This window comes from Pseudomonas sp. GD03903 (assembly GCF_029840045.1).
Taxonomy (GTDB): Bacteria; Pseudomonadota; Gammaproteobacteria; order Pseudomonadales; family Pseudomonadaceae; genus Pseudomonas; species Pseudomonas pseudonitroreducens.
In genome coordinates this window covers 55486-110499 of the sequence record NZ_JAOCBT010000001.1, presented here as the reverse complement: position 1 = coordinate 110499, position 55014 = coordinate 55486, and the positions used below count along the sequence as shown (strand labels likewise).

The window sequence follows — 55014 nt, the reverse complement described above, 5'->3', positions numbered from 1 at the left end:
CGGGCTTCCTCGACGCTCTCGAAGAACAGGCGGATCGGCGCGCGGTGCAGCAGGGTGATCTGCTCGAGCCCCAGGCAGTCCAGCGCGCAGGCGAGGTTGTCGAGGATCGAGAAGGCACTGTGCGAGCCGCCGACTACGGTAAAGCGAGTGCCCGGGGTGACCCGGTCGCCGAACAGTTCCACCAGCTCGGCAGGGTTCAGGCTCAGCAGCGCGTCGGAGGAATAGACCGTGGGGCCATCGTGGGCCAGGTGCAGGTCCTGTTCGGCCAGGCTCCAGTTCAGGTACTCGCGGTTCTGCCGGCCACCCAGGTTCATCACCAGCGCCCCTGCATCGATCTGCACGGCGTGGGAGCCGCTGCGCAGCGCCAACTGGAAGCTGCCGTCATCCTGCGCGGTGATCTTCTCGATGCGTGTACCCAGCGCCACTTCGACACCCAGGTGCTCGGTGACGTAGCGCATGAACAGCGTCGAGGCATGCGCCAGCAACTCACCGACCTGCGTGAGCATTGGCGCGCCATGCGGGTCGTTCTGCAGCGCACGGAACGCCGGGGAATGCGCCAGCGGCGCGAAGATCGGCAGCAACGCCGGATCGCGAAGGCAATCGAGGAACACATCGCCGACCGAGTTGGCGGTGATGTGGTAGTCCCCCAGTCGGCCACGGCCGACCGCCAGTGCCGCATCCACGACCAGCAGGCCATCACGGGCGAGGCTCGCCAGCGCGCCGGTCTTGTAGGCATTGAAGAGGAAACCCATGCCGGCCGGGCCGGCGCCGCCGACCACACAGGCATAGTTGCAACGAAGCGATTGCTCGGCCATCAGCCTTGACTCCCAGCGCGGCGAGACGCGCGGCTCTCGTGAGGCCGGCACTGTCGGCCGGCAGGGTGGCGGCGCTCGCGCCGGGATTCCGTCACTCGCGGCACAGCCGCGGTCGCGCAACGCTTCCTCGGGAAGGTTGCGGGAATCAGTTCGGAAGGAATGGCGAGCGCCCGCAGAAGAACTTCGGCAGATCGCCGAAGTTGCTGTTTCATGAATGAAACAGCCAGTTCCTGGCACGGCTCAAGTTCAGTCGAAAGTTCAGCTTTGTTACACCATGAAGAACTGGCATAACTGGATTTCGAACTAAAGAGAGCAGTTTTACTGAACATCTCAATAGCACCACTGGAATTGGCGCCAGATTTCCCAAGTTTCACCAGCGATACACTTTCCGGGCGGGAAGCGTCGCTCTTCTTGCCAGTTTCGACGGCACCGTAAGTTCCGTCTTTTTCCATTAATGCAGTGGCCATCGTTACTGACTCCAGTCCAGGAGATGCTCTGTACCGGGCCTTTTGCAGAATTCGAAGACAAGGCTACCGCCCGAGTTCGAATGACCCGATTCAAACAACGACAATCAACTGTTCGTCCCTGGAGTGGCCGTTACTTTTTCCTGGGCAAAGCTACCGCCCTCCGGCCTGTTCCGAAAATCTGGAAAAACAAAAGCAAAAAGCTATCGCGCTTTCGCAGCGAAGAAGGCCGACGAAAGTTGTCAGGCAGCGATAGGAAAGCGACAGGAAGAAGAGGGGGCAGAATCTTCCTTGACCTTACTGCTCTTGCGACTACTCCCTGAGGTGTCTCATCTGGACACCACACGATATTGCTATGTGGATAGTAATAGAGGGGGGGACAAAGGCGTGTCAACGTAGGAAGCACTCCTACGCCGGGAATCCGACAGAAGGCAAATCAGTATTCGTAACCTATTGATTTATAAGGCGCCATAAACATGACACAGGCGTTTTGACAGCATAAACGTACACTTTCGTATCTGCACTAAAAGGATTAGTCGGAAAGTATTAATGTATCCGCCGCGGACACGGCGGATGTGTTTCATCCTTGAACAATGCGGTCCTTGCCGGTGCGTTTCGCCTGATACAGGGCGGCATCGGAACGACTGTAGAGCGCAGAAAGATTCTGGTCTTCAGGCTGCAACAGGGTCAGCCCCTGGCTGATGGTGACGCTGAAGAAATGCTCGGCCTCGTTGAAGCGCAGGCGCTGTACTTCACGCTGCAGGCGCTCGCCGATCTGCCGCGCCGTATTCTCGTCACAGCCGGGCAGCAGCACGGCGAATTCCTCACCGCCGATACGCCCGAACAGGTCGCCGCGGCGCAACGCGCCGGCACCGCACTGGGCGATCCGTTGCAACACCACATCGCCGACCTGGTGGCCGTAGACGTCGTTGATCTTCTTGAAGTCGTCCACATCCAGCAGCAGGAAGGCCAGCGGCGTGGACGTCGCCTTGCAGTCGCGGAAGGCCTGTTCGGCGCTGTCGAAGAAGTAGCGGCGGTTGCTGCTCTGGGTCAGTACGTCGGTGGTGGCCAGGCGATGCAGCTCGGTTTCCAGGTGCTTCTTGTCGGTGATGTCCTCGGCGATACCGACGATCATCAGCGGCAGGCCGGCATCGCTGTGCTGGCTGACGAAGCATTTGTCGCTGAGCCAGCGCACCTCGCCGTCGGCCCGCAGGATTCGATACTCGCGCTGTTCGATGGCGCCGCGCTCCAGCACCTCCTGCAGGGTGCTCTGGGCGTAGTCCAGGTCATCGGGGTAGATGCAGTTGCGCCACTCGTTGTAGTCCGCCAGCAGCAGCGCGGCGGAGCGGCCGAAGATGCGCTCGTACGCCGGGCTGACATAGACCATGCGCTGGGCCTGCCAGTCGAAGGCCCAGAGTACCGAGTTCACGCTCGCCAGCAACGCACTGAAGAGCTGTTCGCGCTCCTTCAGGCGCGTCACCTCGGCGCGGCTGTGCAGCAATGCCAGCAATGCTTCTTCCTGATCGGCTGGCAGTTTGTTCTCATCCATGTATCAGCGTCCTCCCGCTCATTGACCGGGGCTATGACCGCAAACTACGCCAGGCTGCTGCAAATTAAACGAAAAGCCCGCCGAACGGCGGGCTTTTCTTGAGACGCATCTCTCAACGTCCTAGGACGCTTCCGCCATTCAGACGGCCGGACGCAGCGAGTAGGTCTTCAGTTGCTCGGCGAATTCGCGCAAGGACTGGATGCCGCTGGCTTCCGCCTCGTGCACCCATTGCTTGATCGCGGCGAGCATGTCGTGGCCGTTGGCGCTGGTTTTCACCCAGATCTGTTGCAGGGCCAGGCGCTTCTCGTAGATCACCTGCAGGGACTGGCTCTGCGCGAGCAGGTCCTGGATGCGCGCGTGGTGGCGATCCTCCAGCAAGCTGGTTTCCCGCGAGAGCAGGCGCTTGGCGCGGCGGAACAGGTGGCGCACGGACTCGTCGGCCTTGGCCAGTTCCTGCTTCACCAGCGGGCCGATCACCAGCTTGCGGTACTGCGCCATGATCTGGAAGCGGTTGTTGAGGATGGCCATGGCGGTATCCATGTCCAGGTTGCCCTTGCCTTCCACCCGGTGGGCGATCGGCGCCACACGGGCCACCTTGGCCAGGCGCAGGAAGCTGAACAGCTTGATCCAGGCCCAGCCGAGGTCGAACTCCCACTTCTTCACCGACAGCTTGGCCGAGTTCGGATAGGTGTGGTGGTTGTTGTGCAGCTCTTCACCACCGATCAGGATGCCCCAGGGCACCAGATTGGTGGCGGCGTCGCGGCACTCGAAGTTGCGGTAGCCGATGGCATGGCCCAGGCCGTTGATGACGCCGGCCGCCCAGACGGGAATCCACATCATCTGCACGGCCCAGACGGTCATGCCGAGCACGCCGAACAGGGCGAGGTCGATAACCGCCATCAGCACCACGCCGCCGATGGGGAAGCGCGAGTAGAGGTTGCGTTCGATCCAGTCATCCGGGCAGTTCTTGCCATAGATACGCAGGGTGTCGGCGTTCTCCGCCTCCTTGCGATACAGCTCGGCGCCGGTGCGCAGCACGGTGCCCAGCCCCTTGAACACCGGGCTGTGCGGGTCTTCGGCGGTTTCGCACTTGGCGTGGTGCTTGCGGTGGATGGCCGTCCATTCGCGAGTATTCATGGCGGTGGTCAGCCACAGCCAGAAGCGGAAGAAGTGCTGCAGCGCCGGGTGCAGTTCGAGCGCCCGATGCGCGGAATAGCGGTGCAGGTAGACCGTGACACCGACGATGGTGATATGGGTCAGGACCAGAGTGACCGCCACCAGTTGCCACGGCGACAGGTCAAGGAAACCGTTGTACCACATAGGCGATACTGTACCTCGGAAGGGGTGTGGGCTTTGCCCTGTTGGGCATGGATTGCCGGGAAAAGACAGCCCGCATTATCACTAAGCAGGTCCGGATTACCATCCGGTCTTTTAGATACGAACCAGGCCAACTGGCCATCATTTATACTGCACAGCCAATAAATCCAACCCACTACCGCATGAATCCACGCCTCAGCGCCCTGCGCATCAGTCTTGTATACCTGATCGCCGCCACCCTCTGGGTGTGGCTGGGTGACCAATGGTTACAAAATCTCCTGCCCGATCCCGCTTCGCTGACGCAGGCGCTGGTGCTGAAGAAGTACCTATTTCTCGCCATCACCTTCCTGTTGCTGTTCTTCCTGCTCTGCCGGCACCTGCGCCAGCAGCACGCCGCGTTCGCCGCGCTGAGCGACAGCGAGCAGCGCCTGAGCCGCGCCTTCGCGGTGGTCGAGGACGGCATCTGGGACTGGGACCTGGAAACCCAGCGCGTCTATTACTCGCCCGGCTACGCCAACCTGATCGGCCTGCCGCTGGAACACCTGAGCGATGACCTGCTGCTCTGGGAAAACCGCCTGCACCCGGACGACCGCGCGCGCACCCTGGCCCTCCATCAGGACTGCATCCAGGGCCTGCGCACCCGCCTGGAGTGCGTCTACCGCATCCGCCACGGCGACGGCAGCTATCGCTGGGTGCGCAGCAGCGGCCGGCTGACCCGCGCCGAGGACGGCCGCCCGCTGCGCCTGACCGGGGTCAACCGCGACATCACCCACCAGCGCAGCAACGAAGACCACCTGCGCCAGGCCGCCGCGGTATTCGAGGCAACCCAGGAAGGCCTGCTGGTGACCGATGCGCGCGGCGTGATCGTGCACACCAACCCGTCCTTCTCGCGCATCACCGGCTACAGCGCCGAGGACGTGCTCGGCGGCCAGCCGTCGCTGCTCAAGTCCGGCCGCCAGGATGCCGCCTTCTACCAGCGCATGTGGACCGCGCTGCATGAGAATGGCGTGTGGAGCGGCGAAATCTGGAACCGCCGCAAGAGCGGCGAGGTGTATCCGCAGTGGCAGCACATCCGCGCCGTGCGCAATGAAGAGGGCGAGCTGACCCACTACGTCGCAGTGTTCTCCGACCTCAGCAGCCTCAAGCGCTCGCAGCACGAACTGGATTTCCTCGCCCACCATGATCCGCTGACCGGCCTGCCCAACCGCCTGCTGCTGCGCGAGCGCATCGAGCAGGCGCTGGCCCGCGCCGAGCGCGAACAGGGCGGCGGCGCGCTGCTGAGCATCGATCTGGACCACTTCAAGCACATCAACGACAGCCTCGGCCACACCATCGGCGACCTGCTGATCCGTGCGGTGGCCGAGCGCCTGGAAAACTGCCTGGACGAGCGCTGCTGCCTGGCGCGCCTGGGCGGCGACGAATTCGCCGTGGTCCTCGAAAGCCAGCAGCCCCACCACGCCAGCAGCCTCGCCCAGCGCCTGCTGGAAGCGATGAGTGCGCCCTTCGAGGTCAACGATCAGGTCATCTACATGTCGGTGAGCCTGGGGGTCAGCCTGTTCCCCGAAGACGCGCGCAACGTCGACCACCTGATGCAGCACGCCGACGCCGCGCTGTTCCAGGCCAAGGCCAGCGGGCGCAATCTCTACGCCTTCTATACCCCCGAGCTGACCGCCCGCGCGCGCTCCCACGTACAGGTGGAGTCGGCGCTGCGCCACGCGCTGGACCACGACGAACTGCGCCTGTACTTCCAGCCGGTACATGACCTGGCCAGCGGGCGCATGGTCGGCGTCGAGTCGCTGGTGCGCTGGCAGCACCCGCAACGCGGCCTGATCGCGCCGGGCGAGTTCATTCCGGTGGCCGAGGAAAGCGGCCTGATCACCGCCATCGATGCCTGGGTGCTGGAGCGGGCCTGCCGGCAGATGCGCCAGTGGCTGGATGCGGGAATCGGCCTGGAGTTCATCGCGGTCAACGTCTCCAGCCGGCTGTTCGGTCGCGGCGGGCTGGAGGAGCGTGTGGCCCTGGCCCTGGAGCAGAGCGGCCTGGAACCGCATCACCTGGAACTGGAAATCACCGAAAGCGCGGTGATGGACAACTTCGACCAGGCCCTGGAACTGCTCTGCCAGCTGCGCCTGCTGGGCGTGCACCTGGCCATCGACGACTTCGGCACCGGCTACTCCTCGCTGATGCGCCTCAAGCGCATGCCGGTGCACAAGCTGAAGATCGACCAGGGTTTCGTCGCCGGCCTGCCGGACGAATCCGAGGACGCCGCCATCGCCTGCGCAGTGATCGCCCTGGGCCAGAGCATGGGCCTGCAGGTGGTCGCCGAAGGCATCGAGCGCCCCGACCAGGCCGCCTTCCTGCTTACCCACGCCTGCAACTTCGGCCAGGGCTACTGGTACGGTTCGCCCCAGCCGGCCGAGAAGCTGCTGGCACAATTGCCACGCGGCACCGCATGAATCCACGCTAAAAACTTTCTGATATATAAAAATTCTTAAACAGTATTTTTAAGAATATCCAGCTCCTGCCTAAGATGCGCTCACACCGCACGCGCCGTTGGTGAATCGGCCGGTGGTCAACCCATTAGGAGCAGATACCCATGAGCGCAACCCTCCGTAGCCTGGACGGCCAGGACGAAGCCAACATCCTGCGCGAAGTGCAGAGCGCCCTGCGTGGCCTGCGTTTCGGCGCTGTCGAGATCACCGTGCACAACGGCCAGGTCGTGCAGATCGAACGCAAGGAAAAATTCCGCCTGCAGCAGAGCCCGGGCAAACCTGCCTGAGCGCCTGGGCCCCTGACTCGCGAACACGACTGGACCACCGGAGCGTCGCCATGACCGCCCTGCCCCACCGGTACTGCAGCTGCCAGCCACGAATGCGTGGCTGACATCGCCCCCCCGAAAGACCCTGCCCAACAAACACAAATAGAACTGCATTTATTTCAGGAGCTGCACATGTCCATCCGCCGTTTCGCCCTGGCCGCACTGGCCAGCGCCCTGATCGCCGGCCCCGTCTCTGCCGCGACCCAACTGCTGAACGTTTCCTACGACCCGACCCGCGAGCTGTACCAGGCCTACAACGCCGCCTTCATCAAGCACTGGAAGGCCCAGGGCGGTGACGACCTGACCGTGCAGCAATCCCACGGTGGCTCGGGCAAACAGGCCCGCGCCGTGATCGACGGCCTGAAGGCCGATGTGGTGACCCTGGCCCTGGCCGGCGACATCGACGAACTGAACAAGCTGGGCAAGCTGCTGCCCGCCGACTGGCAAGCGCGCCTGCCCGACAACAGCACTCCCTACACCTCGACCATCGTGTTCCTGGTCCGCAAGGGCAACCCCAAGGGCATCAAGGACTGGGCCGACCTGACCAAGCAGGGCGTCGAGGTCATCACCCCGAACCCGAAGACCTCCGGCGGCGCCCGCTGGAACTTCCTGGCCGCCTGGGCCTGGGCGAAGAAGGAATACGGCAGCGACGAGAAAGCCCAGGAATACGTGCAGAACCTGTACAAGCACGTGCCGGTTCTGGACACTGGCGCCCGCGGTTCGACCATCACCTTCGTCAACAACAACATTGGCGACGTGCTGCTGGCCTGGGAAAACGAAGCCTTCCTGGCCAAGAAGGAACAGGGCGGCGAGAACTTCGAGATCGTCGTTCCGTCCGTGTCCATCCTGGCCGAGCCGCCGGTGGCCGTGGTCGACAAGACCGTCGACAAGAAAGGCACCCGCAAGGTCGCCGAGGAATACCTGAAGTACCTGTACAGCGAAGAAGGCCAGCGCATTGCCGCGCAGAACTTCTACCGCCCGCGTAACGAGAAGGTCGCAGCCGAGTTCGCCAATCAGTTCCCGAAACTGAACCTGGTGACCATCGACAAGGACTTCGGCGGCTGGAAGGTCGCGCAGCCCAAGTTCTTCAACGACGGCGGCATCTTCGACAAGATCTACCAGGCGCAGTAATGCACCACCCGCCCGGCACTGCGCCGGGCGGCCCAATCCGCGCAGGCCGGTGCACAGCCCGCGCGGAAGGAAAACCCCCGCCCCATGGCGGGGGCTCAACGCGTTCACGAGAAAGGACAGCAAATGTCGCGACGCATCTCCCCGGTCATACCCGGCTTCGGGCTGACTCTGGGCTACACCCTGGTGTATCTCAGCCTGTTGGTGCTGATTCCGCTGGGGGCCATGTTCCTCAAGACGACCCAGCTCTCCTGGGATCAGTTCTGGACCATCATCACCGCGCCGCGAGTCATCGCCGCGCTCAAGCTGAGCTTCGGCACCGCGCTGATCGCCGCGCTGATCAACGGCGTGATCGGCACCCTGCTGGCCTGGGTGCTGGTGCGCTACCGCTTCCCCGGGCGCAAGATCATCGACGCCATGATCGACCTGCCCTTCGCCCTCCCCACCGCCGTGGCCGGCATCGCGCTCACCGCGCTGTATGCGCCCAACGGCCTGGTCGGGCGCTTCGCCACCGAGATCGGCCTGAAGATCGCCTATACCCCGCTGGGTATCACCCTGGCGCTGACCTTCGTGGTCCTGCCCTTCGTGGTGCGCACGGTGCAGCCGGTGCTGGCCGATATCCCGCGTGAAGTCGAAGAGGCCGCCGCCTGCCTGGGCGCCAAGCCGCTGCAGGTGTTCCGCCACGTGCTGCTGCCGGCGCTGCTGCCCGCCTGGTTGACCGGTTTCGCCCTGGCCTTCGCCCGCGGTGTCGGCGAGTACGGCTCGGTGATCTTCATCGCCGGCAACATGCCGATGAAGACCGAGATCCTGCCGTTGCTGATCATGGTCAAGCTGGACCAGTACGACTACACCGGCGCCACCGCCATCGGCGTGCTGATGCTGGTCGTCGCCTTCGTCCTGCTGCTGCTGATCAACCTGCTGCAACGCCGCATCGAAACGCCTTGAGGAGCGCGCCATGAGTACCGCAAGCCTTTCCGCCGCGGCCGCTGCCAACGCTGCTCGCCGGGGTAATGTCTGGGGCCGACGCGCCCTGATCGTGCTGGCCTGGCTGGCCTTCGCGCTGTTCCTGCTGCTGCCGCTGTTCGTGGTGCTGAGCGAGGCACTGAAGCAGGGTTTCGGCACCTTCTTCGAAGCCATCCTGGAACCTGACGCGCTGGCTGCGCTGAAGCTGACGCTGATCGCCGTGGGCATCTCGGTACCGCTGAACCTGGTGTTCGGCGTCTCCGCTGCCTGGTGCGTGACCAAGTTCGAGTTTCCCGGCAAGAGCATCCTGGTCACCCTGATCGACCTGCCGTTCTCGGTCTCCCCGGTGATCGCCGGCCTGATCTACGTGCTGCTGTTCGGCGCCCAGGGCTACTTCGGCGAGTGGCTGTCGGACCACGACATCCAGATCGTCTTCGCCGTGCCCGGCATCGTCCTCGCCACCCTCTTCGTTACCTTCCCCTTCGTCGCCCGCGAACTGATCCCGCTGATGCAGGAACAGGGCACGCAGGAAGAGGAAGCCGCGCGCCTGCTCGGCGCCAACGGCTGGCAGATGTTCTGGCACGTGACCCTGCCGAACATCAAATGGGGCCTGATCTACGGCGTGGTGCTCTGCACCGCGCGGGCCATGGGCGAGTTCGGCGCCGTGTCGGTGGTCTCCGGGCACATCCGCGGCGTCACCAACACCCTGCCGCTGCACGTCGAAATCCTCTACAACGAGTACAACCACGTCGCCGCTTTCAGCGTTGCCACCCTGTTGCTGTTGATGGCCCTCGTCATCCTGCTGCTCAAGCAGTGGAGCGAGTCGCGCCTGTCCCGCACCAAAGTCAAAGCTGACGATGAATAAGTGAGAGCCCAGCCATGAGCATCGAGATCCGTAACGTCAGCAAGAACTTCAACGCCTTCAAGGCGCTGAACGACATCAACCTGGATATCCACAGCGGCGAGCTGGTCGCCCTGCTCGGCCCGTCCGGCTGCGGCAAGACCACCCTGCTGCGCATCATCGCCGGCCTGGAAACCCCGGACGTCGGCAACATCGTGTTCCACGGCGAGGACGTCTCGCAGCATGACGTGCGCGATCGCAACGTCGGCTTCGTGTTCCAGCACTACGCGCTGTTCCGCCACATGACGGTGTTCGACAACGTCGCCTTCGGCCTGCGCATGAAGCCGAAGAAGGAGCGCCCGAGCGAAGCGCGCATCGCCGAGAAGGTCCACGAACTGCTCAACATGGTGCAGCTGGACTGGCTCTCCGACCGCTACCCGGAGCAGCTCTCCGGCGGCCAGCGCCAGCGTATCGCCCTGGCCCGAGCGCTGGCGGTAGAACCCAAGATCCTGCTGCTCGACGAACCCTTCGGTGCCCTCGACGCCAAGGTGCGTAAAGAACTGCGCCGCTGGCTGGCGCGCCTGCACGAGGAGATCAACCTGACCTCCGTGTTCGTCACCCACGACCAGGAAGAGGCGATGGAAGTCGCCGACCGCATCGTGGTGATGAACAAGGGCGTGATCGAACAGATCGGCTCGCCGGGCGAGGTCTACGAGAACCCGGCCAGCGACTTCGTCTACCACTTCCTCGGCGACTCCAACCGCCTGCACCTCGGCGGTGACGAACACGTGCTGTTCCGTCCGCACGAGATCTCGCTGTCGCGCTCGGAAGTGGCCGAGCACCGCGCCGCCGAAGTCCGCGACATCCGTCCGCTGGGCGCGATCACCCGGGTGACCCTCAAGGTTGACGGCCAGGACGAGCTGATCGAGGCCGAAGTGGTCAAGGACCACGACAGCCTGACCGGCCTGGCGCGTGGCGAGACGCTCTACTTCAAGCCGAAGGCGTATCAGCCGGTGGCCAACATCTGATCCGGCAAAGCGCTTTTCTGTAGGAGCGAGCAAGCTCGCGAATAACTCCGCTACGGGGCAGGTTCGCGAGCAAGCTCGCTCCTACAAGAGCCTCCCGCGCTTTCCCCCGGCTTTCAAACCCTCGTATCCTGCCGACCTTGCTTTCAACAAGGCCCGGCCATGTTCGACGCCCTCCCGCAACACCTCGAACTGATCATCCTCACCTTCCTCCTCGCCGGCCTGGTGAAAGGTGTGGTGGGGCTCGGCCTGCCCACCGTCGCCGTCGGGCTGCTCGGGCTGGTGATGCCGCCGATGCAGGCCGCTGCGATCCTCGTCGTGCCATCCACCGTCACCAACATCTGGCAGCTCGCCGCCGGGCCGCGCTTCCTCGGGCTGCTCAAGCGGTTGTGGGGGATGCTCGTAGGCATCGTCGTCGGCACCCTGGCGGTGGGCTGGCTGCTGGCGGGGGAAAACTGGCCGGCGGCAACGCCGCTGCTGGGCGTGGCGCTGATCCTCTATGCGTTGCTCGGGCTGTCGAACAAGCGCTTCAGCGTGGCGCCAAGGCACGAGCGCTGGCTGTCGCCACTGATCGGGGTGATCACCGGCGGCGTCACCGCCGTGACCGGCGTCTTCGTGATTCCGGCCGTGCCTTTCCTGCAGGCCCTGGGGCTGGAGAAGGACGATCTGGTGCAGGCGCTGGGGCTGTCGTTCACCGTCTCGACGCTGGCCCTGGCAATCACCCTCAGCCAGCACGGCTCGCTGTTGCAGGCGGACGTGCTCGGCCTGTCCCTGCTGGCCCTGTTACCGGCGCTGGCGGGCATGTACCTGGGCACCTGGCTGCGTTCGCGGATCAGCCCGCTGGCGTTCCGTCGCTGCTTCTTCGGCGGGCTGTTGCTGCTGGGCGCGGACCTGGCAATTCGCGGTATCTAATCTCGCGCCGGATTGCCTTTCTGTAGGAGCGAGCTTGCTCGCGAACCCAGCCCCGGCAGCGGAGCTTGTTCGCGAGCAAGCTCGCTCCTACACGTCTGTCCCTCGCTGGCGCAACCCTGTAGGGCGCATAACGCCCATGGCGTTATCCGCCCCGTGCCCGGTTATGCGCCCTACAAGGCCACGTCTCCCGGGGCAGAGTGGCAATTCACTGCTCGTCCAGATGACGGATCAGGAAATCCCGGCTCGACTCGACGATAGCCTTCTGTGCCTGCTCGCTCGCCACCATCCGCGCCAGCACCAGCGCGCCGACACATTGCGCCAGCAGGGCCCAGGCGTCTTCCGCCGAGCCCAGCACTTCAGCCCATGCCTGCTGCAATTCCACCAGCGCATCCTCGGCGCTTTGACGTACTGACTCGTCGGCGCGGGCGATCTCCGCGCCCAGCGCCGGAATCGCGCAACCGGCAGCCGCATCCTGCACATGGGTGACGTTCAGGTAGCGCTTCAGCCCGCGCTCCAGGCGCGCACGGTCGAGCACCTTGCCCTTCGCCGCGAGGCGCTCGACGCTCTGGCTCAGCTCGCGCTCGACGATGGCGGCGAACAGCTCGTCCTTCGAACCGAAGTGGTTGTAGAACGCCCCGCCGGACAGCCCCACGGCCTTCATCAGCCCGTCCACGCCGGTGGTGGCGAAACCGCCCTGCTTGGCGAGCGAACCGCTGCTGTCGAGCAGGCGCTGGCGGGTTTCTTCCTTGTGGGTGGCTGAATAGCGCATGGAGCGCCTCCGTGGAAGCGGTTGACGATGCGTCGGATATTAACATAACGTTCGTTTACCTAACGACCGTTTACCAACTTTCGCGCACCCCTGAGGAAACGAGAATGTCGAACAAGAAAGTCGTCCTGGTCATCGGCGCCGGCGATGCCACCGGCGGCGCCATCGCCCGCCGTTTCGCCCGCGAGGGCTACGTCGCCTGCGTCACCCGGCGCTCGGCGGACAAGCTGCAGCCACTGGTGGACCAGATTCGCGCCGAAGGTGGTGAGGCCCACGGCTTCGCCTCCGACGCCCGCCAGGAAGAAGCGGTGATCGAGCTGGTGGAAACCATCGAGCGCGACATCGGCCCCATCGAAGCCTTCGTCTTCAACATCGGCGCCAATGTGCCCTGCAGCATCCTCGAGGAGACCGCGCGCAAGTACTTCAAGATCTGGGAAATGGCCTGCTTCTCCGGCTTCCTCACCGGCCGCGAAGTGGCCAAGCGCATGGTCAAGCGCCAGCGCGGCACGATCCTGTTCACCGGCGCCACGGCCGGCCTGCGCGGCGCCTCCGGCTTCGCCGCCTTCGCCGGGGCCAAGCACGGCATCCGCGCGCTGGCGCAGAGCATGGCCCGCGAACTGGGGCCGATGGGCCTGCACGTCGGCCACGTGGTGGTGGACGGCGCCATCGACACCGAATTCATCCGCGAGAACTTCCCGCAAAAGTACGCGCAGAAGGACCAGGACGGCATCCTCGACCCCGAGCACATCGCCGACAGCTACTGGTACCTGCACAGCCAGCCGCGCGATGCCTGGACCTTCGAGCTGGATCTGCGCCCCTGGATCGAACGCTGGTAACAATCGGCAGACGACGAGCTGCGCGTCGGCCAGGCGTCGCTGGACTCCAGCAGGGGCTGCTCAGTTACGAACGTAAGCTCCGCGCCCTGCTGAGCCCCGCCTAGCCTGGCTCTAGCTCGCAAGGTCGTATGCCGATTCTGCGAACCCACATAAAAAGAGAGAGCCACTCATGAGCAAATCCGTCGAGTTCTACTTCGACTTCGGCAGCCCGACGTCCTACCTGGCGTATACCCAACTGCCGGGCATCTGCGCCGAAACCGGCGCCGAGCTGGTCTACCGCCCGGTCCTGCTGGGCGGCGTGTTCCAGGCCACCGGCAACGCCTCGCCCATCGCCGTGCCGGCCAAGGGTCGCTACACGCTGATCGACATGACCCGCTTTGCCCGCCGCTACGGCGTGCCGATGAAGATGAACCCGCACTTTCCGATCAATACTCTGACCCTGATGCGTGCCGCCAGCGGCGTGCAGTTGCGCCAGCCGGAGCGTTTCGAGGCGCTGCTCGCCTGCGTGTTCAAGGGCATGTGGGTGGACGCGTTGAACCTGGGCGACCCGGCGGTGCTCGGCCCGTTGCTGGCCGAAGCGGGCTTCGATCCGCAGGCGCTGCTGGCGCTGACGGCGGAACTGGAAGTGAAGGACGCGCTGAAGGCCAACACCGAAGCGGCGATCAAGCGCGGCATGTTCGGCGCCCCGACCTTCTTCGTCGGCAACGAGATGTTCTTCGGCCAGGACCGCCTCGACTTCGTCCGCGAAGCCCTGGCGTAAATCGGTTCGCGAGTACCGTAGGGCGCATAACCTGGAACAGGTTATGCGCCGGCAGGAAGCCGTTCGCGAGCAACATCTACAGCGGCGTCAGTGACCACCTACGTAGGATGGCGTGGAGCGCAGCGATACCCATCGATTCCGCGCACCGACCGCATGGGTATCGCTGCGCTCCACCCATCCTACAAACTGGCGTAAAGCTTGCTCGCGAACATCACAGCGCAAGAACCGCCGAGCGCCGCAGGCCGAAGAACTCCAGTTCCGCCAGCAGCAGGACTACCAGCGCCTGACCGATGACAAAGGCATAGCCCAGGGTGGTCGGCTGCACATAACCGGTCACCAGCAGGGCAATGCTCTCCACCACCCACAGCGCGTTCAAGGCGATCACTGCCCAGACGCCAGTGCGCGACAGCAGCGTCTGGTTGCTCATCCAGTAGAGCACCAGCGCCAGCGGCAGCAGCACGATGCCGGCCACCAGCAGCAGGACGAACGGCAAGCCAAGCACTTGGCCGAGCGGCTGCGCGGCGAGGGCCATCAGCAAGCCCATGGCGCCACCGGCGATGGCATCAACTTTCAGGGTGAGGCGAAGCAGCGGGGAGGATTGCAGCAGAGTCATGGCGAAGCTCCTTCAGGGATCGCCACCGATTGGCGGCGTGTGGCTGAAGAATCCGCCCGGGACGTAGGTGCGTCGATTACCTGCCAGGTAATGGCCGTTACGGGGCGTGAGGTCTATCGTTCGATGCCATGACCCGCACTGCCATGAACGGCCCAGCCATGAACAGCCCAGCCCAACCGGTCGGCGCCCTGCTCCGCCAATGGCGCCAGCGCCGCCGGCTCAGCCAGCTCGACCTCGCCTGCGACGCGGAAATTTCCACGCGCCACCTGAGCTTCGTCGAAACCGGACGCGCCCTGCCCAGCCGCGAGATGCTCCTGCACCTGGCGGAACAGCTGGACATTCCCCTGCGCGAGCGCAACCGCCTGCTCAGCGCAGCGGGCTACGCCCCGGTGTACTCGGAGAAAGGCCTCGACGACCCGGCGCTGACCGTGGCGAAACAGGCCATCGACCAGTTGCTCAAGGCCCACGAGCCGAACCCGGCAATGGTGGTGGACCGCCACTGGAACCTGCTGGCATCCAACCGCACGGTGGATATCTTCCTGCTCGGCGTCGACCCGGAGCTGCTGCAACCGCCGATCAACGTGCTGCGCATGAGCCTGCACCCCAAGGGCCTGGCGCCGCGCATCCTCAATCTCGGGCCGTGGAAGGCGCATGTGGTGGAGCGCCTGCAGCGCGACTACGAAGCCAGCGGCGACCCGGCTCTGGCGGCGTTGCGCGACGAGGTGGCGGCCTATCCGGCGCCGCCGCATGACGAGGCGGCCAGCGGCGACATGGTGCTGATCCCGGTGCAGTTGCAGACCGAACTGGGCGTGTGCAGCCTGATCGGCACCATCACGGTGTTCGGCACGCCGGTGGATGTGACGCTGTCGGAGCTGGCGCTGGAAACCTTCTTCCCTGCCGACCCCGACAGCGCGCGCATCCTGCGCCAGCTCAGCGGTACCGAGTGAGCTGAATCAGGCGGTCGCCTTCTTCTCGCGGATGCAGGTGGGGCCGGCGCGCTCTTCCACGGCGTGGCGCACTTCATCGCGCAGACCGAGCAGGAACGCCGCTTCAGCGGCGACGAACAGCGGGCCGACGATCAGCCCGGTGAGGTCATCGACGAACGCCGGCTTGCGGCCCTCGTACCAGTGGCCAACGAACTGGATGATCCAGCCCACCACGAACAGGCCGATACCCCAGGCGAGCCAGGACGCGGTGCTGCCAGCCGCGAGCCCGGCGCCGATCCACAGCGACAGCGCCAGCAGCGCGGTCATCAGCAGGCCGAAGCGCAGGTCCAGGCGCAGGTAGAACACCACCGAGGCCAGCGCCAGCAGCGTTGCAGGCGAGACCAGCAGGCCGGCCAGCTCGAAGCCGGGGCGCGACAGCAGGATGGCGATAGCCAGCACGATCATCGGGATGCCGATGAAATGGCTGACGATGTTCCGCCGGTCACGGTGGTAGGCGGCATATTGGGCAAGGTGGTCGACGAGCGTTTTCATTGTTGTTCTCCCGCAAGGTACTGGCATGATGGCGATGTGCGCCTTGTCACTCTGTCAGCTAGCCGACATTACCCATGACCGACACCAAGCCCTACCTGTCCCGTCTGCCGCAAGGCCGCTGGTTCCAGACCCTTCCAGCGGGTCTGCGCCAGGCCCTGTGCGACGCCGCCGTGGTGCGCCGCCTGCCCGCCGGGCAACGGCTGTTCGCCCGTGGCGACGCACCCTGCGGGCTGTACTGCGTGGTGGAAGGGGCGATGCGCGTCAGCGTGGTCGGCGAGACCGGCAAGGAAGCGCTGCTGGCGCTGGTGGAGGCGCCGAACTGGTTCGGCGAGATCTGCCTGTTCGACGGCCAGCCGCGCACCCACGACGCCTACGCCGAAGGCGCCACCGTGCTCCTGCAGGTGCCCCTGGCGCCGCTGCAGGCGCTGCTGGCCCAGCACCCGGAATACTGGCGTGACTTCGCCCTGCTGATGAGTCACAAGCTGCGCATCACCTTCGCCGTGCTGGAAGAGCTGTCGCTGCTGCCGGCCGCGCCACGCCTGGCCCGGCGCTTGCTGATGATCGCCGAGGGCTACGGCGAGTCGGCCACCGCCAAGCGCGAACTGCATCTGCCCCAGGAGCAACTGGCGGCCATGCTGTCGCTGTCACGGCAGACCACCAACCAGATCCTCAAGGACCTGGAAGCCCAGGGCATCGTGCGCCTGAGCTACGGCGGCATCGAGATCCTCGACCGCGAACGTCTGCGCCAGGCCGCCCACGCCTGACCCCCAACAGCTTCGTCTAGAAGAAAAGCCAGGCGACTCTCGACGAGCTTCGATGGTCGCGCACGCCAGCGCCCCGCTCTAATGCCCCCGCCGCTGCGCTGGCGCGAAAAAAACCGCGCCAGAGCGGCACCCAAACCCTCCGCAAGACAGCAAGGCGGCCGTTGCTCCCCCACCGGCCGCAAGGGAATCCTATGCGCCTTTCGAAACTTCTCTGCGCCCTCGCCCTGACCGCCCCGGCCCTGGCGATGGCCGACGACAGCGGCCTATACGTCGGTGGCGGCGTGACTCGCCTCGAGATCGACGACCGCTCCTTCGACGACCACGACAACAGCTACAAGCTGTACGCCGGCTACCGCTTCAACAACTACCTGTCCCTGGAAGGCGCGGTGGTCGACTTCGGCGACATGAGCGACGGCAGGAAGCACTTCGACGGTGAGTCGCTGCAGGCCAACGTCCACCTGGGCTTCCCCATTGGCCAGCGCATCCGCCTGTATGGCATCGCCGGCGTGCACGCCTGGCACGCCGATGACGACGCCGCCGGCAAGTCGGACGACGTGGATGCACTCTATGGCTTCGGTGGCGAAGTGGACGTGATCGGCGGCCTCGGCGTGCGCCTGGAGCAGGAATACCTGGACGTCGGCGACATCGACCTCGACCAGACCACCCTCTCGGCCTACTGGCGTTTCTGACGCCAGCCTGCCCCTCAAGCCCGGCGGAAGGTCCGGCTCTCCCCAGAGCAGTCCTCCCCTCCTGACCTTCCGCCGGCACCTTCTCGCGCACCGGGCATCACCTGTGCAAATCACTCTTTCGGTCGGTTGCAGCGGCTGCGTTCGCGGCTAGCCTAGGAATAGCTGCGTTTCTGGCGCCAAAAAGACACACATCCGGCGAATCGCGCGGCTCACAATAACAATAAGGACGCCTCCGCCATGCTCCGGAATCTCGATGTCGTTCGTGGGTTCGTGCTGTGCTGTTTCGGACTCTTCGCCCTCGCCGCCCAGGCCAACCTGCCTAGCGAGGAACTGCAACTGCAGACCCTGCAGGTCTACACCTGCCGCTCGATCAACAGCCTACTGCTGCTACGCGGCGAAGGCTTCCAGGAAACCCACGCCGCCCAGCTGGAGAAAGACCTGGCCACGCTGGACAACGCGGTCAAGGGCTACCCCAAGGCCGACGACGCGCTGAAGAAAGCCCATGCGGAATTCGTAACGCAGATTCGCAATGGCGTTTCCTACGGCCCCAAGGAAGAGGACCTGCCCTGGCGCTATAACCAGGACCTGAGCCGCGCCCTGCGCGAGCTGCTCAACCAGGTCGAACGCTTCGTCCCGCCTGCCGCCGATGCCAACCAGATCCCGCTGTGGGAGCTGCCGGTGCGCGTCGAGTATCTGGCCACCCAATACCTCGGGCGCGCCTACATCAGCGGCCTGGAGCTGGCCCGCGAGCAGCCGCAGGAATACCTCGGCCAGGACGAGAGCGTGCTGGTACCGCTGCTGACCCAGCGCATCGAGCAACTGCCCGATAGCGATGCCACCAAGAAGCTGCGTACGCGCTGGGAATACCTGAGCAAGGCGCTGCTGGACATGAACAGCAAGAGCAACAGCGGCGTCAGCGCCTCCGGTCGTCCGTGGGCGCCGATCATCGTCGATCGCAATGCCCGCGCCGTCTCCGGGCAGCTCATGCAGCTCAGCCAGCAGTAACGCCTCAGGCCGGGATGGGCTCCGCCACCGGCACCACGGCCTGGGTCGGGCGCTCCAGCTCGTCACGGTCCATCAGTGCGGCGCGGCCCACCAGTAGCTCGTCCGGGGCGCGGGCGATCTTCGGGTTCTTGTCCGGGTAATCCAGGCTGTGCAGGAAGTGCCGCAGGCAGTTGAGCCGCGCGCGCTTCTTGTCGTCGGACTTGACCACCACCCAGGGCGCATCGGCGGTGTCGGTATGGAAGAACATCGCCTCCTTGGCCTGGGTGTAGTCGTCCCAGCGGTCCAGCGACTGGATATCGATGGGCGACAGCTTCCAGTGCTTGAGCGGGTCGTCGCGGCGCGAGACGAAGCGACGCAACTGTTCCTCCCGGCTGACCGAGAACCAGAACTTGAACAGGTGGATGCCGTTGCGCACCAGCATGCGCTCCAGTTCCGGCGTCTGCTGCATGAACTCCAGGTACTGACGCGGCGAGCAGAAGCCCATCACCCGCTCGACGCCGGCGCGGTTGTACCAGGAGCGGTCGAAGAAGACGATTTCGCCCGCCGTGGGTAGATGCTGGATGTAGCGCTGGAAGTACCACTGGCCGCGCTCGGCGTCGCTGGGTTTTTCCAGCGCCACCACGCGGGCCCCGCGCGGATTGAGGTGTTCGGTGAAGCGCTTGATGGTGCCGCCCTTGCCGGCGGCATCGCGCCCCTCGAACAACAGCACGATGCGCTGGCCGGTCTCTTTCACCCAGCTTTGCACCTTCAGCAGTTCGATCTGCAACTCGGCCTTCAACGCCTCGTATTCCTTGCGTTGCAGGCGCTTGCGGTAGGGATAGCTGGCGGGCAGGCCAGCGGAAGTGGAGTCCTCGTTGCTGCCGCGCGGGGCCAGGGCCACGGTCAGCGCTACCGGGCCCTGGCTCTGCGCCTCGATGGCAGCACCGCCTTCGGTACTGGCGTGCGGGACTTGTGCGGGGATGTTCTTCTGGCTGTCGGGCTGCGGCATGGTCTCCTCCTGTGAGACGGTCAGGGCTATGGGTTACCTCCACTCTGCGCAGCCCCGCCACACACCCATTTGACCGACATCAATACCCCTGTCGGGATAGCGATGAAGAAATTCGGAGAAAGTCCGCCCTGCCCTACAGCCAGCCTTTGTACTTGAACCAGTAGTACGGAATGATCGCCGAGACCACCATCGCCACCAGCGCCATCGGGTAGCCGGCCAACCAGGCAAGCTCGGGCATGTGCGCGAAGTTCATGCCGTACACCGTACCCACCAGGGTCGGCGGCAGGAACAGCACGGCGGCGATGGAGAACACCTTGATGATGCTGTTCTGCTCGATGTTGATCAGGCCCAGGGTGGCATCGAGCAGGAAGGTGATTTCCCCGGCCATCTTCGTCTGGTATTCGCTGAGCGAGCGCACGTCGCGCTCCACCGACTTCATGCCCAGCTTCACCTCGTCGCTGATCCAGCCGTTGCTGCCCTGGCGGAAGTACGCCAGCGGCCGGCTGATGCTCAGCAGGCTCTCGTTGAGCTTGGACAGCAGCGAGTTCTTGCGCCCCAGTTGCTTGACCACTTCCTGCAGGTCAGCCTTCTCGCTGGCCTGGCCCTCGCGGAAGATGCTGCTGCCCAGGGTATCGAGTTGCTTCTGCACGTTTTCCAGCACGTCGGCGATCCGGTCCACCACGCTGTCCATCAGGGTCACGAACAACTGGTCGCTGCGCCCCTCGCAGCCACCGCGCTGGGTGCGCGTCTCGAAGGTGCGGAAGGCCAGCAGGTCGGTGTAGCGCACCGTCACCAGCCAGTGCGGGGTGAGCACGCAGGTGACTTCCGAGGTGCTGGGATTGTGCTCGCGGATGCCGCCCACCACGGTGGTGGTCATGTACAGCGCCCCCTTGCTCTCGTAGAAGCGCGAGGAATCCTCGATCTCGGCCATCTCTTCGCGGGTCGGCACATCCACCTCGATGATCGACTCCAGCAACTGTTCTTCTTCCGCCGTCGGCTGGAACAGGTCGATCCACAGCGTGTCCTTGGGCATGCCATGGCATTCGTTGCCGTTGTGGCGCACCAGGCGGTCGCCGACGAGGGTGTAATAGGTGATCATGTCGCCCGACAATCCTTTTTACGCACCTGAAGTTGCCCCGCAGGTTGGCCAACTTCCCGGCGCTTCACAAGCCCATCGGAGCATCCCGTGATGAGCGAACCAGACGATAGCGAAGAGTCCTTCGCCGAAGACACCCTGATCCAGGCCATCGAGAACCAGATCGAAAGCGAGAGCCCGCCAGCCGCACGAGCGGTGCTCAACAAGCTGACCCTGGTCGGCTACGAGCGCGAGGATGCCCTGCACCTGATGGCCCTGGTACTCGCCCACGAGATCGAGGCGATGCTGGCCGAGGACCGCCCGTTCAACGGCGAATGGTACGAACAGGCGCTGCGTGCGCTGCCGACCCTGCCGGATGGCACTGTTGCCGAATGAGACAGCGGCATAACACCGCTTGCCGAACCAGTCGGACTTGAGACTACACTGAAGCCTCATTGACCATCGGGAGTTAGGCGAATGGCTTTCACGAAAGAAATGGTTGAGGAACTGGATCTGCTGGCGCTGTATGACCTCGAGAACAGCAAGGCCGGGTTGAAAGTGCACCATGACGCTTCCGCCGAGGCCGTGGCGGCCGCCGGCAGGCTTCACGCCAAGGGCCTGATCGACCAGCAGGACGGCGGCTATCTCACCAGCCTGGGTCTCGACGCCGCCGAGCACGCCCAGGTCCTGCTCGGCATCCTGCGCAGCTGACCTCAAGTTCCCCCGCGAGCGGGCGATAAACTGGCACACTTCCGAGCGCCGCATTCCCTGATGCGGCGCCGCTGGCCAGACAGCAGTACGCCATGACGCTCACACCCGAAATCCGCCCTGACATCGACGACGGTATCGACCGCAAGGTGCTGACGCAGCTGCGCCAGCGCTTCCTGAAGGTCAACGCCGCCCGTCTGCAACGGGCCAGTGAAGCGCTTTCCACTCGTCAGCAGCTCGTCCTCAAATTGCTGCCGCTGCTGCTGGACGTGAACCACCCGCTGCTGCCCGGCTACGTGTCGGCCAGCACACCCGCCGGGCTGTCGAACTTCGTCCCGGACGACGAACTGCTCGCCGAAGCCCAGCGCCTGACCCGCTCCTTCAGCTACAAGGCCCGTCGCGGCAACCCGCCGCTGCCGATCCACGGACTGTTCCTGATGGGCAGCCTGGGCACTGTCGCCCAGGCTGAGCAGAGCGACCTGGACCTGTGGGTCTGCCACGCCTCGGACCTCTCCGAAAGGGAACTCGCCGAACTGCGCCGCAAGTGCGAGCTGCTCGAACAATGGGCAGCCACCCAGGGCGCCGAGGTGCACTGCTTCCTGGTCGACCCGCAGCACTATACCCAGGGTGCCCGCGAGGCGCGGCTGACCTCCGACGACTGCGGCACCAGCCAGCATTACCTGCTGCTCGACGAGTTCTACCGCACCGCCATCTGGCTCGGCGGCCGCACGCCGCTGTGGTGGCTGGTGCCGGTCTACGAAGAGAACCGCTACGCCGAGTACTGCCAGACGTTGCTGAGCAAGCGCTTCATCCGCGCCGAGGATGTCCTCGATCTCGGCCACCTGGCGCGCATCCCGCCGGGAGAGTTCATCGGCGCCGGCATGTGGCAGCTGTTCAAGGGTATCGAGTCCCCCTACAAGTCGGTGCTCAAGCTGCTCCTCACCGAGGTCTATGCCAGCGAACACCCGCAGGTTTCCTGCCTGAGCCTGCGCTACAAGCAGGCAATCTACGCCGGGCGCCTGGACGTAGAAGAGCTCGACCCCTACGTCATGCTCTATCGCCGCCTGGAGGAATACCTCCAGGAGCGGGGTGAAACCGAGCGCCTGGAACTGATCCGCCGCTGCCTCTACCTCAAGGTCGGCAAGAAGCTCAGCCGCCCGCCGCGCCAGGGCCACAAGAGCTGGCAGCGCAAGGTGATGGAGCACGTCTCGGCGCCCTGGAAATGGGACAGCCGCGCCTTCGCCCAACTCGACAGCCGCAGCCAGTGGAAGGTGCGCCAGGTGCTACTGGAGCGCCGCGCACTGGTCAACGAGCTGACCCACAGCTACCGCTTCCTCTCGCAGTTCGCTCGCCTGCAGCACGCCGCCAGCGGCATCAACCCACGGGACATGGGCATTCTCGGCCGCCGCCTGTATGCCGCCTTCGAGCGCAAGGCCGGCAAGGTCGAGTTCATCAACCCGGGCATCGCCCCGGACATGGCCGAGGACATCCTTACCCTCGCCCAACTACCCGGCGGCGAGGCCGGCAAGCCGCCTTACTGGGCGCTGTTCAGCGGCAACCTGGCGTTGCAGGAGATGGCCGACTTCGCCCCGCTGCGCCGCGCCCGCGACCTCATGGAACTGCTCGCCTGGAGCCACCGCAACGGCGTGATCGACGCGACCACGCGGCTGTCCCTGCAACCGGGCAGCAGCGACCTCAGCGAATTCGAACTGCAGAACCTGCTGGGCTGCCTGCAGCAGGCCGTACCGCTGCCGCTGAACGAGGTGCCGGAAAGCGCCCTGCTGCGCAGCGCCGTCCCTTCGCAGGTGTTGCTGCTGGTCAACGTCGGCGTCGACCCGCTGCGCCAGCACAGCCAGATGAACGTGCACATGACCACCGAGCGCACCGACTCGCTGGGCTATTCCGGCGTGCGCGACAACCTGGTGCTGACCCTTGACCAGGTCACCCTCAACAGCTGGAACGAACTGCTGGTCAGCCGCTACTCGGGGCCCCACGCGCTGCTCGACTGCCTGCGCGAATTCCTCAACAACCTGCCCGCCGAAGCCCCACCGCCAGGCCTGCTGGTGCGCTGCTTCTGCCGCAACCGCGCCACCGCCATCGCCCAGCGTGTGGAAGACCTGTTCCGCGATGCCCATGCGCAACTCGCCAGCGGCAAGGGTGGGCGCTACCTGCTGCAGGTGCGCCAGCACTTCCACCTGCTGCACCTGGTGCCCGGCAACGTCAGCCATCGGGTCATCGAAGGGCTGCCGGCGCTGGTCGAGCACCTGGGCGATACCCAGGACGACAGTGGCTTCCTGCAACTGGACCGGCATGCGCTGGAGGGCGACGACCTCGCCATGATCCTGCCGCTGGGCCGGGCCAATACCGTGCAGGTGTTCTACCGCCTGGACGAAGGCAGTGCGGAAATCACCATCCTCGACGAGCGCAATGCCCTCTGGCGGCGGCGCCAGGAGTACGACAGCGAGGAAGGCCTGCTGCTGCCGCTGCAACGCTTCCTGCAGTCAGTGCAGTACCGTCGCAACGCGGTGATCTCGCTACTGGAGGCCCAGGGTCCGGTAGGTGCCGACATCCTCTTCTACGAAGTGGTGACCAACGGTCACCAACGCGCGCAACGCATCGAACGACGCAATACGCCGCAGCCGCTGGAAGCCTTGCCGTTCTACAACGTGCAGGCGATCGTCGAACCGGGCGAAGGCCAGCGCGCGCGCACCACGCTGTTCTGCAACCACCGTGAGTTCTCGGAGCTGGAGTTCGGCAGCGAACTGTTCCAGGCCGTGGCCCGGCACATCCTCGACCGCCGCCGCGGGCAGGAGCGCTACCCCTGCTACATCACCGACCTCGATCTGTCGGCCATGCGCGAAGGCGGGGAACTGCAGACGGTGCATTTCCTGCGCTACAAGCAGAGCCTGGAGCAGGCGCTGAACCGGGCGCTGGCCGAGGCCTGAAGGCCGGACCGGGCACCCGGGCAAAACGAAGGCAGTGACTCAGCGATCGAAGTCGCCGGCTGCTTCTGGCTGGTATTCCACTTCCAGCAGGGTCAGCTTCAGCGTCTTGCCGCTGGGCGCCGGCCAGTCGATGCTCTGGCCAGTGGTCAGGCCGAGCAGCGCAGTACCCACCGGGGCGAGGACCGAGACCTTGCCTTCACCGCCGACACCGGCCGGGTAGACCAGGGTCAGGTGGTACTCCTTGCCACTGCTTTCCTCGCGGCAGCGCACGGTGGAGTTCATCGTGACCACGCCCGGCGGTATCTCGTCGTGGCCGACCACCGTGGCGCGGGCCAGCTCGGCCTCCAGCGCCTCGGCCGCGGGGCCGTACTCATCCAGGCTGTCGAGCATGCGCTCCAGACGTTGCAGGTCGAGTCGAGTAACGGTGATCGGTGTCGTGGTCATGATGGTTGGCAGTCTCCTTACAGGAGAGCCCCGGACGCTCGCGCGTTCGGGGCCCTGGGTGTTCTGGCAGTAAAGACGTTCGGAGAACGAACGTGCAATGAATTCCGAAAAAAGAAAACCCCGCCCAAGGCGGGGTTTTCCCGGACACTAACACAGCACAGAAAATAAGCAACACCGACCAGTCACCACTTCGGCTGGTGGTTGTTTCGGCGCTTTTCGCAGTCCGCCAGGATCGCCCGGCGACGCTCACTGTCGGCCTCGTTCCACTCCAGGATTTCGTCCAGGGTGCGACCGCAGCCGACGCAGATATCCGCGTCGTCCAGGCAGCAGCGCCGGCAGCAGGGCGAGGCGACGCTCGCCTGCGCGTCAGATGCCGGGGAAGTCGACATCCTCGCCAGCCTGTTCCAGCGTGGCGCGATTGAGCAGCGCACCCAGCGGTTCGCGGGTGCTGTCGCAGATCCACAGCGAGCCGGATTCGTCGTAGTCGAAGTGGAAGCCACCGGAGCGCGCCGCCACCCACAGCTGGCGCAGCGCCGGCTGGCGGCTGAGAATCAGCTGGGTACCGTTCTCGAAGCGCACGGTCAGCACGCCGCTGGAGTTTTCCAGGTCGAGGTCCAGGTCGCTGTCGTCGAAGGCGTCCTCCACCGTTACCTGTACGGCGTCCACCAGGTCGTGGAAGCGGGCTTCGCTCAAAGTGCTCATGCATCGTCCTCGGAATCAGTCAAAGGCACCAGTTTACGCCGGTATTCGCCCAGACTCTGCCCCGTCCAGCGCCGGAATGCGCGGGCGAGCGAGCCCGCCTCGCTGAAGCCCAGCAGGTAGGCGATGTCGGCGGTGTCCAGCGCCGGGTCGCGCAGATAGTGCAGCACCAGTTGCTGGCGGGTTTCGTCCACCAACTGGCTGAACGACAGGCCGGTATCGCGCAGCCGGCGCTGCAGGGTACGCGGGCTCAGCGCCAGCGTCTGCGACAGGCGCTCCAGGTCCGCGCCCTGCTCCGGCAACTGGCGCGCCAGCTCCAGGCGCGCACGGTCAAGCACGCTGTCGCCCTTGTTGATTTCCACCAGCAGGCGCTCGGCGTAGGCATCCAGGGTGCGCTGCACCTGGGCGTCCGCCTGGCCGAGCGGCAGCGCCAGCAGGCGTTTGGGAAAGACCAGGGCATTGTCCGGCTGATCGAACAGCACCGGGCAGCGGAAGATGCGCTCGTGCTCGCCGGTGTCCGCCGGCGCGCCGTGGCTGAAGCGCACTTCGAACGGCGCCTCGTCCACCCCACTGACCCAGTGACCGAAGCTGACCCAACCGGCCAGCGTCTCTTCGCTCATCTGCCGCTGCTGTTGCGGCAGCAACGGCTCCCAGCAGTGCTTCACCAGTGGCTCGCAGCCTTCGCGCGGCGGCTCGTCGGCCAGCTCCACGCGCCCCAGGTTGCCCACCAGCGCGGCATAGCGTGCCTGGCGGTGCAGCGCATCGGAGAGGGTCGCGCAGCTCATGATCAGGTAGCCGAGCACGCCGTAGTAGCCGGGCCGCACCGCCTCGCCCAGGTGCAGGCCGAGATTGTCGTCGCCGCTCAGGCGCACGCCGGCGCCCACCAGCTCCAGGTAGGCGCTGGCGGCGATGCGCTGGTCGCGCTGGGCAAGGATCGAAGGTTCCAGCTGCACCGTCCCCAGCAGGCGCGCCGGGTCTACGCCGTGGCGCTGCAGATGCTCCACGAGCCCCTGCAGGTAGGCCACCGACACCGAACTGGGCAGGGGATCGCGATAGTCCATGGGGCTTTCCGTTTTTTGCCGGCCATCATAGGGCCAGTTGCCCTTCCCGCGCGAGCCGCAAGCCCCGCCGGGCGGGAGCCCGCTTGAATAGGCAAGCCGACGGGGGGCCGGTATACTCCGGACCCATTGACGCTTTATTACAAGGATTCCGCCATGAAGCGACTGCTGCTTCCCTTCGTCGCGATCGCCCTGCTGACCGCCGCCATCGCCGGCTGCGGGCAGAAAGGCCCGCTGTATCTGCCGGACGACGAGAAGGCCAAGAACGAACACAGCAAGGACCGCTACGGTCTCTGAGGGCGTTCCCATGGACGCCTTCGACGTCCGCGACGGGCAGCTGTTCGCGGGGGCCGTGCCGTTTTCGACGATCGCCGCAGGTATCGGCTCGTCGACCTGCGCCATGGGCGATCTGCTCGCCCGGCCCCGCAGCCCTGGCCTGGAAGAAGGCGGCCTGCTGGCCGTCCATTCGACCGGCGCCTATGGTTTCGTCATGAATTCCAACGACAACACCCGGTGCCGCGCCGCCAAGGTGCTGGTGGATGGCTCAGCCGCGCAGGCGTTGCGTCGCCGCGCGACACGACATGAGCTGTTCGCCGGCAACAGCCTGCAGCCGGACTGAGGCCGAGACGACGATGCTTCTGCGCTTTACCAAGATGCATGGGCTGGGCAATGACTTCATGGTCCTGGACCTGGTCAGCCAGCACGCCCATGTGCAGCCACGCCACGTGAAACAATGGGGCGACCGCAACTTCGGGGTCGGTTTCGATCAGTTGCTGATCGTCGAGCCGCCGAGCACGCCGGAGGCGGACTTCCGCTACCGCATCTTCAATTGCGACGGCACCGAGGTCGAACAGTGCGGTAACGGCGCACGCTGCTTCGCTCGCTTCGTGGTCGACAAGCGCCTGACCGCGAAAAAGACCATCCGCGTGGAAACCAAGGGCGGCATGATCGAGCTGACCATCGCCAACGATGGCCAGGTCACCGTCGACATGGGCCCACCGCGCCTGGCGCCCGAACAGGTGCCGTTCAAGGCCGACGCCGAGGCGCTGAGCTATGGCGTCGAAGTGGACGGCCAGCGTTACGAGCTGGCGGCGATCTCCATGGGCAACCCGCACGGCGTGCTGCGCGTGGACGACGTGGACAGCGCACCGGTACGCACCCTGGGGCCGAAACTCGAAGTCCACGAAAGCTTCCCGCAGAAGGCCAACATCGGCTTCCTGCAGATCGTCAATCCGCACCATGCCCGCCTGCGCGTCTGGGAACGCGGCGCCGGCGAGACGCTGGCCTGCGGCACCGGCGCCTGCGCTGCGGCAGTCGCCGGCATTCGCCAGGGCTGGCTGCAATCGCCGGTACAGATCGAGCTTCCCGGCGGACGGTTGTCCATCGAGTGGGCAGGACCGGGTGAGCCCGTTATGATGACCGGGCCCGCGGTGCGGGTGTTCGAAGGCCAGGTACGTCTATAACCGGGACGCTTATGACCGATACTCCGCAGGACCCCACCGTTACGCTCGAAGCCGAACAGGTCGCCGACTATCTTCGCCGGCATCCTGAATTCTTCGTCGATCATGACGAGCTGATCCCGGAGATGCGCATTCCGCACCAGCCGGGCGATGCCGTGTCGCTGGTGGAGCGCCAGGTGCGCCTGCTGCGCGAACGCAACATCGAGATGCGCCATCGGCTGTCGCAGCTGATGGACGTGGCTCGCGACAACGACCGCCTGTTCGACAAGACCCGCCGCCTGGTGCTCGACCTGCTCGACGCCACCAGCCTGGAGGAAATTGTCAGCACGGTGGAAGACAGCCTGCGCCACGAATTCCTCGTGCCCTACGTCAGCCTGATCCTGTTCAGCGACAATAACCTGCCAGTGGGTCGCTCGGTGAGCAGTGCCGAAGCGCACCAGGCTATCGGCGGCCTGCTGTCCGGCGGCAAGACCGTCTGCGGTGTGCTGCGCCCCCACGAACTGGCCTTCCTGTTCTGCGACAGCGAACGCGAGCAGGTCGGCTCCGCCGCCGTGGTACCGCTGACCTTCCAGGGACTGCACGGCGTGCTGGCAATCGGCAGCCCCGATCCGCAGCACTACAAGAGCTCGCTGGGCACCCTGTTCCTCGGCTACGTCGCCGAAGTCCTCGCGCGCACCCTGCCGCGCTTCGCCACGCCACTACGCTCGGTACGCTGAGAGCGGCGGCAAGCTGCAGGCTTCAAGCGGCAGGCGGCCGAGTGCTTTTTCCTGAAGCCTGCGACCTGCAGCCTGGAGCCTTGCGTTGACACTTGAAGCCGACATCGAAGCCTATCTGGAACACCTGCGCAGTGAGCGCCAGGTCTCCGTGCACACGCTCGACGGCTACCGCCGCGACCTGGCGCGCCTCGCTGCGCTGTGCGAGAAGTCCTCGATCCACGAATGGTCGGCGCTGCAAGTACGCGACCTGCGCCTGTTCGTCGCCCGACTGCACCAACAGGGCCTCGCCAGCCGCAGCCTGGCACGCCTGCTCTCGGCCACCCGCGGCCTGTACCAGTACCTGATCCGCGAAGGCCGCTGCCGGCACGACCCCGCCGACGGTCTCGCCGCGCCCAAGGGCGCGCGCAAGCTACCGCGCACGCTGGATACCGACCGCACCGCACAACTGCTCGACGGCGGCGTCGAGGATGACTTCATCGCCCGCCGCGACCAGGCGCTGCTGGAACTGTTCTATTCCTCGGGCCTGCGCCTGTCCGAGCTGGTCGGCCTCGACCTCGAGTGGCTGGACCTCAAGGACGGCCTGGTGCGCGTGCACGGCAAGGGCAACAAGGTCCGTGAACTGCCGGTCGGCCGCGCCGCGCGGCAGGCCATCGAGGCCTGGCTGCCACTGCGTGCCACGGTTTCGCCGCAGGACAACGCCGTGTTCATCGGCCGCAGCGGCAAGCGCCTGACACCCCGCGCCATCCAGTTGCGCGTGCGCGAAGCTGGCGTACGCGAGCTGGGCCAGCACCTGCATCCGCACATGCTGCGGCACTCCTTTGCCAGCCATATGCTCGAATCCTCCCAGGACCTGCGCGCGGTGCAGGAGCTGCTCGGCCACGCCGACATCGCCACCACGCAGATCTACACCCACCTGGATTTCCAACACCTCGCCACGGTCTATGACCAGGCGCACCCTCGGGCACGCCGTAAACCCGGAGCAGAAGAATGAGTATCCGTCTGGTCACCTTCGACCTCGATGACACACTGTGGGACGTCGCCCCGGTGATGAACAGCGCCGAAGCCACCCTGCGCGACTGGCTGGCGGTCAATGCCGCGCAACTGGGCCCGGTGCCCATCGAGCACCTGTGGGCGATCCGCTCGCGACTGATGGAGCAGGACCCGATGCTCAGGCACCGGCTCAGCGAGCTGCGCCGGCGCATCCTGTTCCACGCGCTGCTCGACGCGGGTTATCCACAGGCCGAAGCCAGCGATCTGGCGGAAGCCGGCTTCCAGACCTTCCTCCACGCGCGGCACCAGGTAGCACTGTTCCCCGAGGTACATCCAACCCTGGAGCAACTGGCCAATCGCTTCATCCTCGGCGTACTCACCAACGGCAATGCCGATGTGCGCCGCCTGGGCCTGGCCGATTACTTCCAGTTCGCCTTGTGCGCGGAAGAGCTCGGCGTCGGCAAACCCGATCCGCATCCCTTCCAGGAAGCGCTCAAGCGCGGTGGCGTAGCGGCAGAAAACGCCGTGCACATCGGCGACCACCCCAGCGATGACATCGCTGGCGCGCGCCGCGCAGGCATGAAGGCGATCTGGTTCAATCCGGCGCGCAAGCAATGGGACGGCGAAGAGGCGCCCAGCGCGATCATCCACAACCTCTCCGAACTGCCAACGATTCTGGCGAAGCTCTGACGGCTATTCGTAGGAGCGAGCTTGCTCGCGAACCAGGGCTCCCGGCTACCGCTGGATCCAGGCGATTCGCGAGCAAGCTCGCTCGTACAGCACGGCACGCGCAATAATCGGACATGAAAAAGCCCCGCCGCTCCTCACGGAACGACGGGGCTTTTCACGTCGCGTCAGATATCAGATAGGGCGGCTGCCGTATTTGCTATCCGGCTTCTTGGGCGGGTCGGCCACAACGTTCGGCTCGATCTCCTGCACCTTGCCACCACGAGTGAGGAATTCCTCCATCGCGCGAGCCAGTGCATCACGATCCTTCTGCTTGGCTTCGACCGAGGGCAGTTCCTCTTCTTCCGCAGCGGCCTTGGCTTTCTTGCCACCGCCCTTGGAAGAAGGGGCTTCATCCCCATCGCTGCTGTCTGCTTCGGCGTCGCCGTCGTCGGCTGCGGCGAGCTCCTCGCCATCATCCTCGTCAGCGCCGTCCAGCTCGTCCTGTTCCAGTTCTTCGTCGCTCATTGTTCAACCTCTGTGGTGCTGCAAAGCACGTTAGTTATAGCCCAGCTGCGCGCTTTGACGAACGCCGCCGGAAAAAATTCATACAAGCTCGCCCTGCCAGGTCGCCACTATCCTGCGCGGGCCGCCGTGGTCACGGTGCTCGCCCAGATAGATACCCTGCCAGGTGCCCATTGCCAAGCCTCCCTGCTGTATCGGCAGCGTCAGCTGACAGCCCAGCAGGCTCGACTTGAAATGCGCCGGAAGGTCATCCGGACCTTCGTAGTCATGTTCATAGCCGCTCTCGCCCTGTGGCACCAGGCGATTGAAGAATCGCTCGAAGTCGCGGCGCACCGAAGGGTCGGCATTTTCATTCAGCGTCAGCGAGGCAGAGGTGTGCTGCAGCAGCAAGTGCAGCAGGCCTACCCGGCACTGCGAGAGCTCCGGCAGGGCAGCCAGGATCTCGTCGGTGACCAGGTGGAATCCTCGCGGGCGAGGGCGCAGGGTGATGGACTTCTGCTGCCACATGGCGGGCACTTCTCCGTCGCTAACGGTGATGCGCGCGCATTCTAGCGTGCTGATCGAAAAAGCAAAGGGCGCCCGAGGGCGCCCTTCGTCGAACTTGCGCGAACCCTTACAGGTTGTAGCCGCGTTCGTTGTGCAGGGAGAGGTCCAGACCCACGGTTTCCTCTTCCTCGGTAACGCGCAGGCCCATGACCAGGTCCAGGACCTTGAGGATCACGAAGCTGACGATACCGGTGTAGACGATGGTGAAGGCCACGCCCTTGAACTGGGTGAACAGCTGCGCGCCGATGTCGGTCACGGTGCCGAAGCCGCCCAGGGCCGGCGCTGCAAACACGCCGGTGAGCAGGGCGCCGACGATACCGCCGACCGCATGCACGCCGAAGGCGTCCAGGGAGTCGTCGTAGCCCACGGCACGCTTGAGGCTGGTGGCGGCGAAGAAGCAGATCACGCCGGCAGCCAGGCCGATCACGATGGCGCCCATCGGGCCGCAGGTACCGGCGGCCGGGGTGACGGCCACCAGGCCGGCAACCACACCCGAGGCGATGCCCAGGGCGCTCGGCTTACCGTGGGTGATCCACTCGGCGAACATCCAGCCCAGTGCAGCGGCAGCGGTGGCGATCTGGGTAACCAGCATGGCCATGCCGGCAGTGCCGTTGGCGGCGGCGGCGGAACCGGCGTTGAAGCCGAACCAGCCCACCCACAGCAGAGCCGCGCCGATCAGGGTGTAGCCCAGGTTGTGCGGCGCCATGGCAGCGGTCGGGTAGCCCTTGCGCTTGCCCAGCACGATGCACGCTACCAGGCCGGCGATACCGGCGTTGATGTGCACCACGGTGCCGCCGGCGAAGTCCAGCACGCCCCAGTCCCACAGCAGGCCGCCGTCGCCGCTCCAGACCATGTGGGCGATCGGTGCGTAGACCAGGGTGAACCACAGCGCGGTGAAGATCAGCATGGCGGAGAACTTCATGCGCTCGGCGAAGGCGCCGACGATCAGGGCCGGGGTGATGATCGCGAAGGTCATCTGGAACATCACGAAGATGCTTTCCGGGAACAGCGCCGCGGCGGAGGTCAGGCCGGTGCTGGTCAGGCCGCTGAGGAAGGCCTTGTCGAAGCCGCCGACGAAGGAGGCGAAGTTGACCACGCCCTTCTCCATGCCAACGGTATCGAAGGCCAGGCTGTAGCCGTAGACGACCCAGAGAATGCTGATCAGCGCGGTGATTGCGAAGCACTGCATCATGATCGACAGGACGTTCTTGGCGCGCACCATGCCGCCGTAGAACAGGGCCAGGCCGGGAATGGTCATCAGCAGTACCAGCGCACTGGAAATCAGCATCCAGGCGGTGTCACCGCTGTTCAGGACGGGGGCCGCAGCCTCGTCAGCCAAGGCCAGACCGGGCATTGCGAGGGGCAATAGGGCGCCTAGCCCTGCGTATTTGCGCAGAGTCATTGTTGTTTCTCCTGGGGCGTGGGGTTCGGTGTGGGCTTGGCTTAGATCGCGTCGGTGCCGGTTTCGCCGGTACGGATACGAATCGCCTGTTCCAGATTTACGACAAAGATCTTGCCGTCACCGATCTTCCCGGTGTTGGCGGCCTTGGTGATGGCTTCGATAACACGATCCAGCTGGTCATCGGCGATGGCGACGTCGATCTTCACCTTCGGCAGGAAATCGACAACGTATTCCGCGCCACGGTACAGCTCGGTGTGGCCCTTCTGCCGGCCGAAGCCTTTGACTTCGGTCACAGTGATGCCCTGCACGCCGATCTCGGACAGCGACTCACGAACGTCGTCCAGCTTGAACGGCTTGATGATGGCTGTGACTAGCTTCATGTAACTCTCTCCCGTGTTTTGGTGGACCCGCCCCAGGAAGAACGAACCCGGAGACAAGTCTAAGCGCAGTGTCTGGCTTTTGTAATGCGCCGGCCGCCCTACCTCAGCACTCCGACTGCCTTGATCGAAGCGATCCACCGCCTCGCCTGCCGCACCGGAACTGCATCGGTGCACGCCATGTATGCCCCAAAGCATGAAGCTTGCCAGTTCGTGAAAATGCCCATGGCATCAGGCACTTGGCCGGAAACCGGGGTTTCTGGCGAAACGCCAGCGCCGCTCTGGCGCACCGAAAGCGCGCACGCCGAACGGGCACACTGCTCAAAAAGCGTGCAACCCCGCACGCCGCAGCCGGCGCCGGCTGCGTGATAGACTGCGCTCTGATTCAATCCGGAACCCATGAACCATGCTGCCGCCCAAAGCCTTCCTCGATGCCATCAGCCAACAAGCCGGACGCCTGTTCGGTGGCGAATCGCCCCTGCCGAAGGCCGAGCTGGAAGCCCAGTTCAAGGTTCTGATGCAGAGCGCCTTCAGCAAGCTCGACCTGGTCAGCCGCGACGAATTCGACAGCCAGATGGTCGTCCTCGCCCGTACCCGCGCGCGCCTCGAGGCGCTGGAAGCCAAGGTCGCGGAAATGGAAGCCAAGCTCTCGCCGCCCGCCGCCGAACCCGCCGAGTAATCCCCTCCTGGCGGGCGGCATGCGATCCAGGAGTGATCCATGTCCCTCGCCATCGTCCATAGCCGCGCCCAGGTCGGCGTGGAAGCGCCCGGTGTCACCGTCGAGGCGCACCTCGCCAATGGCCTGCCTTCGCTGACCCTCGTCGGCCTGCCCGAAGGCGCCGTCAAGGAGAGCAAGGACCGCGTCCGCAGCGCCCTGCTCAACGCCGGCTTCGATTTTCCGAACAGAAGAATCACGCTGAATCTCGCCCCGGCCGACCTGCCGAAGGATGGCGGGCGCTTCGACCTGGCCATTGCCCTCGGCATCCTCGCGGCCAGTGGCCAACTGGCCGACGCTGCCGGGCTGGACGAGCTGGAATGCCTGGGCGAACTGGCGCTCTCCGGTACGCTGCGGCCGGTGCCTGGCGTGTTGCCTGCCGCCCTGGCCGCTCGCGCCGCCGGCCACGGCCTGGTGGTGCCTAAGGAGAACGCCGAGGAAGCCAGCCTCGCCAGTGGCCTCACCGTCTATGCCGTCAGCCACCTGCTCGAACTGGCCGCGCACTTCAATGGCCAGGAGCGCCTGCGCCCTTACCAGGCGAACGGTTTGATGCGGGTAACGCCGCCCTACCCCGACCTTTCGGAAGTCCAGGGCCAGGCCGCGGCCAAGCGCGCGCTACTGGTCGCCGCTGCAGGGGCGCACAACCTGCTGTTCAGCGGGCCGCCCGGCACCGGCAAGACACTGCTCGCCAGCCGCCTGCCCGGCCTGCTGCCACCGCTGGACGAGGACGAGGCGCTGCAGGTTGCGGCGATCCATTCCGTCGCCGGGCGCGGGCCGCTGACTCACTGGCCGCAGCGCCCCTTCAGGCAACCGCACCACACCGCTTCCGCGCCGGCGCTGGTCGGAGGTGGCAGCCGCCCGCAGCCGGGCGAGATCACCCTGGCGCACGAAGGCGTGCTGTTCCTCGACGAGCTGCCGGAGTTCGATCGCAAAGTCCTGGAAGTGCTGCGTGAACCATTGGAAGGCGGCGAAATCGTCATTGCCCGCGCCAACGGCCGTGTGCGCTTCCCGGCGCGCTTCCAGCTGGTGGCGGCGATGAACCCCTGCCCCTGTGGCTATCTCGGCGACCCCAGCGGCCGCTGCCGCTGTTCGCCGGAGCAGATCCAGCGCTACCGCGCCAAGCTCTCCGGGCCGCTGCTGGACCGAATCGACCTGCACCTCACCGTCAGCCGGGAAAGCACCAGTCTCGCGCCCAGCGGCCCGAGCACCAGCAGCGCGGAACTGGCCACTCAGGTCGCCGCCGCCCGCCAGCGCCAGCTCGCCCGCCAGGACTGCGCGAACGCCTTTCTGACATTGAAGAAAATGCACCAATATTGTGCATTGAGCCCGGAAGACCAGGCCTGGCTGGAAAAGGCCGGTGAACGCCTGAACCTGTCGCTGCGCGCCCTGCACCGGATTCTCAAGGTCGCCCGCACCCTTGCCGACCTGCAGCAGGAAGACCGCATTGCGCGCCCGCACCTGGCCGAAGCGCTGCAATACCGCGCAGGGCACTAACGAGCCAGATCCTCAGCAACAGCGAGGAGACTCAACTCGACCGTCGCATTCTTCGGTAGCTGATAGACACCCACCGAAGTGCGCGTATGCACGCCAGCCGCGCCCAGCACCTCATACAGCACCGCCGATGCGCCATCGGCCACCTCGCTCTGCTGGGTGAAGTGTTCGGCGGATTGAACGAACACATTGAGCTGCAGCACCCTGCGGACGTTATCCAGATCACCCAGCGCCTGCCGCAGCAATGCCAGCGCACGCATCACGCAAACCTTGGCGGCCAGTTGAGCGTCCGCTAGCGACACGGCACTGCCCGCCCGGCCAGTGACGACGACTTCGTCGCCTACCCGTGGAATCTGCCCACTGAGGTGCACCTGGTTTCCTTCAATGAGGAAAGGCACGTAGTTACCGCCAATCTTGATCTCGCCGCTGAAGTCGTAGCCGAGTTCGGCGGCGATTCGGTCGAGCGCAGCTGCGCGTGTCTCGCTCATAAGCACTCCCTGATAGGTCAATTGCTGATCAGCAGCGCCAGAAAGGCCGCATCGCCTCCAGCTGCGCCTGCTCGCGGCTGATGCCAATGTCGCGCAACTGTTCGTCGGAGAGCTCCAGCAGTTGCTTGCGAGTGCGCACGCGGCGCCAGAACTGCTGCCAACGGCTTTCGCCCTGCTCACGCGGCGCCACACGGGTGCCGGGGATTTCCAGGAGTTCCTGTTGGTAAAGGGTCAGCCGCACATCGCTCAGGCCGCTCATGTCGTCGCTCCTCCAGTCGGGTTCTTCGGACGTGGGGCTAGCGTGACGAATCGGCGAAAACCATTACAGATTCAACAAGACAGAGTTTTTTCCATACAGGGCTGGGCGAAATCGGTCTGAATGGCGTATTTTTTCTCAATCTGTACTGCATCGAGCCGAATCGACTCGGCACGGGAGATCTGTCATGAAACGCTACGCGCAGCTGGCCGCCACCCTCGGCGAACGCATCGAACAGGGCCTGTATCGCCCCGGCGACCGCCTGCCCTCGGTGCGCGCGCTGAGCGAAGAGCACGGTGTCAGCATCAGTACCGTGCAGCAGGCCTATCGCGTGCTGGAAGATGACGGCCTGGTGGAGCCGCGGCCCAAGTCTGGTTACTTCGTGCCGGAACGCCGCGAGTTGCCGCCGATGCCGGCGATGACCCGCCCGGCGCAGCGCCCGGTGGATGTGTCGCAGTGGGACCAGGTACTGGAACAGGTGCGCCGCGCGCCGGGCGGCGATTTCGTCCAGCTCGGGCGCGGCACACCGGATATCGCCAGCCCGTCGCTCAAGCCGCTGCAGCGGGCGATGGTGCATGCCGCGCGCCGCACCGACCTGCAGAGCCTGGGCTACGAAGGCATCCAGGGCTCGCTGCCGCTGCGCGAGCAGATTGCCCGGCTGATGCTGGATTCCGGCTGCCAGGTGCCGCCCAGCGAAATCGTCATCACCACCGGCTGCCAGGAGGCGCTGGCCATCACCCTGCGCGCCATCTGCGAGCCGGGGGACATCATCGCCATCGATTCGCCGAGCTTCCATGGCGCCATGCAGGCGCTCAAGGCGTATGGGCTGAAGGCGCTGGAAATCCCCACCGACCCCAGCAACGGCATCAGCCTGGAAGCTCTGGAGCTGGCGATGGAACAGTGGCCGGTGAAGCTGATCCTGCTCACGCCCAACTGCAACAACCCGCTCGGCTACATCATGCCCGACGCGCGCAAGCGCGCCCTGCTGACGCTGGCGGCGCGCTACGACGTGCCGATCCTCGAGGACGACGTCTACGGCGAGCTGGCCTACGCCTTCCCGCGGCCGCGCAGCATCAAGTCCTTCGACAGCGACGATCGCGTGCTGCTCGCCAGTTCCTTCTCCAAGACCGTGGCGCCCGGCCTGCGCACCGGCTGGGTGGTGCCGGGGCGCTACCTGGACCGCATCCTCCACTTCAAGTACATCGCCAGCGGCACCTGTGCGCCGCAGCCGCAGATGGCCCTGGCCGAGTTCATCGGCGGCGGCCACTACGAGCCGCATATCCGCCGCATGCGCGCGCAGTACCAGCGCCACCGTGACCTGATGACCGAATGGGTCGGCCGCTACTTCCCCGAAGGTGCGCGGGTCACGCGGCCGCGCGGCGGCTTCATGCTCTGGGTCGAGTTCGACCCGCAGTTCGACAGCGTGCGGCTGAACCAGGAGCTGCGCCGCGACAACGTGCAGGTGGCGGCGGGCAACATCTTTTCCGCCTCGGGCAAGTACCGCAACTGCATCCGCATGAACTACTCCAACCGCGACCTGACGTTGATCGAAGAGGCCGTGCGCAAGGTCGGCGCCTGCGCCACACGACTCACCGCCGAACTCCGCGAACAGCAGGCGGAACCGCTGCCGGCCTGAGGCGAAACATTTATCCACAGCCCGGCGCTGCCGCGCGGTAGCGCCCTGCTGTACCTTGGTTTCCTTTTGCCAGGCACTCGTCTTGACCAGTCTCACCCTCGGCCCGCTGGCCCTTCCCCTGCCCCACGTCCTGCTCTACCTCGGCTTCTTCGGCGCGCTGCTGGCCGGCTGGCTGGCCGGACGCAAGCGCGGCGCCAATCCCGAAGGCGCGCTGTTCGCCATGCTTGTCGGCGGCCTGCTGGTAGCGCGCCTGGCCTTCGTTGCCCGCTACTTCGAGCAGTACGCGGCGACGCCGGCGAGCATCGTGGACATCCGCGATGGCGGTTTTCTCGCGCTGCCGGGGGTGATCGCCGCCGCACTGGTCGGCGCGGTGCTGGCCTGGCGCCGGGCCGAGCTGCGCCGCCCGCTGGCCATCGCGGCCGTGGTCGGTGTGTGCCTGTGGGGTGGCGGCAAGGCCGTGACTGCGGCGCTGGACCGCAGCCAGCAGATTCCCCAGCTCACGGTGATGGACCTGCGCGGTGCCGCCGTGGACCTGCGCGCGCTGGATGGCCGGCCCATGGTGGTCAACCTCTGGGCCACCTGGTGCCCGCCGTGCCGCCGCGAGATGCCGGTGCTGGAAGCCGCACAGAAGCAACGCAGCGACGTGCGCTTCCTGCTGGTCAACCAGGGCGAGAACGCCGAAGCCGTGCAGCGCTTCCTCCGTGACCAGGGCCTGAGCGACGCGGCGGTACTGCTCGACAGCGGCAACCGCCTCGGCCAGGCCACCGGCTCCTACGGTATGCCCACCACGCTGTTCTACGACGCCCAGGGGCGCCTGAAGCACAGCCAGATGGGCGAGCTCTCCGCCGCGAGCCTGGAGTACGGGCTGGGCCAGCTCAAGGACTGACACCTCGGCGACCTGCATGAGCGCCGCGAGAGCCATGCCGGAACCCACAGCGATACTCACGCGGCTGGTGCACAGCATCGATGGGTATCGCTGCGCTCCACGCCATCCTACGAAAGCACGTCCGGATTCGGCACGCAGCAACGTAGGGCGCATAACCTGGAACAGGTTATCCGCCGGCTGGTTGACGGCGGATAACGCTGACGCGTTATGCGCCCTACCAGAGCGGCCGTGGTGCAAGCACCGGAAAACGACGTAGGAGCGGACTCCGTCCGCGATGTGCCACCGGCCAGCACCGAGCGGTTGGAAATCGATCGCGGACAGAGTCCGCTCCTACACAGCAACGTAGGGCGGATAACCTGGAACAGGTTATCCGCCGACTGGTTGACGGCGGATAACGCTGGCGCGCTATGCGCCCTACGGAAGCGGTTCAGGTGCGGAGGTGGTTCTCCAGCAGGCCGACCGCGTCGCGCCAGCGCACCCAGAGATTGCCCTGCCAGTCCATGACCGGCAGCGCTTCGCCCAGTAGCTGCTGCATGCGGCGACGCGGCAGGCGGGTGTCGTGGTTCGGCGTATCGCGCAGGGCGGGCACCACCTCGTTGCTCAGCCATTGGCGCAGGCTGCGGTTTTCCGGGTGGTAGCAGTAGACCAGCAACAGGGCGTAGAGACCGCTTTCGCTGACCAGCAGTTGCGGCTCGGGATGACCGGCAAGTTGCTCGTAGCGCGACTGGTCGTGGTCCAGTCGGGCGATGAGTTGCACCTCGACAGGCCGGTTGAGCAGCTTGCTCAGGTCGCGCACGACGAACCACACCTGCTGCTCGATCAGCAGAGCGCGCAGCTGCCGGTGGTGGCGGACGAAATACGCAGGAATCAGGCCGTCGTCGGCCGGGGAAATCGAGAGGTTCATGCTGTCGCTCCTTGCTCGTTCAAGAAGCCGCCGCCCGAAACTGCCTAAAGAGGGAGGCGGACCGTGCAAGGGTGGAAACCGGACATTAGACAGCGATAGCCGGTCGGGCCAAAGCCCGCCTCACACGGCCCGCCATGGAAAGCGAAGCGAATCCGGCACCAAATAGGTGCCGGATTGCCCAACCCATGACGATCACTGTCGAATGTTCAGGTTTCCACACCTGGCCACGATGACGCCGTGGCAGGGCGAAACGCTAAGCAGTGAACTTGTAGGACCGCAACGCCGCGGCAGTGTAGGTGTCTTCCCAAGCGTCCCGCAGTAGCTTTACCGCCCCAACGCGATGACTTTCAGGAACTGCGAGGCTGTCGGGAAATTCGCCGGGAAACACCCTGCTCCAGCGTCCGTCTGAAGGAAGGGCAGCAAGCGGTTCGCGAGCAAGCTCGCTCCTACAGGTGTGCACCGCTCCTTGCGGGACCGAGGGGGACGCCCAGTCCCTGCTCGCGAACAGTTCTGCCCGACCACGCAGGAGCAGGGCATTGGCGTAGGGCACATAACCCGGAACGGGCTATATGCCGGCCATTTCGCGGCGGATAACGCTGACGCGTTATCCGCCCTACCAGAGCGGCCGTGGTGCAAGCACCGGAAAGCGACGTAGGAGCGGACTCCGTCCGCGATGTGCCACCGGCCAGCACCGAGCGGTCGGAAATCGATCGCGGACAGAGTCCGCTCCTACACAGGCGCTACGCGCTTACTGGATTTCTTCCGGCGTGACGATCACCCAGTTCTTGTCGGCGGTGACCGGCTGGCCGAGCTTGGCCTGGGCTTCGGCGTTCTTCTTGATCATGCCGTTGAGCTGGTCCATGTATTTGGCCTTGCGGTTGATCCACAGGTGCACGCCGTTCTCGGCGGTACCGTTGAACAGCATGTAGCCGTCGCTGCTGGGGGTGTCGCCGCCGACCAGGATGGGCTTCTTCCACTGGTCGATGTAGGTGAGGATCGCCGCCTGCTTGCCGGCCATCCAGGTCGCCGGGGTCCAGAGGTAGGGGGTGATTTCCAGGCCCTCGTTGGCCTTGGGATCGTACTTGCCCTCGCTGATCTGCTTGCGCGCGGTGGTCAGAGCGCCACTCTGGCGGTCCTTGAGCAGAGTGGTGACGCCGATGACATTCTCCGGCTTCACGTTGTAGCCGTACCTGGGATCGCTGGCGACCATGCGCACCAGCTCCTCGTGGGCGGCGGTCATCACGTAGACCTCAATGCCGTTCTCCATCAGCTTGTTGTACAGCTCCTGCTGGCCGGTGAAGACCTTGGGCGGGTTGATCTCGATGGTCTTGACCACGTCGCCTTCGTAATAGGTGCTGGGCACCGGCTTGCCGTAGGCCATCAGTTCGTCGACGTAGCCCTTGAGCTCCTTGAGGGTGAAGCCGGAGAACACCTGGGCGACCCAGGGATAACAGACCAGGTCGTCGACTTCGCAGAGGCGGTAGTAGTAGCTGTTGAGGCTTTCCTTGTGGCCGTTGACGTCCTTGAAAGGAATGAGCTTGAGCGAGGGGTCGAGCTTCTCGCGGGTCAGCACGCCTTTCATTTCGAGGAAGGGCAGCAGCGATTCCTCGAGGTCGTAGCGGTAGCTGGTGTTGTCCATGTCGAAGACCGCAAAGGCACCCTTGTTGGCGTTGGCGGCGATCAGGGCGTCGAGCTGCTTGGCCGCCGGCGCCGGCCAGTGTTTCAGCTCGGTGGCGGCGAAAGAGGTGCTGGCGAGGCCGGCCAGGATCAGGCCGGCGAGCAAGGTGCGCATGGGCTTCATGAAACTCCCCCGAGTGGTGTTGTTGGAATGGGGAAGGCCTGAAACGGGCCTTCACTGGACTAGTCCAGCAATGACCCTAGCAAAGCGCTGTTTCAGCTCTGCGACGGCAGCGACGCGAACCGTCGCGAAGGCGGCAGGACATGCCCATACGCGCCACGTGGCTTTGCTGTCGGCGACGACTGGTCTAGTTCACGCTGCGGCGCAGGCGTCCGGGGGCGTCGCCGTAGGTTTCCTTGAATTTCTTGGTGAAGGAGGCCTGGGACTGGTAGCCGACCTGGGCGGCAATGTCGGTGAGGCTCAATTGCGAGCTGCTCAGCAGGCGGTAGGCGAGCTCCATGCGGACCTGCGTCAGCAGCGCCCAGGGCGATTGCCCGGCCAGTTGGGTGAATTGCCGGGTAAAGGTTGCGCGCGACATGCTCGCACGCTCGGCCAGCGCTTCGATGGTCCATTCATGCGCGGGATCGTCGAGCATCGCCTGCCAGGCACGGCTCAGGCGCTTGTCGCCGAGTAGCGCCAGAGTCCCGCTGCCGGGCGCGTGGGTTTGCAGGTGGACGCGCAGGATCAGGGTGAACAGCGCCGACGACAGTGCGTCAACGAGGAAGCGCGCGCCAGCCTGGTTGCCATCCGCTTCTGCCCGCAGTAACCCCACCAGCGCCGCGACGGCGTCGCCGAGGCCGTTGTCCTGGCAGGACACCTTGAGGAAGGCCGGCAACGCACCGATCAGCAACGAGCCTCGCTGGTAGTGGAAACTGCCGCAGAGCATGTCCAGCTCGTCTTCACCCGCCCCCAGGCGATGAACGGGCAACAGGCCCTCCAGGCGGACGTCCGGCTCCTGCGCGGCGACGCGATTGCCCTTGCTGCGCAACAGGTGGGCAGCGCCTGCGGGCAGGAGCAGAACTTCGCCAGCCTTCAGATCCAGAACCTGTCCGTCAGGCAATTCCGCCTGACAACTGCCGGACAGCACCACGTGGTACTGCGCTGTGCCATCCGGCAGGGGTTCGTGGTCCAGCGCCCAGTCGCCGAGGAACCGGCAGCGCAGGTCGAGGCTGCCGCGCAGGCCGGCGAGCTGGATGAGGCGATCGATGGAGTTCATGGTTTTCCAGGTGAAGGCAGTGGCTGACAGATTATCCATAGCGACGCCTCAGTCGAGGTATTCCACCGCTGGAATCCGCATCGATTGCATCTCCGCCTGAAGGAAGTCGCGCAACCGGCGCAGTCGCTCCTGGTGCCGGCGTGCGCGTGGCCAGACCAGGTAGTAACTCTCACCGCTGGCCACTGCGCTGGGCCAGGGCAAGGCCAGGCGGCCCTGCTCGGCATCTTCGGCAACCATCACCAGATCGCCGATGGAAACACCGTAGCCGCGGGTAGCGGCGACGATGCCCAACTCCAGGGTGTCGAACACCTGCCCGCCCTTGAGCGACACCTGCTCCCCCAGCCCCATGCGTTGCAGCCAGCGCCGCCAGTCACGGCGGTCGGGGGTGGGGTGCAGCAGTTCGGCGCCGGCCAGCCGCTCGGCATCCCAGGGGCCATCGGCCAACAGCGCGGGCGCGCCAACGGGAATCAGCCACTCAGGGAACAGCAACGTCGCCTCCCAGTCCGGCGGGAAGTGCCCAGCGCTGAGCAGCACCGCGCAATCGAAAGGTTCGTGGACAAAATCCACGCGATCCACGTCCATCCAGGCACTGGTCAGTTGCACTTCGATATCGCTGTGCTGCATGCGGAACTTGCTCAGCCGCGCCAGCAGCCAGCGCATGGTCAGGGTCGAGGGCGCCTTCAGCCGCAGCACGCCTTCCTCCGCGCGCAAGCTGGCGCAGGCGCGTTCCAGCGCGTCGAAGCCATCGCGCAGGCCGGGTAGCAGCATCCGCGCGGTTTCGGTCAGCTCCAGCTGGCGACCGCGACGCTGGAACAAGCGGCAGGCGAAGTGCTCTTCCAGCGTCTTGATGTGCCGGCTCACCGCGCTCTGGGTGATCGCCAGCTCCTCGGCGGCGCGGGTGAAGGAGGCATGCCGAGCCGCGGCCTCGAAGGCGCGCAGGGCATAGAGGGGCGGCAACTGGCGGTTCATGGCGGGCTCCGAAATCGCTCATACATGAGTATGACTCATGGATGGCATCGCATTTTTCCTTTTGTGCCCGCCGCCACGAGCGCCGGAGAATGGGGAACTATCCAACCATGCGGCGGCTGCCGCTTGCTGAGCCTGACTCATGAAACGCCTGTACCGTGACGAACTCGCCGCCATTCTGCGCCTGGCCGGCCCGCTGATTGCCGCCCAACTGGCCTATGTCGCCATGGTGTTCACCGACACCGTGATGATGGGCAAGCTCGGCCGCGAGGCGCTGGCTGCCGGCGGCCTGGGCGCGTCCACCTATGCGCTGGTCTCGACCTTCTGCGTCGGCGTGGTGGCCGCCACCGGCAACCTGGTGGCGATCCGGCATGGCGCCAGGGACGCGCGCGGCGTTGTGGAAGCGACCCAGGCCGGCCTGTGGATCGGTGGCGCGCTGGCGCTGCTGGCGGGCCTGCTGCTGTGGAACCTCGGGCCGGTTCTGATCGCTTTCGGCCAGGCGCCGGAAACGGTTGCCGGCACCATGAGTTTTCTGCACAGCATCGTCTTCGCCCTGCCCGGCTATATGGCCTTCATGGTGCTGCGCGGCTTCACCAGCGCCATCGAGCGGCCCGGCCCGGTCATGGCCATCAGCCTGATCGGCGCGCTGGCCAACTTTGCCCTCAATTACGCCTTCATCGAGGGACTGTTCGGCCTGCCGCGCCTGGGGCTGGCGGGGATCAGCATGGTCACCGCGGTGGTGATGAATGCGCTGCCCGTGATCTTCGCCCTGTACCTGCGCTGGCACCGGGCCTATGCGCCCTACCCGCTGCTGAAGGGATTGTCGCAGCCGGACTTCAAGGTGATCGGCGAATCGCTGCGGCTGGGCATTTCCATCGGCGGTACCTACGCCGTGGAGTCGGGCATGTTCACCGTGGCGACGCTGTGCATGGGCGTGCTCGGCAGCACCGCGCTGGCGGCGCACCAGATCGCCATCCAGTCGGTGTACGTGGCCTTCATGGTGCCCATGGGGCTTTCCTACGCGGTGACCTTCCGCATCGGCCAGCACTATGGTGCCGGTCGGCTGGTCGAGGCGCGTCGCGCCGGGCGACTGGGGATCGGCTTCGGCGCGACCTGCATGTTCGCCTTCGCCGCGCTGTTCTGGCTGGCGCCGGAGCTGGTCATCGGCCTGTTCCTCGACCACAACGACCCGGCCAACCGCGAGGTGGTGCAAATGGCCGTCAGCCTGCTGGCCATCGCCGCCTGGTTCGAGCTGTTCGACGGCACCCAGTGCATCGCCATGGGCGCGATCCGCGGCCTGAAGGACGCGCGCACCACCTTCCTCGTCGGGCTGGTTGGCTACTGGCTGATGGGCGTGCCGATGGCGCTGCTGCTGGCCTTCCCGCTGGGCTGGGGGCCGAGTGGCGTGTGGTGGGGTTTGGCGTCCGGGCTGGCCTGCGCGGCCATCGGCCTGACGCTGGCGTTCGAGGCGAAAACCTCGCGCCTGCTGCGCCCGCGCACAGGAGCAGCGGCACTGGTCGCTAGCTGACCGAGTCCTGCAGGCGCAGCGCGCGGTTGGCGCCGAACACCAGGAAACGCGCCAGCTCCGACAATGGCAGCGGGCGGCTGATCCAGAAGCCCTGCACCTGGTCGCAGCCGAACTGGCGCAGCTCGTCCTGCTGGGCGGCGGTTTCGACGCCTTCGGCGACCACTTCCAGGTTCAGGTTGTGCGCCAGGTTGATCATCGCCCGCACCAGTTGCAGGTTTTCCGTGCGTTCGTGCATACCGCCGACGAAGCTCTTGTCGATCTTCAGCAGGGTGATCGGCAGGCTGTTGAGGTGCACGAAGGATGAGAAGCCGGTACCGAAATCGTCCAGCGAGAAGCGCACGCCGAGCCGGCCGAGAGCCTGCATGGTCTGCAGGACCTGATCGCTGCGGCGCATCACGGCAGTTTCGGTGAGTTCGAATTCCAGCCACTGGGCGTCGACGCCGCGTTCGCGGATCAGCCGCTCCAGGGTTGGCAGCAACTGGCTGTCCTGGAACTGGCGGAACGACAGGTTCACCGCCATGTGCAGCGGCGGCAGGCCGCGTCCGCGCAGCCACTGCATGTCACGCAGGGCACGGGAGATGACCCAGTAGCCCAGCGGCACGATCAGCCCGCTTTCCTCGGCCAGCGGCACGAAGTCGCCCGGTGTCAGCAGGCCGCGCTCGGGATGGCGCCAGCGCACCAGGGCTTCGAGGCCGACGATCTGCCCGGTACGCAGGTCCAGGCGCGGCTGGTAGTGCAGCTCCAGCTCATCGCGACGCAGCGCCCGGCGCAGCTCGCTTTCCAGGTCGGCGAGGCTGCGGGCGCCACGGTTGATGCGTTCGTCAAAGACATGGAAGGTGCAGCCTTGGCGCGACTTGGCCTGCTGCATGGCGATGTGCGCATGCCACAGCAGCGGGTCAGCGGCCTCGCCAGCACGGGCGTGGGCCATGCCCAGGCTGCAACCCAGCAGCAGGCTTTCGCCTTCGACCCAGTAGGGCTCGCCCAGGGATTCGACGATCAGTTCGGCGATCTTCTCCACGCGCTCCGGGTCGCGGCGGGTGTCCAGCAGCAGGGCGAACTCGTCGCTGCCCAGGCGGGCGATGTGGTCGCCGTTGTCCAGGTGCGCCTTCAGGCGCGCCACTACCTGCAGGATCAGGCGGTCGCCGGCCTGGTGGCCGAGGGCGTCGTTGACGTGGCGGAAGTTGTCCAGGTCCAGGTGGCCCAGCGCCAGGCCGCGCCCTTCGCTCTCGCTCAGGCGGGCGGCGAGCAGGGTCTGGAAGCCCTGGCGGTTGGCGATGCCGGTCAGCGGGTCCTGTTCGGCCAGGCTCTGCAGGGTGTTCTGCAGCGAAGTGCGCTCGCGCACGTAGCGCAGGGTACGGCGCAGGACTTCAACGCTGAGGGATTCAGCCACCAGATAGTCGGCGACACCGACGGGCTCTTCCGCGGGCTCGCGCTCCAGCAGCAGGATCAGCGGCAGGTGGCACTGGTGGGCAGACGGCAATTTGCCGGGGGTGGCGAGTACCAGACCGACCTGGTTCTCGTCGAATAGCGCGCTGGCAGCCTGCCAGGAAGGGGCCGTGATCAGCGAATAGCCCGTCCCCAACGCGGCCAGATGCCCGCGCAGTAGCTGGGCCCACTGCGGCGCTTCCGCCAGCAGGAGCAGGCGCGTTGGTTCGACCGACGCTGCCAAGCGACCCCCATGTATCTCTAGAAAGGGGAGAAACTCCAGGCACCATCCCTGCGCCCATTTCTCCCGGTTTTGAAGCGACGCCATCCGGACATCCCACGGATGTAGACGAAACTTCAGAGAAACTCTTAAGAGTTTTCTTCAAGTAATGCTGTCACAAGCCTAATACATGTACAGATTTATCCAAAACACATAAGTACGATCGTGTCACAGATCGCCGCTATTCCGAGCGGCACCCCGCCACCTGGCACGGCCTGATAGAATACGCGCCCGCTTCACAACAGACCCCCGCCTTCATGTCCCGACTCAATCCCCGGCAGCAAGAGGCCGTGAACTACGTCGGCGGCCCGCTCCTGGTGCTGGCCGGCGCCGGCTCCGGCAAGACCAGCGTGATCACCCGCAAGATCGCCTACCTGGTGCAGCAATGTGGCATCCGCGCCCAGTACATCGTCGCCGTGACCTTCACCAACAAGGCCGCCCGCGAGATGAAGGAGCGCGTCAGTACCCTGCTGCGCCCGGGCGAGGGCAAGGGCCTGACGGTCTCGACCTTCCACAACCTGGGCCTGAACATCATCCGCAAGGAACACGCGGCGCTGGGCTACAAGCCCGGCTTCTCGATCTTCGACGAGAGCGATGTGAAGGCGCTGATGACCGACATCATGCAGAAGGAGTATTCCGGCGATGACGGTCTGGACGAGATCAAGAACCTCATCGGCGGCTGGAAGAACGACCTGATCCTCCCGGAGGAGGCGCTGGAAAAGGCGCGCAACCCCAAGGAACAGACCGCGGCGATGGTCTACCTGCACTACCAGCGCACGCTCAAGGCGTACAACGCGGTGGACTTCGACGACCTCATCCTGCAGCCGGTGAAGCTGTTCCAGGAGCATCCGGAGATCCTCGACAAGTGGCGCAACCGTGTGCGCTACATGCTGGTGGACGAATACCAGGACACCAACGCCAGCCAGTACCTGCTGGTGAAGATGCTGGTGCAGCAGCGCGCACACTTCACCGTGGTGGGTGACGACGACCAGTCGATCTACGCCTGGCGCGGCGCGCGCCCGGAAAACCTGATGCAGCTGAAGGACGACTTCCCGTCGCTGAAGGTGGTGATGCTGGAGCAGAACTACCGCTCCACCAGCCGCATCCTCAAATGCGCCAACATCCTCATCGCCAACAACCCCCACGTGTTCGAAAAGCAGCTGTGGAGCGAGATGGGCGAAGGCGACCCGATCCGCGTGATCCGCTGCCGCAACGAGGAATCCGAGGCTGAGCGGGTGGCCATGGAAATCCTCACCATCCACCTGAAGACGCAGCGGCCCTACAGCGAATTCGCCATCCTCTACCGGGGCAACTATCAGGCGAAGCTGATCGAGCTGAAACTTCAGCACCACCAGATTCCCTATCACCTGTCAGGCGGCACCAGCTTCTTCGGACGCCAGGAAGTGAAGGACCTGATGTCCTACTTCCGCCTGCTGGTGAACCCGGACGACGACAACGCCTTCCTCCGGGTGATCAACGTGCCGCGCCGGGAGATCGGCTCCACCACCCTGGAGAAACTCGGCAACTACGCCACCGAGCGCGGTTGCTCGATGTTCAATGCCTCCGGCGAGCTTGGCCTGTCCGAACACCTGGACGCCCGCTACATCGAGCGTCTGCAGCGCTTCAAGCGTTTCATCGACAAGGTCCGCGAGCAATGTGCCGGCAGCGACCCGATTGGCGCGCTGCGCAGCATGGTGATGGACATCGACTACGAGAACTGGCTGCGGCAGAACGCATCCAGCGACAAGGTCGCCGACTTCCGCATGGGCAACGTCTGGTTCCTCATCGAAGCGCTGAAGAACACCCTGGAGCGCGACGAAGAAGGCGACATGACCATCGAGCAGGCCATCGCCAAGCTGGTGCTGCGTGACATGCTCGAGCGCCAGCAGGAAGAGGAAGAAGGCGCCGACGGCGTGCAGATGATGACCCTGCATGCGTCCAAGGGCCTGGAATTCCCCTACGTGTTCATTCTCGGCGTGGAGGAAGAAATCCTCCCGCACCGCTCCAGTATCGAGGCCGATACCATCGAGGAAGAGCGGCGTCTGGCCTATGTGGGCATCACCCGGGCGAAGAAGAACCTGGCCATGACCTTCGCCGCCAAGCGCAAGCAGTACGGCGAGATCATCGACTGCTCGCCCAGCCGCTTCCTTGACGAGCTGCCGCCCGAGGACCTGGTCTGGGAAGGCCAGGAGGACGCGCCGCAGGAGGTCAAGGTGGCCAAGGGCAATTCGGCGCTGGCGGATATCCGGGCGATGCTCAAGCGCTGAGGGCCTCATCTGTAGGAGCGGACTCCGTCCGCGATCGTCATCCAGCGGGCACCGGCCTGTCGGCCGGATCGCGGATGAATCCGCTCCTACGACAGCGGTCTGCTCCCCGCCCATCGAAAAACTGTCCATTCGATCAGCAATTGCATTGGTCGGAACGTCGCGCAGATGGCCACTGGCGTTGTAGAATTACGCGCTTCATCAGCGACAGCCGCTCCGGAAGCACCCCCGTGAACACTCTCAAAGACAAAATTCGCAGCGAAGGCATCGTTCTTTCCGAACAGGTCCTCAAGGTAGACGCCTTCCTCAACCACCAGATCGACCCGGCGCTGATGAAGCAGATCGGCCACGAGTTTGCCGAACGCTTCAAGAACCAGGGCATCACCAAGATCGTCACCATCGAAGCCTCCGGCATCGCTCCGGCGATCATGGCCGGCCTCGAACTGGGTATTCCGGTGATCTTCGCCCGCAAGTTCCAGTCGCTGACGCTGAAGAACGACCTGCTGATCTCCAAGGTGTTCTCCTTCACCAAGCAGACCGAAAGCACCATCGCCATCTCGGCCAAGCACCTGACCGCCGCCGACCACGTGCTGGTGGTGGACGACTTCCTCGCCAACGGCCACGCCGCCAAGGCTCTGATCGACCTGATCCAGCAAGCGGGCGCGAGCATCGCCGGCCTGGGCATCGTCATCGAGAAGTCCTTCCAGGAAGGCCGCTCGCTGCTGGAAAGCGAGGGCTACCGCGTGGAATCCCTGGCCCGCGTGAAGTCCCTGGCCAACGGCCAGGTCGAGTTCGTCGAGGACTGATCCTGCGCGATAACGAAAAAGGCGGGCACCGACAGGGCCCGCCTTTTTTCATGCCTGAAAGCCGGCCTTGCGTAGGGCGCATAACCTGGAACAGGTTATCCGCCGACTCCCAGGCGGCGGATAACGCTGGCGCGTTATGCGCCCTACGGGTTCCTCTCGGCGCTGGCTTTCAGGCCGGCCAGCACCAGCCGCTGGTAAAGCTCCTCGCGCAAGCCGTCCGGCTTCGCCAATCCCATGCGCTCCAGATGCGCCGGATAGACCTCCGGCTCCGGGGCATCCAGCGTCGCCTTGCCCAGCTCGAGAATCTCGCTCAGCTTCAGCTTGCTCTTCAGCCACCCCAGTGCCCGCAGCAGGTCACGCTCATGCTCGGTGAAATCGCACCCCAGCGGGAACTCCGGCAGCAGCTTGCGTAGCGGGTAGGTCGCTTCGCGCAGGCGCTCCGGGGTGTTGTTGCGGTAACGCGCGTCCAGTTCGAAGTCCTTCGGCAACTTGCCGGCATCCCGGGCCTGGCCGATCAGTTGTTCCTGGAAGCGCGAATCGGCGATGGCCAGCAGCGCGGCGATCACCTCGGCATCGTTCTTGCCACGCAGGTCGGCGACGCCGTACTCGGTCACCACCATGTCGCGCAGGTGCCGGGGGATGGTGGTGTGGCCATAGCTCCAGACGATGTTGGAACTCAGCTCCCCCTCGGATTCGCGCCAGCTGCGCAGCATCAGGATGGAGCGCCCGCCTTCCAGTTCATGGGCCTGGGCGACGAAGTTGTACTGCCCGCCGACGCCGCTGAGCACGCGGCCGTCCTCCAGTTGGTCGGCCACGCCGGCACCCAGCAAGGTCACGGTGAAGGCGCTGTTGATGAAGCGCGCATCGTGGCGCTGCGCGCGCTTGAGTTCCTCGTCGCGGTAAAGGTTGTTGACGAAGCCGATGCCGGTCATGCCGATGCCGGCCCGCTCCTCGTGCGGCATCTCGCGAAGGCGCTGGTAGAAGGCCTGCGGCCCGAGGAAAAAGCCGCCGTGCAGCCAGACGCCCGGTTCAGTTGGCGCGGCGCCGGGGCGCGCCGCGACGCGGCGATTGAGCACCCCCGCCTCGGCCAACGCCAGCAGGCCGGGAACGAACATTTCACTGCAGCCATACAGCCCATGCTGGAACGCACCCAGTCCGCCGTCGCGCTCGATCAGCCCGGCGTGGCGGGCGGTGGAGTCTAGGCTGTCGAGCAGCGCACGATAACCGTCGTTGTCACGCTGGCGGGTCAGTAGCGCCGAGATCAGGGCATCGCCCATGGAGCCGATGCCGACCTGCAGTGTGCCGCCGTCACGCACCAGGGCGCTGGCGTGCAGGCCAATGCAGTGGTCCTGCAGACCGACGGGCAGGTTGGGCGTCGAGAACAGCGTGCTGCTGTCGCCCGGTGCGTCCACCAGCAGGTCAAAGAAGTCTTCGTCCACCTCGGCGTCGCCGGGCATATAGGGCAACTGGTCGTGGACCACGCCGATAGTGACGATGGTTTCGCCCGCCGCGCGACGGCACTGCAGCATTGGCAGCAGGTCGAGGGTGATGTCCGGGTTGCAGGCCAGGCTCAGCTTGCCCGGTCGGCCCGGATCACGGGCCACCAGTTGGGCAACGGCGTTGACGCCCTTGGCGTTGATGTCCCGCGCCACGTGGCTGTAGTTGCAACTGATGTAGTTCTGCTGGGCGGGCGCACTGTCCAGCAGGCTGCCGGGCTGCAGGTAGAACTCCTCGACGCGGATATTCTCCGGCAGCGCGTCATTGCGCAGGTCGTGCAGGTAGTCCAGCTCGGGGTAGTCGCCGTAAATACGCTCGACGAAGGGTTCGAGGAAGCGCCGCTGGAGCTCGCCAGCGGCCTGCGGGCGGCCGAGGGACAGCGCGGTGTAGAGCGTCAGTTGCCGACGCGGATTCTCGCGAATGTGCCGGTACAGCGCGTTGGCCAACTGGTTGGGCTTGCCCAGTCCCAGCGGCAGGCCCAGGCGGATATGCCCTTCCAGACGTTGCAGCAGTTCTTCGACAGCGGTTTCGATCGAGCAGGATTGCACCGGGCGTCCCTCCTGGTTCGTTGTCCACGACAGGAGTTTGGACCGGCTTTACGCAAAAGTTGCTCCCGCGACTCACACGGTGACAAATCACGGGCATGAAAAAGCCGCCCTTGGGCGGCTTTTTCGCACAGGTCGGCTGTTACAGGCCGGACATGTGGTGAATCGCAGCTTTCAGCTCGTCATCGGAGCAATCAGCGCAGGTGCCCTTGGGAGGCATGGCGTTGATACCCGAGATGGCTTTGGCCAGCAGGCCATCGAGGCCGCCCTGCTCTTTCGCGCGCTTGCCCCATTCGGCCTTGTCGCCGACTTTCGGAGCGCCCAGCAGGCCGCTGCCGTGGCAGTTGGTGCAGACCTTGCCGACAATCTCTTCGCCCGAACGCGGGGCACCGCCACCACCGGCAGCTGCTACGGCGCCAACGCCTTCGCATTCCTTGCCCTGGACGCAGACTTTGCCGACAGGTTCGAGACGCTTGGCAATGGCGTCATCGTTGGTCGCGGCCTGAACGCTCACTGCCCACAGGGCCAGTACGGCAGCTTGGGCTGCCAGGATTTTTCTAATCAGGTTCACCCTTTCACCCTCATCGTGGCTTATCACGCCCGGTCGCGGTGCAGTCACAGTCTCGGGCCGCGCGAGCGGGCGCAAGTATAACGGCAAAGCTCCGAAGCTCGAAACAATTGCGCCACCTTGCCGGGCTTTGCGGCATTAGGTCGCAGCTGATCTGGCCGGTCCTACCGGCTGTTCAAAAATTTGCCGGTGTGGTCGCGCTGATCAGTCGTGCCGGGGTTTCGAACGGATTACGGAAGCGGTGCGGCTTGGTGCTGTCGAAATAGTAGCTATCGCCACATTCGAGAACGAAGGTCTCGTCACCAACGGTCAGCTCCAGGCGACCCTCGACCAGCACGCCGGTCTCTTCGCCTTCGTGGGCATACATGTCGTCGCCAGTATCGGAACCCGGCGGATAGGTCTCGTCGAGCAGGGTGATGGCGCGACTGGGGTAGTCCTTGCCGATCAGCTTCATGATGATCGAGCCGCTGGACAGGTCGCTGAGTTCGTCTGCCTTGTACACCACCGGGGTGTTGCTGCTCTGCTCAAGGTCGAGGGAGAAGAACTCCACAAGAGACATCGGAATACCACCGAGCACTTTCTTCAGGGAGCTGATGGAGGGGCTCACACTGTTCTTCTCGATCATCGAGATTGTGCTGTTGGTCACACCCGCCCGTTTGGCGAGTTCGCGCTGGGACAAACCTTTGAGCTTACGAATGGCTTGCAGACGAGCACCGACGTCCAAGGGTGGGGTCCTCCTTATTTTTGTATCAGGCAGGCTCAAGAACCTGTCTTTGATCTGCTGTGCGTCGGCATCACTGCGTTGAAAGCGTCTTCGGGATGCTCATCTACTGAAGTAAATTCCGCTGCCTCAACCGCTTTCGCCTTGTTCCGCTCCAGCTCGCGAGATCAAAAACAGGCTCTGAAAGGCAGAACCCGCAGCGGCTTGAGCCGAGCGGGTTCCAAGTGCCACGTATCATGGCAACACCGTTCAGTATTTACAACAGATCGCCCGACGATCCTGCGCAAACTTTACGGGCGGTATCCGTCACTCGCCGCTATAGACCCGCGGGACGCGCTTGAGGTTGCAGAACAGCTGGTAGGGAATGCTGCCGCACAGGGAAGCCAGTTGGCTGGCGGGGACGTTCGGCCCCCAGAGTTCGACGCGACTGCCCAGGCCGGCCTGCGGCAGGTCGGTCAGGTCCACGGTGAGCATGTCCATGGACACGCGGCCGATGATGCGGCTGGGCTTGCCGTCGATGAACACCGGCGTGCCGTCCGGCGCGTGGCGCGGATAGCCATCGGCGTAGCCCATGGCGACCACGCCGACGCGTACCGGGCGCTCGGCGATGAAGCGTGCGCCGTAGCCCACCGGCTCGCCGGCCGGCAGTTCGCGAATGCTGATGACCTGGGATTCCAGGGTCATCACCGGGCGCAGTTGGTCCGCCAGCGCATGCGCCTGTTCGAACGGAGTGGCGCCGTAGAGCATGATGCCGGGGCGCACCCAGTCGCTGGGCACCTCGGACCAGCCGAGGATGCCGGGAGAATTGCGCAGACTGATCTCATGCCCCTGACCTGCGGCTTCGCGCACCGCCTGGAAAGCGGCAACCTGCTCTTCGGTGCGCGGGCAGTCCAGCTCATCGGCACGGGAGAAGTGGCTCATCAGCACGACCTTGGCCACGTGGGGCAGCGCCTTCAGGCGCGCCAGAGCGGCGGCATAGTCCTGCGGGAAGAAGCCGACGCGGTGCATGCCCGAGTCCATCTTCAGCCAGACGGTCAGCGGTTTGCTCGGACGAGCACGCTCGATGGCTTCCAGTTGCCAGGCCGAGTGCACCACGCACCAGAAGTCATGGGCGTCGATCAGTTCCAGCTCGCTGGCTTCGAAGAAGCCTTCGAGCAGCAGGATTGGCGCACGGATGCCGGCTTCGCGCAGCTCCAGCGCCTCCTCGATGCACGCCACGGCAAAACCGTCGGCCTCGCCTTCCAGTGCCCTGGCGCAAACCACTGCGCCATGGCCGTAGGCGTCGGCCTTGACCACTGCCAGCGCTCGCGCGCCGGTGACTTCACGGGCCAGGCGGTAGTTGTGGCGCAGGGCGGCGAGGTCGATCAGGGCACGGGCGGGACGCATGGCGAGGCTCTCTTATGGTGGGTGGAACGCAATCAGCAGACGAAAAAAACCCGGCGCTCCGGCCGGGCCACGCAAAAACGATCAGGGCAGTGCGGCGACGATGGAAATCTCGACGAGGATCTCCGGGTAGCACAGCGCCGCCTGGACGGTGGCGCGCGCCGGGGCGCAGCCCTGGGGGACCCACTGGTCCCAGACGCCGTTCATGCCGGCGAAGTCGGCGGCGACGTCCTTCAGGTAGATGGTTGCCGAGAGCACACGCGATTTGTCGGTGCCCGCCTCGTCGAGCAGGCGCTCGACGCTGGCGAGGACTTCTCGGGTCTGCTGCTCGACGCCGGCGCTGAGGTCGCCCGCCACCTGGCCGGCAAGGTACACCGTGCCGTTGTGGACGACGACCTGGCTCATCCGCTGGTTAGTGT

58 protein-coding genes and 1 pseudogene (3 of these 59 running past the window's edge) are annotated in these 55014 nt (G+C 65.2%); 29 read left to right on the top strand and 30 right to left on the bottom strand.

Annotation, left to right across the window (positions count from 1 at the left end; all coding sequences use genetic code 11):
• From N5C91_RS00565 to desA, 4 genes are all read right to left on the bottom strand, one after another.
• Nucleotides 1-815, bottom strand: the 5' portion of a protein-coding gene (locus N5C91_RS00565; RefSeq protein ID WP_236174318.1) for a hypothetical protein. It extends 595 nt beyond the left edge of the window; 815 of the gene's 1410 nt are visible here — the first part of the coding sequence; the start codon lies at nt 813-815; its stop codon lies beyond the left edge, outside the window.
• On the bottom strand, nt 815-1282 hold the full coding sequence (locus N5C91_RS00560) for a hypothetical protein (protein ID WP_279826893.1): 468 nt from the start codon (nt 1280-1282) through the stop codon (nt 815-817). The genes N5C91_RS00565 and N5C91_RS00560 overlap by 1 nt, the downstream gene beginning before the upstream one ends.
• A gap of 577 nt (nt 1283-1859) precedes the next feature.
• Nucleotides 1860-2828, bottom strand: coding sequence for a sensor domain-containing diguanylate cyclase (locus tag N5C91_RS00555; RefSeq protein WP_236174316.1), 969 nt, complete (start codon nt 2826-2828; stop codon nt 1860-1862).
• Nucleotides 2829-2966: 138 nt separating this feature from the next.
• Nucleotides 2967-4148: a delta-9 fatty acid desaturase DesA gene (desA, locus tag N5C91_RS00550; protein WP_236174315.1), complete on the bottom strand. Its 1182-nt coding sequence runs from the start codon at nt 4146-4148 to the stop codon at nt 2967-2969.
• Nucleotides 4149-4327: 179 nt separating this feature from the next.
• On the opposite strand from desA, the gene N5C91_RS00545 reads away from it, so the two are divergent.
• The 7 genes from N5C91_RS00545 (at nt 4328) to N5C91_RS00515 (ending at nt 11832) form a co-directional block, all read left to right on the top strand.
• Entirely contained in the window at nt 4328-6601 is a 2274-nt protein-coding gene (locus tag N5C91_RS00545) for a GGDEF domain-containing phosphodiesterase (RefSeq protein ID WP_279826890.1), read from the top strand.
• Nucleotides 6602-6741: 140 nt separating this feature from the next.
• A complete protein-coding gene (gene oscA, locus N5C91_RS00540) occupies nt 6742-6924 on the top strand; it encodes a sulfur starvation response protein OscA (protein WP_017520779.1) in 183 nt (60 codons plus the stop codon).
• A 171-nt stretch (nt 6925-7095) separates the two neighbouring features.
• Nucleotides 7096-8094, top strand: coding sequence for a sulfate ABC transporter substrate-binding protein (locus N5C91_RS00535; RefSeq protein WP_138526608.1), 999 nt, complete (start codon nt 7096-7098; stop codon nt 8092-8094).
• Nucleotides 8095-8217: 123 nt separating this feature from the next.
• Nucleotides 8218-9036 carry a sulfate ABC transporter permease subunit CysT gene (cysT, locus tag N5C91_RS00530; protein WP_017520777.1) on the top strand — a complete coding sequence of 273 codons (819 nt, stop codon included), beginning with the start codon at nt 8218-8220 and terminating at the stop codon, nt 9034-9036.
• Nucleotides 9037-9046: 10 nt separating this feature from the next.
• Nucleotides 9047-9919 (top strand): sulfate ABC transporter permease subunit CysW, encoded by an 873-nt coding sequence (gene cysW / locus N5C91_RS00525; protein WP_279826884.1) that lies wholly within the window; start codon nt 9047-9049, stop codon nt 9917-9919.
• A 14-nt stretch (nt 9920-9933) separates the two neighbouring features.
• A complete protein-coding gene (locus N5C91_RS00520; protein ID WP_236174312.1) occupies nt 9934-10923 on the top strand; it encodes a sulfate ABC transporter ATP-binding protein in 990 nt (329 codons plus the stop codon).
• Between the two features lie 159 nt (nt 10924-11082).
• Nucleotides 11083-11832 (top strand): sulfite exporter TauE/SafE family protein, encoded by a 750-nt coding sequence (locus N5C91_RS00515; protein WP_236174311.1) that lies wholly within the window; start codon nt 11083-11085, stop codon nt 11830-11832.
• 205 nt (nt 11833-12037) lie between these two features.
• Here N5C91_RS00515 and N5C91_RS00510 read toward each other — a convergent pair whose 3' ends face one another.
• Nucleotides 12038-12601 carry a TetR/AcrR family transcriptional regulator gene (locus N5C91_RS00510; protein WP_236199231.1) on the bottom strand — a complete coding sequence of 188 codons (564 nt, stop codon included), beginning with the start codon at nt 12599-12601 and terminating at the stop codon, nt 12038-12040.
• Nucleotides 12602-12705: 104 nt separating this feature from the next.
• Here N5C91_RS00510 and N5C91_RS00505 point away from each other — a divergent pair, with 104 nt between their 5' ends.
• Both N5C91_RS00505 and N5C91_RS00500 read left to right on the top strand, forming a co-directional pair.
• Nucleotides 12706-13434 (top strand): SDR family oxidoreductase, encoded by a 729-nt coding sequence (locus N5C91_RS00505; protein WP_236174309.1) that lies wholly within the window; start codon nt 12706-12708, stop codon nt 13432-13434.
• 169 nt (nt 13435-13603) lie between these two features.
• Nucleotides 13604-14194 (top strand): 2-hydroxychromene-2-carboxylate isomerase, encoded by a 591-nt coding sequence (locus N5C91_RS00500; protein ID WP_279826872.1) that lies wholly within the window; start codon nt 13604-13606, stop codon nt 14192-14194.
• Nucleotides 14195-14405: 211 nt separating this feature from the next.
• Here N5C91_RS00500 and N5C91_RS00495 read toward each other — a convergent pair whose 3' ends face one another.
• Nucleotides 14406-14807 (bottom strand): hypothetical protein, encoded by a 402-nt coding sequence (locus N5C91_RS00495; protein ID WP_279826871.1) that lies wholly within the window; start codon nt 14805-14807, stop codon nt 14406-14408.
• A 158-nt stretch (nt 14808-14965) separates the two neighbouring features.
• On the opposite strand from N5C91_RS00495, the gene N5C91_RS00490 reads away from it, so the two are divergent.
• Complete coding sequence (locus N5C91_RS00490) at nt 14966-15754, top strand: helix-turn-helix domain-containing protein (RefSeq protein ID WP_236199233.1); 789 nt, start codon at nt 14966-14968, stop codon at nt 15752-15754.
• A gap of 6 nt (nt 15755-15760) precedes the next feature.
• Here the strand turns inward: N5C91_RS00490 and N5C91_RS00485 are convergent, their stop codons facing one another.
• Nucleotides 15761-16285, bottom strand: coding sequence for an Mpo1-like protein (locus tag N5C91_RS00485; protein ID WP_236174305.1), 525 nt, complete (start codon nt 16283-16285; stop codon nt 15761-15763).
• Between the two features lie 74 nt (nt 16286-16359).
• Here N5C91_RS00485 and N5C91_RS00480 point away from each other — a divergent pair, with 74 nt between their 5' ends.
• The 3 genes from N5C91_RS00480 (at nt 16360) to N5C91_RS00470 (ending at nt 18743) form a co-directional block, all read left to right on the top strand.
• Nucleotides 16360-17049 carry a Crp/Fnr family transcriptional regulator gene (locus tag N5C91_RS00480; RefSeq protein WP_236174304.1) on the top strand — a complete coding sequence of 230 codons (690 nt, stop codon included), beginning with the start codon at nt 16360-16362 and terminating at the stop codon, nt 17047-17049.
• A gap of 191 nt (nt 17050-17240) precedes the next feature.
• On the top strand, nt 17241-17738 hold the full coding sequence (locus tag N5C91_RS00475) for an outer membrane beta-barrel protein (protein ID WP_279826863.1): 498 nt from the start codon (nt 17241-17243) through the stop codon (nt 17736-17738).
• Between the two features lie 237 nt (nt 17739-17975).
• On the top strand, nt 17976-18743 hold the full coding sequence (locus tag N5C91_RS00470) for a hypothetical protein (protein ID WP_279826860.1): 768 nt from the start codon (nt 17976-17978) through the stop codon (nt 18741-18743).
• Nucleotides 18744-18747: 4 nt separating this feature from the next.
• Here N5C91_RS00470 and ppk2 read toward each other — a convergent pair whose 3' ends face one another.
• Nucleotides 18748-19731, bottom strand: coding sequence for a polyphosphate kinase 2 (ppk2, locus tag N5C91_RS00465; protein ID WP_236174301.1), 984 nt, complete (start codon nt 19729-19731; stop codon nt 18748-18750).
• A gap of 133 nt (nt 19732-19864) precedes the next feature.
• Complete coding sequence (locus N5C91_RS00460) at nt 19865-20830, bottom strand: magnesium transporter CorA family protein (protein WP_236174300.1); 966 nt, start codon at nt 20828-20830, stop codon at nt 19865-19867.
• 90 nt (nt 20831-20920) lie between these two features.
• On the opposite strand from N5C91_RS00460, the gene N5C91_RS00455 reads away from it, so the two are divergent.
• From N5C91_RS00455 to N5C91_RS00445, 3 genes are all read left to right on the top strand, one after another.
• Nucleotides 20921-21202, top strand: coding sequence for a hypothetical protein (locus tag N5C91_RS00455; RefSeq protein WP_236174299.1), 282 nt, complete (start codon nt 20921-20923; stop codon nt 21200-21202).
• A gap of 81 nt (nt 21203-21283) precedes the next feature.
• Nucleotides 21284-21517 carry a TIGR02647 family protein gene (locus N5C91_RS00450; RefSeq protein ID WP_236174298.1) on the top strand — a complete coding sequence of 78 codons (234 nt, stop codon included), beginning with the start codon at nt 21284-21286 and terminating at the stop codon, nt 21515-21517.
• Nucleotides 21518-21609: 92 nt separating this feature from the next.
• Nucleotides 21610-24459, top strand: a complete 2850-nt coding sequence (locus N5C91_RS00445) for a class I adenylate cyclase (protein ID WP_279826853.1) — start codon at nt 21610-21612, stop codon at nt 24457-24459.
• Nucleotides 24460-24498: 39 nt separating this feature from the next.
• Here N5C91_RS00445 and rnk read toward each other — a convergent pair whose 3' ends face one another.
• The 4 genes from rnk to N5C91_RS00425 form a co-directional block, all read right to left on the bottom strand.
• Nucleotides 24499-24903: a nucleoside diphosphate kinase regulator gene (gene rnk / locus N5C91_RS00440; RefSeq protein ID WP_279826851.1), complete on the bottom strand. Its 405-nt coding sequence runs from the start codon at nt 24901-24903 to the stop codon at nt 24499-24501.
• Between the two features lie 182 nt (nt 24904-25085).
• A complete protein-coding gene (locus N5C91_RS00435; protein WP_279826848.1) occupies nt 25086-25292 on the bottom strand; it encodes a DUF1289 domain-containing protein in 207 nt (68 codons plus the stop codon).
• A complete protein-coding gene (gene cyaY, locus N5C91_RS00430; protein WP_024762102.1) occupies nt 25270-25605 on the bottom strand; it encodes an iron donor protein CyaY in 336 nt (111 codons plus the stop codon). Before cyaY ends, N5C91_RS00435 begins: the two co-directional genes overlap by 23 nt.
• Entirely contained in the window at nt 25602-26663 is a 1062-nt protein-coding gene (locus N5C91_RS00425; protein WP_236174294.1) for an AraC family transcriptional regulator, read from the bottom strand. The genes cyaY and N5C91_RS00425 overlap by 4 nt, the downstream gene beginning before the upstream one ends.
• A gap of 153 nt (nt 26664-26816) precedes the next feature.
• On the opposite strand from N5C91_RS00425, the gene N5C91_RS00420 reads away from it, so the two are divergent.
• The 6 genes and pseudogenes from N5C91_RS00420 (at nt 26817) to N5C91_RS00395 (ending at nt 30516) form a co-directional block, all read left to right on the top strand.
• The gene (locus N5C91_RS00420; protein WP_017520757.1) at nt 26817-26957 is read left to right on the top strand and encodes a lipoprotein; all 141 of its coding nucleotides are present in this window, start codon (nt 26817-26819) and stop codon (nt 26955-26957) included.
• A gap of 106 nt (nt 26958-27063) precedes the next feature.
• A pseudogene (locus N5C91_RS00415) lies at nt 27064-27279 on the top strand (diaminopimelate decarboxylase); the annotation flags it as partial.
• A gap of 13 nt (nt 27280-27292) precedes the next feature.
• Nucleotides 27293-28123 carry a diaminopimelate epimerase gene (gene dapF, locus N5C91_RS00410; protein WP_236174293.1) on the top strand — a complete coding sequence of 277 codons (831 nt, stop codon included), beginning with the start codon at nt 27293-27295 and terminating at the stop codon, nt 28121-28123.
• 11 nt (nt 28124-28134) lie between these two features.
• Complete coding sequence (locus N5C91_RS00405; RefSeq protein ID WP_236199240.1) at nt 28135-28836, top strand: DUF484 family protein; 702 nt, start codon at nt 28135-28137, stop codon at nt 28834-28836.
• Nucleotides 28837-28921: 85 nt separating this feature from the next.
• Nucleotides 28922-29827, top strand: a complete 906-nt coding sequence (gene xerC, locus N5C91_RS00400) for a tyrosine recombinase XerC (RefSeq protein WP_236174291.1) — start codon at nt 28922-28924, stop codon at nt 29825-29827.
• Nucleotides 29824-30516, top strand: coding sequence for an HAD family hydrolase (locus N5C91_RS00395; RefSeq protein ID WP_236174290.1), 693 nt, complete (start codon nt 29824-29826; stop codon nt 30514-30516). The genes xerC and N5C91_RS00395 overlap by 4 nt, the downstream gene beginning before the upstream one ends.
• Nucleotides 30517-30687: 171 nt before the next feature.
• On the opposite strand, the gene sutA is transcribed toward N5C91_RS00395, so the two are convergent.
• The 4 genes from sutA to glnK form a co-directional block, all read right to left on the bottom strand.
• The gene (gene sutA, locus N5C91_RS00390; protein ID WP_054910833.1) at nt 30688-31020 is read right to left on the bottom strand and encodes a transcriptional regulator SutA; all 333 of its coding nucleotides are present in this window, start codon (nt 31018-31020) and stop codon (nt 30688-30690) included.
• A gap of 78 nt (nt 31021-31098) precedes the next feature.
• On the bottom strand, nt 31099-31524 hold the full coding sequence (locus tag N5C91_RS00385) for a secondary thiamine-phosphate synthase enzyme YjbQ (protein ID WP_236174289.1): 426 nt from the start codon (nt 31522-31524) through the stop codon (nt 31099-31101).
• Between the two features lie 106 nt (nt 31525-31630).
• Entirely contained in the window at nt 31631-32965 is a 1335-nt protein-coding gene (locus N5C91_RS00380; RefSeq protein ID WP_236174288.1) for an ammonium transporter, read from the bottom strand.
• Between the two features lie 41 nt (nt 32966-33006).
• Nucleotides 33007-33345, bottom strand: coding sequence for a P-II family nitrogen regulator (gene glnK / locus N5C91_RS00375; protein WP_003457590.1), 339 nt, complete (start codon nt 33343-33345; stop codon nt 33007-33009).
• A 403-nt stretch (nt 33346-33748) separates the two neighbouring features.
• Here glnK and N5C91_RS00370 point away from each other — a divergent pair, with 403 nt between their 5' ends.
• Nucleotides 33749-34021: an accessory factor UbiK family protein gene (locus N5C91_RS00370; protein ID WP_024762093.1), complete on the top strand. Its 273-nt coding sequence runs from the start codon at nt 33749-33751 to the stop codon at nt 34019-34021.
• 39 nt (nt 34022-34060) lie between these two features.
• Nucleotides 34061-35551, top strand: coding sequence for a YifB family Mg chelatase-like AAA ATPase (locus N5C91_RS00365; RefSeq protein ID WP_279826830.1), 1491 nt, complete (start codon nt 34061-34063; stop codon nt 35549-35551).
• Here N5C91_RS00365 and N5C91_RS00360 read toward each other — a convergent pair.
• Entirely contained in the window at nt 35548-36036 is a 489-nt protein-coding gene (locus N5C91_RS00360) for a RidA family protein (RefSeq protein WP_279826829.1), read from the bottom strand. The genes N5C91_RS00365 and N5C91_RS00360 overlap by 4 nt on opposite strands.
• A gap of 28 nt (nt 36037-36064) precedes the next feature.
• Nucleotides 36065-36295 (bottom strand): DUF1127 domain-containing protein, encoded by a 231-nt coding sequence (locus N5C91_RS00355; protein WP_279826826.1) that lies wholly within the window; start codon nt 36293-36295, stop codon nt 36065-36067.
• A 184-nt stretch (nt 36296-36479) separates the two neighbouring features.
• Between N5C91_RS00355 and N5C91_RS00350 the strand changes: the two genes are divergently transcribed.
• Nucleotides 36480-37928: a PLP-dependent aminotransferase family protein gene (locus N5C91_RS00350; protein WP_279826823.1), complete on the top strand. Its 1449-nt coding sequence runs from the start codon at nt 36480-36482 to the stop codon at nt 37926-37928.
• An 82-nt stretch (nt 37929-38010) separates the two neighbouring features.
• Nucleotides 38011-38814: a TlpA disulfide reductase family protein gene (locus N5C91_RS00345; RefSeq protein WP_279826820.1), complete on the top strand. Its 804-nt coding sequence runs from the start codon at nt 38011-38013 to the stop codon at nt 38812-38814.
• Nucleotides 38815-39241: 427 nt separating this feature from the next.
• Here the strand turns inward: N5C91_RS00345 and N5C91_RS00340 are convergent, their stop codons facing one another.
• From N5C91_RS00340 to N5C91_RS00325, 4 genes are all read right to left on the bottom strand, one after another.
• The gene (locus tag N5C91_RS00340) at nt 39242-39718 is read right to left on the bottom strand and encodes a BRO family protein (protein ID WP_279826818.1); all 477 of its coding nucleotides are present in this window, start codon (nt 39716-39718) and stop codon (nt 39242-39244) included.
• Between the two features lie 748 nt (nt 39719-40466).
• Entirely contained in the window at nt 40467-41510 is a 1044-nt protein-coding gene (locus tag N5C91_RS00335) for a haloacid dehalogenase-like hydrolase (RefSeq protein WP_279827616.1), read from the bottom strand.
• A gap of 193 nt (nt 41511-41703) precedes the next feature.
• Nucleotides 41704-42612 carry an AraC family transcriptional regulator gene (locus tag N5C91_RS00330; protein ID WP_279827614.1) on the bottom strand — a complete coding sequence of 303 codons (909 nt, stop codon included), beginning with the start codon at nt 42610-42612 and terminating at the stop codon, nt 41704-41706.
• Between the two features lie 48 nt (nt 42613-42660).
• A complete protein-coding gene (locus N5C91_RS00325; protein WP_236174282.1) occupies nt 42661-43581 on the bottom strand; it encodes a LysR substrate-binding domain-containing protein in 921 nt (306 codons plus the stop codon).
• 139 nt (nt 43582-43720) lie between these two features.
• Here N5C91_RS00325 and N5C91_RS00320 point away from each other — a divergent pair, with 139 nt between their 5' ends.
• The gene (locus N5C91_RS00320; RefSeq protein ID WP_279826814.1) at nt 43721-45106 is read left to right on the top strand and encodes a NorM family multidrug efflux MATE transporter; all 1386 of its coding nucleotides are present in this window, start codon (nt 43721-43723) and stop codon (nt 45104-45106) included.
• Here the strand turns inward: N5C91_RS00320 and N5C91_RS00315 are convergent.
• Nucleotides 45099-46775: a bifunctional diguanylate cyclase/phosphodiesterase gene (locus N5C91_RS00315; RefSeq protein ID WP_236174280.1), complete on the bottom strand. Its 1677-nt coding sequence runs from the start codon at nt 46773-46775 to the stop codon at nt 45099-45101. The two genes, N5C91_RS00320 and N5C91_RS00315, sit on opposite strands and share 8 nt — an antisense overlap.
• A 293-nt stretch (nt 46776-47068) precedes the next feature.
• Here N5C91_RS00315 and rep point away from each other — a divergent pair, with 293 nt between their 5' ends.
• Both rep and N5C91_RS00305 read left to right on the top strand, forming a co-directional pair.
• Nucleotides 47069-49078: a DNA helicase Rep gene (gene rep, locus N5C91_RS00310; RefSeq protein ID WP_236174279.1), complete on the top strand. Its 2010-nt coding sequence runs from the start codon at nt 47069-47071 to the stop codon at nt 49076-49078.
• Between the two features lie 227 nt (nt 49079-49305).
• Complete coding sequence (locus N5C91_RS00305) at nt 49306-49881, top strand: xanthine phosphoribosyltransferase (protein WP_236174278.1); 576 nt, start codon at nt 49306-49308, stop codon at nt 49879-49881.
• A gap of 143 nt (nt 49882-50024) precedes the next feature.
• Here the strand turns inward: N5C91_RS00305 and N5C91_RS00300 are convergent, their stop codons facing one another.
• Nucleotides 50025-51860, bottom strand: a complete 1836-nt coding sequence (locus tag N5C91_RS00300) for an acetyl-CoA hydrolase/transferase C-terminal domain-containing protein (protein ID WP_279827612.1) — start codon at nt 51858-51860, stop codon at nt 50025-50027.
• A gap of 205 nt (nt 51861-52065) precedes the next feature.
• Nucleotides 52066-52494: a cytochrome c5 family protein gene (locus N5C91_RS00295; protein WP_054910073.1), complete on the bottom strand. Its 429-nt coding sequence runs from the start codon at nt 52492-52494 to the stop codon at nt 52066-52068.
• A 172-nt stretch (nt 52495-52666) separates the two neighbouring features.
• Nucleotides 52667-53215 (bottom strand): cupin domain-containing protein, encoded by a 549-nt coding sequence (locus tag N5C91_RS00290; RefSeq protein ID WP_037009703.1) that lies wholly within the window; start codon nt 53213-53215, stop codon nt 52667-52669.
• A 303-nt stretch (nt 53216-53518) separates the two neighbouring features.
• Nucleotides 53519-54598: an alanine racemase gene (gene alr / locus N5C91_RS00285; protein ID WP_279826806.1), complete on the bottom strand. Its 1080-nt coding sequence runs from the start codon at nt 54596-54598 to the stop codon at nt 53519-53521.
• Between the two features lie 81 nt (nt 54599-54679).
• On the bottom strand, nt 54680-55014 hold the 3' portion of the coding sequence (locus N5C91_RS00280; RefSeq protein WP_236199250.1) for a RidA family protein. The gene runs 19 nt beyond the window's last position; the window shows 335 of its 354 coding nt (coding positions 20-354); its start codon lies off the right edge, out of view; the stop codon is at nt 54680-54682.
• On the bottom strand, nt 55008-55014 hold the 3' end of the coding sequence (gene dadA, locus N5C91_RS00275; protein WP_236174275.1) for a D-amino acid dehydrogenase. Its footprint extends 1289 nt past the window's final position; the window shows 7 of its 1296 coding nt (coding positions 1290-1296); its start codon lies beyond the right edge, outside the window; the stop codon is at nt 55008-55010. Before dadA ends, N5C91_RS00280 begins: the two co-directional genes overlap by 26 nt.

Coding starts and splice junctions, on each gene's coding strand:
- N5C91_RS00560 (WP_279826893.1), bottom strand. CDS start 1,282: ATGGCCACTGCATTAATGGAAAAAGACGGAACTTACGGTGCCGTCGAA.
- N5C91_RS00555 (WP_236174316.1), bottom strand. CDS start 2,828: ATGGATGAGAACAAACTGCCAGCCGATCAGGAAGAAGCATTGCTGGCA.
- desA (WP_236174315.1), bottom strand. CDS start 4,148: ATGTGGTACAACGGTTTCCTTGACCTGTCGCCGTGGCAACTGGTGGCG.
- N5C91_RS00545 (WP_279826890.1), top strand. CDS start 4,328: ATGAATCCACGCCTCAGCGCCCTGCGCATCAGTCTTGTATACCTGATC.
- oscA (WP_017520779.1), top strand. CDS start 6,742: ATGAGCGCAACCCTCCGTAGCCTGGACGGCCAGGACGAAGCCAACATC.
- N5C91_RS00535 (WP_138526608.1), top strand. CDS start 7,096: ATGTCCATCCGCCGTTTCGCCCTGGCCGCACTGGCCAGCGCCCTGATC.
- cysT (WP_017520777.1), top strand. CDS start 8,218: ATGTCGCGACGCATCTCCCCGGTCATACCCGGCTTCGGGCTGACTCTG.
- cysW (WP_279826884.1), top strand. CDS start 9,047: ATGAGTACCGCAAGCCTTTCCGCCGCGGCCGCTGCCAACGCTGCTCGC.
- N5C91_RS00520 (WP_236174312.1), top strand. CDS start 9,934: ATGAGCATCGAGATCCGTAACGTCAGCAAGAACTTCAACGCCTTCAAG.
- N5C91_RS00515 (WP_236174311.1), top strand. CDS start 11,083: ATGTTCGACGCCCTCCCGCAACACCTCGAACTGATCATCCTCACCTTC.
- N5C91_RS00510 (WP_236199231.1), bottom strand. CDS start 12,601: ATGCGCTATTCAGCCACCCACAAGGAAGAAACCCGCCAGCGCCTGCTC.
- N5C91_RS00505 (WP_236174309.1), top strand. CDS start 12,706: ATGTCGAACAAGAAAGTCGTCCTGGTCATCGGCGCCGGCGATGCCACC.
- N5C91_RS00500 (WP_279826872.1), top strand. CDS start 13,604: ATGAGCAAATCCGTCGAGTTCTACTTCGACTTCGGCAGCCCGACGTCC.
- N5C91_RS00495 (WP_279826871.1), bottom strand. CDS start 14,807: ATGACTCTGCTGCAATCCTCCCCGCTGCTTCGCCTCACCCTGAAAGTT.
- N5C91_RS00490 (WP_236199233.1), top strand. CDS start 14,966: ATGAACAGCCCAGCCCAACCGGTCGGCGCCCTGCTCCGCCAATGGCGC.
- N5C91_RS00485 (WP_236174305.1), bottom strand. CDS start 16,285: ATGAAAACGCTCGTCGACCACCTTGCCCAATATGCCGCCTACCACCGT.
- N5C91_RS00480 (WP_236174304.1), top strand. CDS start 16,360: ATGACCGACACCAAGCCCTACCTGTCCCGTCTGCCGCAAGGCCGCTGG.
- N5C91_RS00475 (WP_279826863.1), top strand. CDS start 17,241: ATGCGCCTTTCGAAACTTCTCTGCGCCCTCGCCCTGACCGCCCCGGCC.
- N5C91_RS00470 (WP_279826860.1), top strand. CDS start 17,976: ATGCTCCGGAATCTCGATGTCGTTCGTGGGTTCGTGCTGTGCTGTTTC.
- ppk2 (WP_236174301.1), bottom strand. CDS start 19,731: ATGCCGCAGCCCGACAGCCAGAAGAACATCCCCGCACAAGTCCCGCAC.
- N5C91_RS00460 (WP_236174300.1), bottom strand. CDS start 20,830: ATGATCACCTATTACACCCTCGTCGGCGACCGCCTGGTGCGCCACAAC.
- N5C91_RS00455 (WP_236174299.1), top strand. CDS start 20,921: ATGAGCGAACCAGACGATAGCGAAGAGTCCTTCGCCGAAGACACCCTG.
- N5C91_RS00450 (WP_236174298.1), top strand. CDS start 21,284: ATGGCTTTCACGAAAGAAATGGTTGAGGAACTGGATCTGCTGGCGCTG.
- N5C91_RS00445 (WP_279826853.1), top strand. CDS start 21,610: ATGACGCTCACACCCGAAATCCGCCCTGACATCGACGACGGTATCGAC.
- rnk (WP_279826851.1), bottom strand. CDS start 24,903: ATGACCACGACACCGATCACCGTTACTCGACTCGACCTGCAACGTCTG.
- N5C91_RS00435 (WP_279826848.1), bottom strand. CDS start 25,292: ATGTCGACTTCCCCGGCATCTGACGCGCAGGCGAGCGTCGCCTCGCCC.
- cyaY (WP_024762102.1), bottom strand. CDS start 25,605: ATGAGCACTTTGAGCGAAGCCCGCTTCCACGACCTGGTGGACGCCGTA.
- N5C91_RS00425 (WP_236174294.1), bottom strand. CDS start 26,663: ATGGACTATCGCGATCCCCTGCCCAGTTCGGTGTCGGTGGCCTACCTG.
- N5C91_RS00420 (WP_017520757.1), top strand. CDS start 26,817: ATGAAGCGACTGCTGCTTCCCTTCGTCGCGATCGCCCTGCTGACCGCC.
- dapF (WP_236174293.1), top strand. CDS start 27,293: ATGCTTCTGCGCTTTACCAAGATGCATGGGCTGGGCAATGACTTCATG.
- N5C91_RS00405 (WP_236199240.1), top strand. CDS start 28,135: ATGACCGATACTCCGCAGGACCCCACCGTTACGCTCGAAGCCGAACAG.
- N5C91_RS00395 (WP_236174290.1), top strand. CDS start 29,824: ATGAGTATCCGTCTGGTCACCTTCGACCTCGATGACACACTGTGGGAC.
- sutA (WP_054910833.1), bottom strand. CDS start 31,020: ATGAGCGACGAAGAACTGGAACAGGACGAGCTGGACGGCGCTGACGAG.
- N5C91_RS00385 (WP_236174289.1), bottom strand. CDS start 31,524: ATGTGGCAGCAGAAGTCCATCACCCTGCGCCCTCGCCCGCGAGGATTC.
- N5C91_RS00380 (WP_236174288.1), bottom strand. CDS start 32,965: ATGACTCTGCGCAAATACGCAGGGCTAGGCGCCCTATTGCCCCTCGCA.
- glnK (WP_003457590.1), bottom strand. CDS start 33,345: ATGAAGCTAGTCACAGCCATCATCAAGCCGTTCAAGCTGGACGACGTT.
- N5C91_RS00370 (WP_024762093.1), top strand. CDS start 33,749: ATGCTGCCGCCCAAAGCCTTCCTCGATGCCATCAGCCAACAAGCCGGA.
- N5C91_RS00365 (WP_279826830.1), top strand. CDS start 34,061: ATGTCCCTCGCCATCGTCCATAGCCGCGCCCAGGTCGGCGTGGAAGCG.
- N5C91_RS00360 (WP_279826829.1), bottom strand. CDS start 36,036: ATGAGCGAGACACGCGCAGCTGCGCTCGACCGAATCGCCGCCGAACTC.
- N5C91_RS00355 (WP_279826826.1), bottom strand. CDS start 36,295: ATGAGCGGCCTGAGCGATGTGCGGCTGACCCTTTACCAACAGGAACTC.
- N5C91_RS00350 (WP_279826823.1), top strand. CDS start 36,480: ATGAAACGCTACGCGCAGCTGGCCGCCACCCTCGGCGAACGCATCGAA.
- N5C91_RS00340 (WP_279826818.1), bottom strand. CDS start 39,718: ATGAACCTCTCGATTTCCCCGGCCGACGACGGCCTGATTCCTGCGTAT.
- N5C91_RS00335 (WP_279827616.1), bottom strand. CDS start 41,510: ATGCGCACCTTGCTCGCCGGCCTGATCCTGGCCGGCCTCGCCAGCACC.
- N5C91_RS00330 (WP_279827614.1), bottom strand. CDS start 42,612: ATGAACTCCATCGATCGCCTCATCCAGCTCGCCGGCCTGCGCGGCAGC.
- N5C91_RS00325 (WP_236174282.1), bottom strand. CDS start 43,581: ATGAACCGCCAGTTGCCGCCCCTCTATGCCCTGCGCGCCTTCGAGGCC.
- N5C91_RS00320 (WP_279826814.1), top strand. CDS start 43,721: ATGAAACGCCTGTACCGTGACGAACTCGCCGCCATTCTGCGCCTGGCC.
- rep (WP_236174279.1), top strand. CDS start 47,069: ATGTCCCGACTCAATCCCCGGCAGCAAGAGGCCGTGAACTACGTCGGC.
- alr (WP_279826806.1), bottom strand. CDS start 54,598: ATGCGTCCCGCCCGTGCCCTGATCGACCTCGCCGCCCTGCGCCACAAC.